This is a genomic window from Embleya sp. NPDC005575 (assembly GCF_040605455.1).
In the GTDB taxonomy this organism is placed as follows: Bacteria; Actinomycetota; Actinomycetes; order Streptomycetales; family Streptomycetaceae; genus Embleya.
Window position 1 is genome coordinate 1 of the sequence record NZ_JBEXCV010000018.1, and the last position, 57,303, is coordinate 57,303.

50 protein-coding genes and 2 pseudogenes are annotated in these 57,303 nt (G+C 70.7%); 16 read left to right on the top strand and 36 right to left on the bottom strand.

All coding sequences use genetic code 11. The features are described from left to right. Window positions 1–25: 25 nt before the first annotated feature. The gene (locus ABZS54_RS08830; protein WP_355532553.1) at window positions 26–358 is read left to right on the top strand and encodes a hypothetical protein; all 333 of its coding nucleotides are present in this window, start codon (window positions 26–28) and stop codon (window positions 356–358) included. A gap of 198 nt (window positions 359–556) precedes the next feature. Here ABZS54_RS08830 and ABZS54_RS08835 read toward each other — a convergent pair whose 3' ends face one another. The 9 genes from ABZS54_RS08835 to ABZS54_RS08875 form a co-directional block, all read right to left on the bottom strand. After that, window positions 557–1,981, bottom strand: coding sequence for an amidase (locus tag ABZS54_RS08835; protein WP_355532555.1), 1,425 nt, complete (start codon window positions 1,979–1,981; stop codon window positions 557–559). A 154-nt stretch (window positions 1,982–2,135) separates the two neighbouring features. Continuing rightward, window positions 2,136–4,865 (bottom strand): DEAD/DEAH box helicase, encoded by a 2,730-nt coding sequence (locus tag ABZS54_RS08840; protein ID WP_355532676.1) that lies wholly within the window; start codon window positions 4,863–4,865, stop codon window positions 2,136–2,138. 228 nt (window positions 4,866–5,093) lie between these two features. After that, window positions 5,094–5,981 carry a diacylglycerol kinase gene (locus ABZS54_RS08845; protein WP_355532557.1) on the bottom strand — a complete coding sequence of 296 codons (888 nt, stop codon included), beginning with the start codon at window positions 5,979–5,981 and terminating at the stop codon, window positions 5,094–5,096. A gap of 26 nt (window positions 5,982–6,007) precedes the next feature. Next, complete coding sequence (tatC, locus tag ABZS54_RS08850) at window positions 6,008–6,958, bottom strand: twin-arginine translocase subunit TatC (protein ID WP_355532559.1); 951 nt, start codon at window positions 6,956–6,958, stop codon at window positions 6,008–6,010. A 34-nt stretch (window positions 6,959–6,992) separates the two neighbouring features. Beyond that, window positions 6,993–7,274, bottom strand: a complete 282-nt coding sequence (tatA, locus tag ABZS54_RS08855) for a Sec-independent protein translocase subunit TatA (RefSeq protein ID WP_020552027.1) — start codon at window positions 7,272–7,274, stop codon at window positions 6,993–6,995. Window positions 7,275–7,403: 129 nt separating this feature from the next. Then, window positions 7,404–7,631, bottom strand: a complete 228-nt coding sequence (locus tag ABZS54_RS08860; RefSeq protein ID WP_355532562.1) for a hypothetical protein — start codon at window positions 7,629–7,631, stop codon at window positions 7,404–7,406. 44 nt (window positions 7,632–7,675) lie between these two features. After that, a complete protein-coding gene (locus ABZS54_RS08865; protein ID WP_020552029.1) occupies window positions 7,676–7,879 on the bottom strand; it encodes a hypothetical protein in 204 nt (67 codons plus the stop codon). A gap of 113 nt (window positions 7,880–7,992) precedes the next feature. Then, window positions 7,993–8,967: a WYL domain-containing protein gene (locus ABZS54_RS08870; RefSeq protein ID WP_020552030.1), complete on the bottom strand. Its 975-nt coding sequence runs from the start codon at window positions 8,965–8,967 to the stop codon at window positions 7,993–7,995. After that, window positions 8,964–9,947 (bottom strand): WYL domain-containing protein, encoded by a 984-nt coding sequence (locus tag ABZS54_RS08875; protein ID WP_355532564.1) that lies wholly within the window; start codon window positions 9,945–9,947, stop codon window positions 8,964–8,966. Before ABZS54_RS08875 ends, ABZS54_RS08870 begins: the two co-directional genes overlap by 4 nt. 126 nt (window positions 9,948–10,073) lie before the next feature. Here ABZS54_RS08875 and ABZS54_RS08880 point away from each other — a divergent pair, with 126 nt between their 5' ends. Next, on the top strand, window positions 10,074–11,159 hold the full coding sequence (locus ABZS54_RS08880; protein WP_355532566.1) for a DUF3866 family protein: 1,086 nt from the start codon (window positions 10,074–10,076) through the stop codon (window positions 11,157–11,159). Window positions 11,160–11,455: 296 nt separating this feature from the next. Here the strand turns inward: ABZS54_RS08880 and ABZS54_RS08885 are convergent, their stop codons facing one another. The 5 genes from ABZS54_RS08885 to ABZS54_RS08905 all read right to left on the bottom strand — a co-directional run bounded on the left by ABZS54_RS08885 (window position 11,456) and on the right by ABZS54_RS08905 (window position 16,538). Further along, a complete protein-coding gene (locus ABZS54_RS08885; RefSeq protein ID WP_355532568.1) occupies window positions 11,456–11,833 on the bottom strand; it encodes an FKBP-type peptidyl-prolyl cis-trans isomerase in 378 nt (125 codons plus the stop codon). Window positions 11,834–11,915: 82 nt separating this feature from the next. Next, window positions 11,916–12,824, bottom strand: a complete 909-nt coding sequence (locus ABZS54_RS08890; protein WP_355532570.1) for an FKBP-type peptidyl-prolyl cis-trans isomerase — start codon at window positions 12,822–12,824, stop codon at window positions 11,916–11,918. Window positions 12,825–12,907: 83 nt separating this feature from the next. Continuing rightward, window positions 12,908–13,744 (bottom strand): ATP-binding cassette domain-containing protein, encoded by an 837-nt coding sequence (locus ABZS54_RS08895; RefSeq protein WP_355532572.1) that lies wholly within the window; start codon window positions 13,742–13,744, stop codon window positions 12,908–12,910. Window positions 13,745–13,937: 193 nt separating this feature from the next. Beyond that, on the bottom strand, window positions 13,938–15,299 hold the full coding sequence (gene pafA, locus ABZS54_RS08900) for a Pup--protein ligase (protein WP_355532574.1): 1,362 nt from the start codon (window positions 15,297–15,299) through the stop codon (window positions 13,938–13,940). Window positions 15,300–15,308: 9 nt separating this feature from the next. After that, on the bottom strand, window positions 15,309–16,538 hold the full coding sequence (locus ABZS54_RS08905) for an MFS transporter (protein ID WP_355532576.1): 1,230 nt from the start codon (window positions 16,536–16,538) through the stop codon (window positions 15,309–15,311). 167 nt (window positions 16,539–16,705) lie between these two features. Between ABZS54_RS08905 and ABZS54_RS08910 the strand changes: the two genes are divergently transcribed. Next, window positions 16,706–17,728, top strand: a complete 1,023-nt coding sequence (locus ABZS54_RS08910) for a LacI family DNA-binding transcriptional regulator (RefSeq protein WP_355532578.1) — start codon at window positions 16,706–16,708, stop codon at window positions 17,726–17,728. Between the two features lie 157 nt (window positions 17,729–17,885). Here the strand turns inward: ABZS54_RS08910 and prcA are convergent, their stop codons facing one another. From prcA to arc, 6 genes are all read right to left on the bottom strand, one after another. Beyond that, window positions 17,886–18,671 carry a proteasome subunit alpha gene (prcA, locus tag ABZS54_RS08915; RefSeq protein ID WP_355532580.1) on the bottom strand — a complete coding sequence of 262 codons (786 nt, stop codon included), beginning with the start codon at window positions 18,669–18,671 and terminating at the stop codon, window positions 17,886–17,888. Window positions 18,672–18,735: 64 nt separating this feature from the next. Continuing rightward, window positions 18,736–19,581, bottom strand: coding sequence for a proteasome subunit beta (gene prcB / locus ABZS54_RS08920; RefSeq protein ID WP_355532582.1), 846 nt, complete (start codon window positions 19,579–19,581; stop codon window positions 18,736–18,738). After that, window positions 19,533–19,964 (bottom strand): endonuclease VII domain-containing protein, encoded by a 432-nt coding sequence (locus ABZS54_RS08925; RefSeq protein ID WP_355532584.1) that lies wholly within the window; start codon window positions 19,962–19,964, stop codon window positions 19,533–19,535. The genes prcB and ABZS54_RS08925 overlap by 49 nt, the downstream gene beginning before the upstream one ends. Window positions 19,965–20,143: 179 nt before the next feature. Further along, window positions 20,144–20,353, bottom strand: a complete 210-nt coding sequence (locus ABZS54_RS08930) for a ubiquitin-like protein Pup (RefSeq protein WP_020552042.1) — start codon at window positions 20,351–20,353, stop codon at window positions 20,144–20,146. 175 nt (window positions 20,354–20,528) lie between these two features. Further along, window positions 20,529–22,034, bottom strand: a complete 1,506-nt coding sequence (gene dop, locus ABZS54_RS08935) for a depupylase/deamidase Dop (protein WP_355532586.1) — start codon at window positions 22,032–22,034, stop codon at window positions 20,529–20,531. Between the two features lie 220 nt (window positions 22,035–22,254). After that, entirely contained in the window at window positions 22,255–24,021 is a 1,767-nt protein-coding gene (gene arc / locus ABZS54_RS08940; RefSeq protein ID WP_355532588.1) for a proteasome ATPase, read from the bottom strand. Between the two features lie 224 nt (window positions 24,022–24,245). On the opposite strand from arc, the gene ABZS54_RS08945 reads away from it, so the two are divergent. Further along, on the top strand, window positions 24,246–24,533 hold the full coding sequence (locus ABZS54_RS08945) for a ferredoxin (protein WP_355532590.1): 288 nt from the start codon (window positions 24,246–24,248) through the stop codon (window positions 24,531–24,533). A gap of 33 nt (window positions 24,534–24,566) precedes the next feature. Here ABZS54_RS08945 and ABZS54_RS08950 read toward each other — a convergent pair whose 3' ends face one another. Beyond that, the gene (locus ABZS54_RS08950) at window positions 24,567–25,271 is read right to left on the bottom strand and encodes a hypothetical protein (protein ID WP_355532592.1); all 705 of its coding nucleotides are present in this window, start codon (window positions 25,269–25,271) and stop codon (window positions 24,567–24,569) included. 137 nt (window positions 25,272–25,408) lie between these two features. Then, window positions 25,409–26,317 carry a tRNA (adenine-N1)-methyltransferase gene (locus tag ABZS54_RS08955; protein ID WP_355532594.1) on the bottom strand — a complete coding sequence of 303 codons (909 nt, stop codon included), beginning with the start codon at window positions 26,315–26,317 and terminating at the stop codon, window positions 25,409–25,411. A 176-nt stretch (window positions 26,318–26,493) separates the two neighbouring features. Between ABZS54_RS08955 and ABZS54_RS08960 the strand changes: the two genes are divergently transcribed. Then, window positions 26,494–27,588, top strand: a complete 1,095-nt coding sequence (locus tag ABZS54_RS08960; RefSeq protein WP_355532596.1) for a site-2 protease family protein — start codon at window positions 26,494–26,496, stop codon at window positions 27,586–27,588. A gap of 153 nt (window positions 27,589–27,741) precedes the next feature. Here ABZS54_RS08960 and ABZS54_RS08965 read toward each other — a convergent pair whose 3' ends face one another. Continuing rightward, window positions 27,742–27,987: a hypothetical protein gene (locus ABZS54_RS08965; protein WP_355532598.1), complete on the bottom strand. Its 246-nt coding sequence runs from the start codon at window positions 27,985–27,987 to the stop codon at window positions 27,742–27,744. Window positions 27,988–28,248: 261 nt separating this feature from the next. On the opposite strand from ABZS54_RS08965, the gene ABZS54_RS08970 reads away from it, so the two are divergent. Continuing rightward, on the top strand, window positions 28,249–29,163 hold the full coding sequence (locus tag ABZS54_RS08970; RefSeq protein ID WP_355532600.1) for a PD-(D/E)XK nuclease family protein: 915 nt from the start codon (window positions 28,249–28,251) through the stop codon (window positions 29,161–29,163). A gap of 55 nt (window positions 29,164–29,218) precedes the next feature. On the opposite strand, the gene ABZS54_RS08975 is transcribed toward ABZS54_RS08970, so the two are convergent. The 5 genes from ABZS54_RS08975 to metH all read right to left on the bottom strand — a co-directional run bounded on the left by ABZS54_RS08975 (window position 29,219) and on the right by metH (window position 37,045). Next, window positions 29,219–29,896, bottom strand: a complete 678-nt coding sequence (locus tag ABZS54_RS08975; protein WP_020552051.1) for a response regulator transcription factor — start codon at window positions 29,894–29,896, stop codon at window positions 29,219–29,221. Further along, a complete protein-coding gene (locus ABZS54_RS08980; RefSeq protein ID WP_355532602.1) occupies window positions 29,893–31,266 on the bottom strand; it encodes a sensor histidine kinase in 1,374 nt (457 codons plus the stop codon). The genes ABZS54_RS08975 and ABZS54_RS08980 overlap by 4 nt, the downstream gene beginning before the upstream one ends. Before the next feature lie 544 nt (window positions 31,267–31,810). Continuing rightward, complete coding sequence (locus tag ABZS54_RS08985) at window positions 31,811–32,515, bottom strand: HAD family phosphatase (RefSeq protein WP_355532604.1); 705 nt, start codon at window positions 32,513–32,515, stop codon at window positions 31,811–31,813. Between the two features lie 128 nt (window positions 32,516–32,643). Further along, entirely contained in the window at window positions 32,644–33,492 is an 849-nt protein-coding gene (locus tag ABZS54_RS08990) for a putative RNA methyltransferase (RefSeq protein ID WP_355532606.1), read from the bottom strand. 76 nt (window positions 33,493–33,568) lie between these two features. Further along, a complete protein-coding gene (metH, locus tag ABZS54_RS08995; RefSeq protein WP_355532608.1) occupies window positions 33,569–37,045 on the bottom strand; it encodes a methionine synthase in 3,477 nt (1,158 codons plus the stop codon). Window positions 37,046–37,403: 358 nt separating this feature from the next. Between metH and ABZS54_RS09000 the strand changes: the two genes are divergently transcribed. Next, a complete protein-coding gene (locus ABZS54_RS09000) occupies window positions 37,404–38,255 on the top strand; it encodes a PAC2 family protein (protein WP_355532610.1) in 852 nt (283 codons plus the stop codon). Window positions 38,256–38,270: 15 nt separating this feature from the next. On the opposite strand, the gene ABZS54_RS09005 is transcribed toward ABZS54_RS09000, so the two are convergent. The 5 genes and pseudogenes from ABZS54_RS09005 to ABZS54_RS09025 all read right to left on the bottom strand — a co-directional run bounded on the left by ABZS54_RS09005 (window position 38,271) and on the right by ABZS54_RS09025 (window position 40,490). Further along, window positions 38,271–38,786 (bottom strand): group III truncated hemoglobin, encoded by a 516-nt coding sequence (locus ABZS54_RS09005; protein ID WP_355532612.1) that lies wholly within the window; start codon window positions 38,784–38,786, stop codon window positions 38,271–38,273. A 259-nt stretch (window positions 38,787–39,045) separates the two neighbouring features. After that, window positions 39,046–39,249 (bottom strand): annotated as a pseudogene (locus ABZS54_RS09010) (glycosyl hydrolase family 18 protein); the annotation flags it as partial. Between the two features lie 6 nt (window positions 39,250–39,255). Continuing rightward, a pseudogene (locus tag ABZS54_RS09015) lies at window positions 39,256–39,351 on the bottom strand (hypothetical protein); the annotation flags it as partial. Between the two features lie 142 nt (window positions 39,352–39,493). Next, window positions 39,494–40,114 carry a hypothetical protein gene (locus ABZS54_RS09020; RefSeq protein ID WP_355532614.1) on the bottom strand — a complete coding sequence of 207 codons (621 nt, stop codon included), beginning with the start codon at window positions 40,112–40,114 and terminating at the stop codon, window positions 39,494–39,496. Window positions 40,115–40,160: 46 nt separating this feature from the next. After that, window positions 40,161–40,490 carry a hypothetical protein gene (locus ABZS54_RS09025; RefSeq protein WP_355532616.1) on the bottom strand — a complete coding sequence of 110 codons (330 nt, stop codon included), beginning with the start codon at window positions 40,488–40,490 and terminating at the stop codon, window positions 40,161–40,163. A 200-nt stretch (window positions 40,491–40,690) separates the two neighbouring features. On the opposite strand from ABZS54_RS09025, the gene ABZS54_RS09030 reads away from it, so the two are divergent. From ABZS54_RS09030 to ABZS54_RS09060, 7 genes are all read left to right on the top strand, one after another. After that, entirely contained in the window at window positions 40,691–41,671 is a 981-nt protein-coding gene (locus tag ABZS54_RS09030) for an NAD(P)/FAD-dependent oxidoreductase (protein ID WP_355532618.1), read from the top strand. Window positions 41,672–42,365: 694 nt separating this feature from the next. Beyond that, window positions 42,366–44,012, top strand: coding sequence for an ABC transporter substrate-binding protein (locus ABZS54_RS09035; protein ID WP_355532620.1), 1,647 nt, complete (start codon window positions 42,366–42,368; stop codon window positions 44,010–44,012). Further along, complete coding sequence (locus tag ABZS54_RS09040; RefSeq protein ID WP_355532678.1) at window positions 44,012–44,944, top strand: ABC transporter permease; 933 nt, start codon at window positions 44,012–44,014, stop codon at window positions 44,942–44,944. Before ABZS54_RS09035 ends, ABZS54_RS09040 begins: the two co-directional genes overlap by 1 nt. Window positions 44,945–44,946: 2 nt before the next feature. Further along, the gene (locus ABZS54_RS09045) at window positions 44,947–45,807 is read left to right on the top strand and encodes an ABC transporter permease (RefSeq protein WP_355532622.1); all 861 of its coding nucleotides are present in this window, start codon (window positions 44,947–44,949) and stop codon (window positions 45,805–45,807) included. Then, window positions 45,804–47,630 (top strand): ABC transporter ATP-binding protein, encoded by a 1,827-nt coding sequence (locus tag ABZS54_RS09050; RefSeq protein WP_355532624.1) that lies wholly within the window; start codon window positions 45,804–45,806, stop codon window positions 47,628–47,630. Before ABZS54_RS09045 ends, ABZS54_RS09050 begins: the two co-directional genes overlap by 4 nt. Next, window positions 47,627–48,682, top strand: coding sequence for an LLM class flavin-dependent oxidoreductase (locus ABZS54_RS09055; RefSeq protein ID WP_355532626.1), 1,056 nt, complete (start codon window positions 47,627–47,629; stop codon window positions 48,680–48,682). Before ABZS54_RS09050 ends, ABZS54_RS09055 begins: the two co-directional genes overlap by 4 nt. Window positions 48,683–49,207: 525 nt before the next feature. Beyond that, window positions 49,208–50,152 carry a glutathione S-transferase C-terminal domain-containing protein gene (locus ABZS54_RS09060; protein WP_355532628.1) on the top strand — a complete coding sequence of 315 codons (945 nt, stop codon included), beginning with the start codon at window positions 49,208–49,210 and terminating at the stop codon, window positions 50,150–50,152. Window positions 50,153–50,265: 113 nt separating this feature from the next. Here ABZS54_RS09060 and ABZS54_RS09065 read toward each other — a convergent pair whose 3' ends face one another. The 3 genes from ABZS54_RS09065 to ssuE all read right to left on the bottom strand — a co-directional run bounded on the left by ABZS54_RS09065 (window position 50,266) and on the right by ssuE (window position 53,450). Then, window positions 50,266–51,705 (bottom strand): NtaA/DmoA family FMN-dependent monooxygenase, encoded by a 1,440-nt coding sequence (locus tag ABZS54_RS09065; RefSeq protein ID WP_355532630.1) that lies wholly within the window; start codon window positions 51,703–51,705, stop codon window positions 50,266–50,268. 13 nt (window positions 51,706–51,718) lie between these two features. Continuing rightward, the gene (locus ABZS54_RS09070) at window positions 51,719–52,846 is read right to left on the bottom strand and encodes an LLM class flavin-dependent oxidoreductase (RefSeq protein ID WP_355532632.1); all 1,128 of its coding nucleotides are present in this window, start codon (window positions 52,844–52,846) and stop codon (window positions 51,719–51,721) included. A gap of 70 nt (window positions 52,847–52,916) precedes the next feature. Beyond that, window positions 52,917–53,450: an NADPH-dependent FMN reductase gene (gene ssuE, locus ABZS54_RS09075; protein ID WP_355532634.1), complete on the bottom strand. Its 534-nt coding sequence runs from the start codon at window positions 53,448–53,450 to the stop codon at window positions 52,917–52,919. A 980-nt stretch (window positions 53,451–54,430) separates the two neighbouring features. Between ssuE and ABZS54_RS09080 the strand changes: the two genes are divergently transcribed. Both ABZS54_RS09080 and ABZS54_RS09085 read left to right on the top strand, forming a co-directional pair. Then, complete coding sequence (locus tag ABZS54_RS09080) at window positions 54,431–56,329, top strand: FAD/NAD(P)-binding protein (protein WP_355532636.1); 1,899 nt, start codon at window positions 54,431–54,433, stop codon at window positions 56,327–56,329. 32 nt (window positions 56,330–56,361) lie between these two features. After that, entirely contained in the window at window positions 56,362–57,261 is a 900-nt protein-coding gene (locus ABZS54_RS09085; RefSeq protein WP_355532638.1) for a glutathione S-transferase C-terminal domain-containing protein, read from the top strand. The last annotated feature ends 42 nt before the right edge of the window (window positions 57,262–57,303 follow it).

The window sequence follows — 57,303 nt, forward strand, 5'->3', positions numbered from 1 at the left end:
TCGAACAAGGACGTGTGGGTGAGGAGTGTGCCGTCGGTGGTGTAGACGTCGGCGCAGACGGGCGTCGGCCCCGCCGCCGCGCCCGACACCCACCAAGTACCCGCCGACCAGGCCCGCCCCGACCAGGGTCAGGCCGTCCCGGTCCGGGCCGACCCTGGTCGCCGACAACAAGGAGTTCCGCGCCGACGACACCAAGATCGGCTTCAAATGCGACAACGGCGCCCGCAAGTGGTGCGAGAACCCGACCGTCACCGTGCCCAGCGCACTGGCCGCACCGATGATGCCGCCCGGCTCCACCGCCGAGTGCACCGACATCAAGGGCAGGAACGGCTCGCACTACACGCTGTGCCGGCGCTGACCTGCGAGCCTGACGGTCGAAGTCCCGTCCGCCGCCAGGGCGTGTCGTCCGGTGCCGTACCTCGACGCGCCGCCGAGGGAACTCGCCCGCGTAGCGGTTCGCTTCGGCTGCTTTTCCGGCGCGGCGAGCGCAGCGAGGAGCCCACAGGGCGAATGCGGTGCCAGGCGACCCGGACCCGCCGAGATCCGCCGGACCGGGCTACCCCACCGCGCCCGCGGTGCCCGCCCACGGGGCCGCCGCCTCCAGTTGGCCCGCGAGCCGGAACAGCGTGCTCTCGTCGCCGTAGCGGCCGGCGAACTGCACCCCCAGCGGCAGCCCGTCCGAGGTGCGCCCCAGCGGCACCGACATGGCCGGCTGCCCGGTCACGTTGAACAGGCTGGTGAACGCGGCCATCCCGCGCATCCCGCGCAGCGCGGCCATCGGATCGCGGTTGGGGTCCAACTCGCCCAGCAGCGGCGGCACCACCGCCATCGTCGGGGTCAGCAGCACGTCGAAGCGCCCGGTCAGCCGGGTCACCGCCCGCCCGATCGCGTGCATCTTGTCGATCGCGGCCAGGTAGCGCGCCAGCGACAACCCGCGGCCCTTGTCCACGATCAGCCGGGTGGCCCCGTCCAGATCGTCCGCCTGAAGTTCGCGCCCCAACTCGGCCAGGCGCAGGTCCACCATGCGCGCCATGTGCGCGGCACTGATCGGCGCGATCACCTCGCCCGGCCGGGCCAGCGTGTCCGGCCAGGTCACCGGCTCCACGTCGTGCCCCAGTGCGACACACAACGCGGCGGCCTCCTCGGCGACCCGCACACACTCGCGGTCCACCACCACGTCCGCGTCCACCGGCGCCAGGATCAGCCCGATTCGCAGCCGCCCCGGATCCGCGCCCACCTCGCCGGCGTACGGGCCCACCGGCGGCGGCGCGTGATACGGGTCGCCCGGCTCAGGGGTGCCGGTGACGTCGAGCAGCGTCGCGCTGTCGCGCACCGTGCGGGTGACCGCGTGCGCGACCGCGAGACCGGCCCACGACTCGCCGTGCTCGGGCCCGGAAGTGACCCGGCCGCGGCTCGGCTTGAGCCCGAACACCCCGCAGCACGCGGCCGGGATCCGGATCGAGCCACCGCCGTCGGTGGCGTGCGCGACCGGCACCATGCCCACCGCGACCGCCGCCGCCGACCCGCCGCTGGAGCCGCCCGTGCTGCGGGCGCGATGCCAGGGATTGTGCGCGGGACCGAACAGGCCGGACTCGGTGCTCGTACCGAGCCCGAACTCGGGGGTGTTGGTCTTGCCCACGATCAGCACACCGGCCGCACGCAACCGGGTCACCAGCGTGCTGTCGCGCGCCGCGACCGCTCCGGCGAACAACCGCGACCCGTTGCTCGTGACCATCCCGGCCACGTCGCATTCGAGGTCCTTGATCAGATACGGCACGCCCGCGAGCACCCCGGGCAACAACCCGGCGACCGCGGCCCGGGCCTGCTCCTCGCACAACGCGACCACCGCCCCCAGGGCCGGCTCGCGCTCCTTGATCGCCTCGAAGGTGACGTCGAGCACCTGGTCCGCCGTCACCTCGCCGCGGGCGATCAGGCCCGCGAGCCCGGTGGCGTCATAGGACTGATACTCGTCGATCCGCACGGCACGACCTCCAGCGCTGGTGAACACGTCCGCCCCGCACCGTACGCGACGGTTGCCCGGCGCCGTGCGCCCCGTGGGCGGATCGGCAAAATCCGGCGCGCGCACCGCGATCGGCACCGCGCCGGCCAACGGCAGGTGCCCCCGCGTCGCCCGCTCAGCCCACCGACGAATACGCGACCACGCCTCGGCGCAGCCCCTCGACCGCCTTGCGCGCGGTGCCGCCGACCTTGCTGTCGTCGGGGGCCGCGGCCGCGATCTGGCCGAGTACGTCGACGAGTTGCTTGATCCAGCGGACGAAGTCACCGGCCGGCAGGTCGGCTTCGCCGAGCACCGCGTCCAGGCTCAGCCCCGAGGCCCACGAGTACGCCGTCCAGGCGAAGCCCAGGTCCGGCTCGCGCAGGAAGTCGAGGTGGTGCTGCCCCTCCAGCGCGTCCAGGTGGCCCCACAGCCGCACCATGTCGGCCAGCGCGGCGTGCGCCGCACCACCGGGCAGCTTGGGCGCCATCGCGTCGTCCGGCTGCCGCGACTCGTACACCAGCGCGGAGGCGCACGCGGCCAGCTCGGCCGGGGTCAGCTCCTCCCACAGGCCCTCGCGCAGGCACTCGGCGGTGAGCAGGTCCAACTCGGCGTAGATCCGCGCGAGGCGGCGTCCGTCCTCGGTGACCGTGTCACCCTCGAGGTAGTCCAGGTCGGTGAGCATCGCGCAGACCCGGTCGAAGGTGCGCGCGATGGTGTGGGTACGGCCCTTCATCCGGCTCTCGATCACCTGGGTGTCGCGCAACAGCCGGTAGTAGCGCTCGGCCCAGCGCGCATGCTCCTCGCGGTCGTCGCAGCCGTGGCACGGGTGCTGCCGGATGGTCTGCCGCAGCCGGGTGATCTCCGGGTCGTCGGCCGCCGGCGAGCGCTGCTTGCGGGCTCGCGGCTGGTCCACGTGGCCGGCCTTGCTGCGCAGCGAGGACGCCAGGTCGCGGCGGGACTGCGGATTGCGCGCGTTGAACGAGCGCGGGATGCGCAGCCGGTCGATCACGGCGACCGGCACGGGGAAGTCGATCCCGGCCAGTCGGCGGGCCTGCCGGTCCGAGGTGAGCACGAACGGGCGCGGCCCCTCCGGTCCCTGATCGGTGCCCGGGTCCAGGACCACCGCAAGGCCCGCGTACTTGCCGGTGGGCACCACGATGATGTCGCCGGCCCTGAGCTTCTCCAGCGACGCGGCGGCCTGGGCCCGGCGCTGCGAGGCGCCCTCGCGGGCCAGCTCGGTCTCGCGGTCCTTGAGCGCGCGGCGCAGGTGCCCGTACTCGGCGAAGTCGCCCAGGTGGCACGTCATCGCCTCGTGGTAGCCGGCCAGCCCCTCCTCGTTGCGCTGCACCTGGCGGGTCAGCCCGACCACCGAACGGTCCGCCTGGAACTGCGCGAACGAGGTCTCCAGGAGCTCGCGCGAGCGGTGTCGACCGACCTGGCCGACCAGGTTGACCGCCATGTTGTAGGACGGCTTGAAGGACGAGCGCAGCGGATAGGTGCGGGTGCCCGCGAGCCCGGCCAGGTGGCCGGCGTCGAAGCCCTGGTGCCACAGCACCACCGCGTGACCCTCCACGTCGATGCCGCGGCGCCCGGCGCGCCCGGTGAGCTGGGTGTACTCGCCGGCGGTCAGGTCGGCGTGCGTCTCGCCGTTCCACTTGACCAGCTTCTCCAGTACCACCGAGCGGGCGGGCATGTTGATACCCAGCGCCAGCGTCTCGGTCGCGAACACCGCCTTGACCAGGCCCTTGACGAACAGTTCCTCGACGACCTCCTTGAAGGTCGGCAACATGCCCGCGTGGTGCGCGGCGATCCCGCGCTGGAGCGCCTCCAGCCACGAGTGGTAGCCCAGCACGTGCCGGTCCTCTTCCGGAATCCCGGTGGTACGCGCCTCCACGATCGCGCGCACCTCGGCCCGCTCCGCCTCGCCGTTGAGCCGCAGGCCCGCGTGCAGGCATTGCTGGACGGCCGCCTCGCAGCCCTTGCGGCTGAAGATGAAGGTGATCGCGGGCAGCAGGCCCTCGGCGTCGAGCCGGTCGATCACCTCGGCGCGGCTGGGTGTCCAGATCCGGCTGCGCACCGGCCGGGTCTCCTGGCCGCGGTTGCGCCGGTAACGGTCCTGCGGTCGGCCCGTCCGCTCGCTCTCCATCCGGCCCAGCCGGATCAGCTCGGGGTTGACCTCGGTGTGGTTCTCGTCGGTGAACAGGTCGTAGGTGCGGTTGCCCGCGATCACGTGCTGCCACAGCGGCACCGGGCGGTGCTCGGAGACCACGACCGCGGTGTCGCCGCGCACGGTGCCCAGCCAGTCGCCGAACTCCTCGGCGTTGCTGACGGTCGCCGAGAGCGAGACCAGCGTGACCGATTCGGAAAGGTGGATGATCACCTCCTCCCACACCGCGCCGCGGAAGCGGTCGGAGAGGTAGTGCACCTCGTCCATCACGACGTAGCCCAGGCCGTTCAACGCGTTCGAGGACGCGTAGAGCATGTTCCGCAGCACCTCGGTGGTCATCACGATCACCGGGGCGTCGCTGTTGACCGAGTTGTCCCCGGTGAGCAGGCCCACGTTCGCCGCACCGTAGAGCTTCTGGAAGTCGGCGAACTTCTGGTTCGACAGCGCCTTGATGGGTGTCGTGTAGAAGCACTTGCGACCCTGTTCGAGCGCGAGGTGCACGGCGAACTCGCCGACCACCGTCTTGCCCGAACCGGTCGGCGCCGCGACCAGGACCCCCTTGCCGCTTTCCAGCGCGCGGCACGCCTCGACCTGGAAGGGATCGAGGCCGAAGGGGTACTGCTCGCGGAACGCGTGCAGACTCGTCCGTTCGTCGGCGGCCCGGCGGCGCGAGGCCGCGTAGCGCTCGGCGGGGGACATCTGGGTGTCGCGGTCCGTGCCGCGTGAAGGATCGAGAGGCATCTCGTCAAGCAGACTACCGGCCGGGACCGACGGCTGTGATCACCTTTTTTCGATCATGACACGCAGTTCGATCACGACACGCAGCGCGATCCAGGCGGCGCGGCTCGATCCAGGCGTGCGGCTCGGTCCAGGCCCCCGGGCTCGATCCAGGGCCGTCACGGGAGGCCGCCTGATCGCCGGCGTCGCTCAGTCGCGCGGCGCGGGAGTCAGGACCCGGACCGCGTCGGGTACGCAGTCCGCGGTCAGCGGCAGCGCGCCCAGTCGCTCGCCGTCCGCCCACCCGCTGAGCCCGCGCGCACTCAGCGACACGGTCGCGGCGCGGTACACGGTGACCAGCGGGTGGCTCACATGCCTCCCGCTGTAGACCTTGGGGAACACCCGCAACAACTCCGCCCGCCCGCAGCCGGCCACCACGGTGACGTCGAACAGGCCGTCGGTGGGGTCGGCGTCCGGACACATCCGCATGCCGCCGCCGTAGGAGCGGCCGTTGCCCACCGCGATCAGGGTGGCCTCGACGTCGAACGGTTTGCCGTCCAGTTCCAGCTCGTAGGCGATCGGCTTCAGTGCGCCCAGCTCGCCCAGCAACGCGGCGTTGTAGCGGGTCCGCCCGCGCGCCCAAGTCATCCGGTTGGCACGCTCGTTGACCCGCGAATCGAAGCCGGTACACAAAATGGTGCCGAACCAGCGCTCACCCGCCCGGCCCAGGTCCACCGGCCGCGCATGCAGGTCGGCCACCACGCGCGCGGCGGCGGCCACGTCGCCCAGCGGCAGGTCCAAGGCCCGCGCGAAGTCGTTGCCGGAACCGATCGGCACCACGCCCAGCGGCGTACCGGTGCCCGCCACCGCCTGCAGTGCGGCCGCCACCGTGCCGTCACCGCCGACCGCGACCACGGCATCCACCCCGCGGCGCACCACCGCGCGCAGTCGGTCGATCCCCTCCGCGGCGCCGGGGGCGGACACCTGATGCGGTGTCAGCCCCCGCTCGCGAAGCAGATCGGCGGCGACGGACGCCGCTTTCAGGCCCCGACCACGACCCGCGGTGGGGTTGACGAATACTGCTATCTCCCGAGACACAAGGCGCGAGATTAGCCCACCGGGCCTCAGGTGATGTCGTCCACCCTGGCGGCGGGGCCCGGGTCCGGGTCGTCCGTGACGGTACTCGGGCGCTCGACCGGGCGCACCGAGGTGTCCAGGACCGACGCCTCGTCGTCGTCGAGGTCGGCACCGAACACTTCCGCGTGCCGTTTGCCGCGCCGGCGGTCGTTGAGCCACGCCACGATCAGCGCGATCCCGTACAGGATCGTGATCGGGATGGACAGCAGGATCATCGTCAGCGGATCGGTGGTGGGGGTGGCCACCGCGCCGAAGACGAAGATGCCCATCACCACCCAGCGCCACCAGCTCGCGAGTTGCTTCGCGGTGACGATTCCGCCGAAGTTCAGCATGATCAGCACGAGCGGCAGCTCGCACGCGATGCCGAACACCACGACCATGCGGATGACGAAGTTGAGGTAGTCGTCCAGCTGGATCTGGTTGCTGGCGTCCGAGAGCGTGAAGTCCAGGAGCACCTGCAGGGCGTGCGGCAGGATCCAGTACGAGAAGTAGGCACCGCCCAGGAACAGCGGCACACCCACGCCGACGAAGGCCAGCGAGTACTTCTTCTCGTGCTTGTGCAGCCCCGGCGCCAGGAAGGCCCACATCTGGTAGAGCCAGATCGGTGAGGCCGCGATGATGCCGGTGGCCAGCGAGATCTTCAGGGCCATCGAGAACGGCGAGAGCACGCCCTGTTGCACCAGGACACCCTGGCCGCACTTGGTGACGCCGGTGCCCTTGACGTTCTTGAGGTCGCAGACGGGATCGACCAGGAAGGCGCCGATGTCCTCGTAGAAGAACGCGGCGACGATGGTCACGACGATGATGGCCAGGAGCGCCTTGACGAGACGATTGCGCAGCTCGCGCAAGTGCTCCATCAGGGGCATGCGCCCCTCGGCGTCCTTGATCTTCTTCTCTTTCGGGCCGGACTCTTGTCCGCGCCCTGCCTTGTCAAGCACCTTGAGGGCCGACTCCTAAACGGCGCGCGCGGATTCAGCGACGGTTGTGGTCGGGCTCGCCGACCGGCCGCGCCTCGCTCACGTCGCCCGGAGCCGCCTGGATGGTGCGCGGCGGCGCCTCGGTGGTCTTGGCGGTCTTGTCGGACGCGGGGGCCTCGGCCGTCCCGTCCTCCTTCATCGCCTTGGTCTCGCTCTTGAGGATGCGCAGCGAACGGCCCAGCGCACGCGCCGTGTCCGGCAGACGCTTGGCGCCGAACAGCAGCACGACGACAACCAGGATCAGGATGATCTCGGGCCAACCGAGCTTGCCAAACATAGTCAGTACCTCATTGCCGGGGCCGGGGGGTTATGGGTTCGATCGTACGCCGGTGCGTGTGACACACGTGCAACGCAATGGTGGCGAACAACTGCACCGGACGTAACCCCCAGGTGTCACGTATACGGATCACTGTCGGTGAGGGGCCGCGGAGCGGGCGCGCGGTACGGAATCGCGCCGCAGGGACGGGCCACCGGCCGCATCCAGGTCGGCTGCGGCCGCGGACAGCCGGGTCGAGGCGTCCGCGACGGTTGCTCCGAGGTGACGCACGTCACCGAACAATCGCCAGGCGAACCAGCCGATGACGCCGAGTCCGGCGAGGACGAGCACGAGGAAGACGAGGACCCACGGCAACATGCGGCGACCCTAACAGCCGCGCATCCGTCGCCGCGCGCCCCAGTTCAGCGGGCGACCTGCATCGAGGACACCCCGCCGTCGGTGAGCAGTTCGACGATCCGCTCGCCGGCCGGCCGGCGCACCGAGTCGGCGCAGGTGGGACAACGAAACAGATAGAAGGACTTGTTCGGTCGGACCACCAGCCGTAGCTGATCCGCCGTCAGCTCGACGCGTCCGCAAACCGGGCAGCGCGCCGTGAACGTCGACACCGTGGGCCTCCTCGCAATCTCGGGAAGGTTGTCGTCGGTGGTACCGGAGGTGCCGCTGGGCCGCGGTCGGGGGCATGTGCCGCTTTTGGACAGTCGCCTCCGAGCGCGGCGAATCAGCCGGCCTGGTCCGCGTAGGCCGCGAGTGCGGCCGAGGCGGTCCGTCGTACATCGTCCACGAGCTCGGGCGGCGAGATCACCCTGCCGTGCCCGCCCAGACGCAGCGCGAGCCGCCGGATCCCGGCGGGGTCGGGCGTGCGCAGGGTCAACCGCAGGCCGCCGTCGGCCAGCTCCTCGACCTTGTCGTAGCGGTAGTACTCCGTGACCCAGCGCCCGCCGGGTCCCAGTTCGAGCACCACCTCGATGCCGTCGGCCGCGGTCGGCGCGAAGCCGTCCGCGAGGTCCAGCGGCTCGACCGGCTGCGGCTCGGACGCCTCGTCGAGCAGTACCGCCTCGGCGACCCGGTCCAGCCGGAACAACCGGCGGCCCTCGGCCTGTCGGCACCACGCCACCAGATAGGTGTGCCCGTCGACCAGGACCAGCCGGATCGGGTCCACCTCGCGTTCGGTGATCTCGTCCCGACGCGGCACGTAGTAACGCAGCCGCAACCGGCGCTTCTCGCTCACCGCGCGGTCCATCGTGGCGAAGGCGGACTCCTGGGCGGCGTCGTCGCCCTCGAACTCGACCGTGACCCCCTCCGCGGCCCGTGCGGCCTCGCCGGCGGCGTCCTCCAGCTTGGCGGTCACCCGACCCAGCGCGACCTTGTCCCGCTCGCGCAGCCCGGACAGGCCCGCCAGCGCGCGCAGCGCCACCAGCAGGGCCAGCGCCTCGTGCGGGGCAAGGCGCACCGGGCGCACCGGGGCGTCGGCGTTGTCCAGGAACACCCGGCCCTCGAAGTCGACGTGCGGCTCCAGCAGGTCGTCGGCCATGAAGCTGGTGCCGCACATGTGCAGCGTGCCCAGGTCCGCCTCGACCTGCGCGACCGGCAGGCCGAACGCGCGCGCGACGTCGTCCAGATGCGTGCCTGGCCGCTCGCGCAGGTAGGCCACCAGCGACAACAGCCGCCGAGTGTCGTCGATCGCGTTGCTCATCCGACCTTCACCTGTCCCGTCGCCTCTCCGGCGGCCTCGCGCAGTTGCGCGACCACGGCGGCGCGCAGATGGGGCGGCTCCAGCACGACCACGTCGGGGCCGAACTCGGCGAGCCAGTGGTGCAGTCCGTGCCCGTGGCTCAGCTCCAACTCGTCCCAGCCGTCGCCGGCCGGCACCGCCGCGCTCGCCCGGGCGCGCAGCGGGAACCCGGCGCCGGTGCGCACCCGGATCCGGGCGATGCCCTCGCCGCCCTCGCCGGCGAAGCGCGCGACCTGGCCGCGTACGTCCACCTTCTCCGGCACCTCGGCCCGGAACGCTTCCTTGAGCGGCTTCGGCTTGGGCTTGTCGGCGATCCGGTCGAGTCGGAACACCCGCTGCTCCTGCCGGTCCCGGGAGAAGCCCACCAGATACCACCGGCCGCGCCAGCAGCTCATCCCCCACGGCTCGACCACCCGAGGCGTGGCCTCGGCGGCGCCGGAGCGGCGATAGGCGAACTGGATCGGACGGCGGGTGCGCAACGCGTCCAACAGCGGCCCGAAGGCGGGTTCGCGAGCGGTCACCCGGGGCTCGACGCTGGTCAGCGGCGCCGAATCGATCTCGACGCCGGCGGCCTTGAGTTTGTACAGCGCGCCGGTCGCGGCTCCGGCCAGCGCGGACTGCTGCCAGGCGCCGGCAGCCAGCGCGAGCGCGGCCGCCTCCTCCGGGTCCAGTTCCACCGGCGGCAGCGCGTTCTTCTCGGGGCGGATCCGGTAGCCGTCGGCCGACTCGATCAGCGGGTCGTTGGCCCCGGTCTCGACGATGAAACCGAGCTCGCGTACGTCGTCCTTGTCCCGCTCGAACATGCGGTCGAAGGCTTCGTCGGACGTGCACAGGCGATACGACTCGATCGACTGCCGCAGCTCTTCCTTCGTGACGTAGCGACGGGCGGCGAGCAGACACATCACCAGGCTCACCAACCGCTCCTGCTTCGGAATCGCCATCAGATCCCAGCCCCTCCCACAAAGCGCAGCCCCGACCGTACCGCGTTCGGCGCATCGGTTGGTCCCGGCCGTCGATCTCGTCCTCCGGTTCGCCCGACGGCCCCGGCGGCGTTAGGCTGCCGGACCGTGATCACCTGGCGACGCGGCGAAGTGACGGCGATCCGACGGGCCTGGCGCGGGGCGGTCGAGCTGACCGTGGCCGTACCGAAGCCCGCCCCCGCACGGGAGTTGCGCGCGATCGCCTACCCGCACCTGACCGGCACCCCGGTGGTCGGCGACACCGTATTGCTCAACACCACCGCGCAGGACATGGGCCTGGGCACCGGCGGCTACGCGCTGGTCGTGGCGCTGCCGGATCGACTGCCCGCGGACCCGCCGCCGGGACCGGGGCATGTGGTCAAGGCCCGGTACACCCCGATGCAGGCGGTCGTGCTCGGCGTGGACGAGCAGGACTCGCCGCACCACGCGACGCTGCGCGACGCGGACTCGCTGGACGGCATGCCGGTGGTGGTCGCCGACCTGCACTCCGCGCTGCCCGCGATCTGCGCCGGCATCCGCGCCGCGCGGGCGAACGCGCGCGTGGTGTACGTGATGACCGACGGCGGCACGCTGCCGCTGTGGTTCTCGATGACGGTGCACACGCTGCGCGAAAACGGGTGGCTGACGGGCTCGGTGACGGTGGGGCAGGCGCTCGGCGGCGACCTGGAGGCGGTCACCCTGCACACCGGCCTGCTCGCGGCCCGGCACGTCCAGGGCGCGGATCTGGCGATCGTCGCGCAGGGGCCGGGCAATCTGGGCACGGGCACGCCGTGGGGCTTCTCCGGCGTCGCGGCGGGCGAGGCGATCAACGCGATCGCCGCACTCGGCGGCCGGCCGGTGGCCTCGCTGCGGATCTCCGACGCGGACGGGCGCGAACGCCATCAAGGCGTCTCGCACCACTGCCTGACCGCGTACGGCCGGGTCGCGCTGGCCCGGGCCGACGTGATCGTGCCCACGCTGCCGCAGCCGCTGGCGCGGCGGGTCGCGGCGGACGTCGAGCCGCTGCGGGTCGGGCACGACGTGCACACGGTGTCCGTCGACGGCCTCGACGCCGCGCTGCGCACGAGTCCCGCCCGGCTGTCCACGATGGGCCGCGGCCTCGACGCGGACCACGCCTACTTCCTCGCCGCCGCCGCCGCAGGCCGCTTCGCGGCAGACCTGCTCCCAAACTGACCCAACCCGTCCACAACGCCGACGGGAAGCCAAACAATCCACCCCGCCCGGCCGAAGCCTGAGGACAAACGAACCAGACCAACCACCCCAGCCCATCCAGCCGACCACCCAGCCCGTCCGGGCGACCACCCAGCCCGTCCGGCGTTTGAGGACAAACGAACCAGGCCAACCGCCCCAGCCCGTCCAGCCGACCACCCAGCCCATCCGACCGACCACCCAGCCCGTCCGGCGTTTGAGGACCAGCAAAACGGCCCCGATCCGCGCGGGAGGCGCGAACCGGGGCCGAGTGAAAGCGACTAGCCGACCTTCATCAGGTCGACCACGAAGATCAGCGTCTCACCGGGCGCGATCGCGCCGGGCGCGCCGCGGTCGCCGTAGGCCTGGTGCGGCGGGATGACCAGCTTGCGCCGACCGCCGACCTTCATGCCCTGCACACCCTTGTCCCAGCCCTCGATGACCTGGCCCACACCGAGCCGGAAGTCGAGCGGGGAGTTTCGGTTCCAGGACGCGTCGAACTCCTCGCCGGACGAGAAGGCGACACCGACGTAGTGCACGCTGACGTTCTGACCCGCCTGGGCCACCGGGCCGTCGCCCTCCCAGATCTCGGTGATCTCCAGGTCGGCGGGCACGCCGCCATCGGGGAAGTCGATCTCGGGCTTCGTAAGCTCGCTCACAGCTTTATCCGTATCCGTTCGAGTGCTGAATGCGGGTCCAACGTACCGGGCCGGTCGCCCGATCCGGTCATTCGACGGGCCGTCAGGCGGCCGTGCCGCCAAGCGCGTCGACGATGTCGACGACGAACACGAGCGGCGAGTTGGCCGGAATGGTCGGCGGCTTGCCCTCGGCGCCGTACCCCTTGTCGGCGGGCAGCACCAGCAGCACGCGGCTGCCGACCTTCTGGCCCACCAGACCCTCGTCCCAGCCGGTCACGACCTGGCCGACACCGATCTTGAACGCGGTCGCGCCGCCGTGGTCCCACGACGAGTCGAACTTGGTGCCCTTGTCGAACAAGGCGCCGGTGTACTGGGCGACCAGCGTCTGGCCCTTCTGGACCACCGGACCGGTGCCCTCGATCAGCGGCTGCACGATCAGCTTGGTCGGCGCGGCGGTGCCCGGCGGGATGGTGATCTCCGCGGCCTTGCCGGACTCGACCTTGGCGACGGGCAGGCCGGCCGGCGGCGTCACCGCGGCACCCTTGGCCTCCGCCTTGGCGTCGATCGTCTTGGTCGACTTCAGGTCCAGCATCAGCACGACGGCCTGCTTTTCCTGGGTGACCTTGGTCGGCACCACCACGAGCATCCGGGTACCGGTCTTCTTGCCGATTATCCCCTGCCCGATCTCCTTCAGGAGTTCCTGGCTGCCGGCCTGGAAGACCTCGGGCGTCTTGCTGTCGTAGGAGTTGCCCGCATCCGTGCCGTCCCAATTCTTGCCGACGGTGTCCGCGACGACGTAGTCATCCTTCTTGATCACGTCACCGGTGCCCTCGATGAGGATCGTGGACGTCGTCTTGTCACCCGACTTCCCCTTGGGGATCTTGATGTCCGGCTTCTGCCCGAAGGCTCCGGTCACGACCGGTTTAACGGTTTTTCCTCCGTCGTCATCGCCGCACGCGACCGCGGTGAAGGCCAGTGCGGGGACCAGAAGGAGCGCAGCGAGACGGCGCACGATGTTCCTCTGCTGAGATGGACAAGGACCGGGACACTCTATGGGGTCCGGTTGTGAGGACGACGTGAAGACGACAACCGCGTTCAGGCGACCTCGCGACCGGGCCGCTTGAGCCGCGCGGCCCACCGCCCGTCCTCGCTGCGCACCGACAGCGGGATGCCGAAGCACTCGCTCAGGTTGGCGTCCGTCATCACCTCGCGGGCCGGCCCGGCGGCCACGGTCGCGCCGCGGCGCAGCAGCAGCGCGTGGGTCACCGCGCTGGGCAGTTCCTCCAGGTGGTGGGTGACGATCACCAGGGTCAGCCGCGGAAACTCGCGGGTCAGCGAGTCGATCGCCTCCAGGAGTTCCTCGCGGCTGGGCAGGTCCAGCGCATTGGCCGGCTCGTCCAGGAGCAGCAGTCGCGGATCGGGCATCAGCGCGCGGGCGATCCGGGCCCGGCCGCGCTCCCCCTGCGAGCACACCGCGATCTTGCGCTTCGCCGGCCGCTCCAGGCCCAGCAGCGCGATCAGCTCGGCGGCCCGGCCCCGCTCGGCCGGCCCGTACTTGCCGTACAGCGGCTGCACCGTGCCGCTCGCCCCGGTGAGCACGTAGTCGGTCACCGTCAGGTATTCGGGGATGCGCAGCGCCGCGTTGACCGCGCCCACCTGGGCGCGCACCTCGCGCACGTCCACCCGGCCCAGCCGCTTGCCCAGCACGGTCACCGAGCCGTTGCCGGGAAAGCGCAGTGCGCCCGCGAGTGCCAGGATCGTGCTCTTGCCCGCGCCGTTGTGTCCCAGCAGCGCCCAGCGCTCGCCCTCGCGGACCGTCCAGTCCACGCCGACGAGCATGTCCGTGCGCCCGCCGGGCCCGTGCGCCCACACATCCACCGCGTCGAGTTCGAAGACCGGTGGAGCGATGTCCCATGTAGGTGTATCGACCATCGAGCCAGCATGCCACTCGCCCGCCCGCTCCCGGCGTCGGGAGGGGGCGGGCGACGGCTTCGTCTCACATGCCGGCCGGCACGGGTCGAGAACGCCGGTCGACGATCACCGTCGGTGATCACATGCGGATTGTGGCCTGCGGGTGCCGGTGTGCCGGCGAGTCCCCTGCCGGGCGACTCTCATGCCGGGCGACTCACATGCTGGCGATCAACTTCTCCACCCGGTCGTCCACCGATCGGAAGGGGTCCTTGCACAGCACGGTGCGCTGTGCCTGGTCATTGAGCTTGAGATGCACCCAGTCGACGGTGAAGTCGCGCCGCTGCTCCTGGGCCTTCTTGATGAACTCGCCGCGCAGTCGCGCCCGAGTGGTCTGCGGCGGCAGCGATTTCGCCTCGAAGATCTTCAGATCGTTGCCGATCCGGTCGATCTGCCCGCGTCTCTCCATCAGGTAGTAGAGACCGCGGCGCCGGTGGATGTCGTGGTAGGCGAGGTCGATCTGGGCGACCCTCGGCGAGGACATGGGCAGGTTGTGCTTGGCCCGGTACCGCTCGATCAGCTGGTACTTGATCACCCAGTCGATCTCACGCCCGACCAGGTCCAGATTGCCGGAGTCGATCGCGTCGAGCGTGCGCTCCCACAGATCGAGCACCTTCTCCACGGTGCCGGTGCGGATGCCCCGGCGATCCGCGAACTCCTGGGCCTTGGTCAGGTATTCCCGCTGGATGTCCAGCGCGCTGGCCTCGCGGCCGTTGGCGAGCCGGACCTTGCGCGAGCCGGTCATGTCGTGGCTGACCTCGCGGATCGCCCGGATCGGGTTCTCCAGAGTCAGGTCCCGCATGACGATCCCGGCCTCGATCATCCGCAGCACCAGATCGGTGGAACCGACCTTGAGCAGCGTGGTGGGCTCGGCCATGTTGGAGTCGCCGACGATCACATGCAGCCGCCGATAGCGCTCGGCGTCGGCATGCGGTTCGTCGCGCGTGTTGATTATCGGACGGGAACGGGTCGTGGCCGAACTGACGCCTTCCCAAATGTGCTCGGCACGCTGGCTGACGCAGTACACCGCACCACGCGGCGTCTGCAGCACCTTGCCCGCGCCGCACAACATCTGACGGGTCACCAGGAACGGGATGAGCACATCGGCGAGCCGGGAGAATTCCCCGTGCCGCGCCACCAGATAGTTCTCGTGGCAACCGTAGGAGTTGCCGGCGGAATCGGTGTTGTTCTTGAAGAGATACACGTCACCCGCGATGCCCTCTTCGTGCAGCCGCCGTTCGGCGTCGACGAGGAGGCCTTCGAGAATGCGCTCACCGGCCTTGTCGTGCACGACAAGTTCCGGCACCGAGTCGCACTCGGGCGTCGCGTATTCGGGGTGGCTGCCCACGTCCAGATACAGCCGGGCCCCATTGCGTAGGAAGACATTGCTGCTTCGGCCCCACGAAACGACTCGGCGGAAGAGGTAGCGCGCCACCTCGTCCGGGGAGAGCCTGCGCTGCCCCCGGAACGTACAGGTGACGCCGTACTCGTTCTCCAGCCCGAAGATGCGGCGGTCCATGCGGCAACATTACGCCGACGACGTGCCGTTCCGGGACAACTCCGCGTCGGTGGTTTCCACCAAATGGATCACGTTTGAAATCAGCCGGCCCCGACCGGCCAGCAATACCAGCAATCCGAGCCCCGCGCCGACGCCCGCGACCGCGAACGCACCCCGCGCGCCGGCCACTTCACCGGCCCAGCCGGCCAGCCCCATGCCCAGTGCCGAACCCGCCCCGATCGCCGCCACCAGCCACGCGAACGCCTCGGTCACCGTGCCGCGCGGCGCCAACTCGTCGATCAGCGTGAACACACAGGCGATCGCCGGCGCCAGGAACACCCCGGAGAGCACCGCGAGCGGCACCATCACCCACGGCCCGGGCACCGCCGTCAGCGGCAGGTAACACACCGTCAGCCACAGCATGAACCACAACAACCGCCTGGCCGGCGGGGTCCGCCAGGCCCGCACCCCGTGCACCAGACCGCCCAGCAGCGCGCCGAAGGACATCGCCGCCAGGAACACCCCGGACAACGCACCGGAACCCTCGTGGTCCGCGTAGGCCACCGCCGCGACGCTGAGCACGCCCAGCGCGATGCCCGCCAACGTGAACGCGACCAGGACCACCCGCAGGCCGGCCGAGCGCAGCGCACCCGCCCAGTGCGGGGTGTGCTGCTCACCGCGCCAGATCCGGGAGGGTCGCGCGGTGGCCACGATCACGGTGCCCACCACCCCGATCAGCCCGGTCAGGAGCACGGCCAGCTGCGCCGAGGCCAACTGCACCACGACCACCACGATCAGCGGCCCCACGGTGAACAGGATCTCCTGCGCGGCGGCGTCCAGAGCGTAGGCCGCCTGCACCCGCTCGGGAGTGAGCACCGAGGGCCACAACGCGCGCAGTCCCGCCTCCAGGGGCGGCGTGGTGAAGCCCGCGATCAGCACCGAGGCGACCGCGAGCGGCAGCGGATACGCGCCCACCAGCGCGAAGACCGCGTAGGCCAGCGCCGAGACCACCGCCGAGCCGAGCAATACGCCGGTCTGCCCACGCCGATCCATCCACCGACCCAGCACCGGCTGCCCGGCCGCACCGGCCAGGCCGTAGACCGCGGACAGCGCGCCCGCGAGCCCGTAGCCACCGCCGTCGGCACGCACCAGCAACAGCACGGCCAACGCGCCCATCCCGTTGGGCAGTCGGCCGAACAGCGTGCCGCCGAGCAGCCGCGCCGCGTACGGCACCCGAAGCAGGTCCAGATAGGTCCGCATCCGCGGTACCGCCCTCCCGTGCCGCGGCAGGCACGCTCCGATCAATTCGACAAGCCATCCCACGTCATACGTATGACTCTCAGCCACCACTGTGCCGTCGGGCCGACACGATGGCAAGTCGGTTCTACGCTGGGCCCGCACCGTCCCCGACACCGTCCGAGGTCCCCTTGCCGTCGCCCCAGCCCCCCGCCGGTCGCCCGACCAGCAAGGACGTCGCCAAACACGCCGGCGTGTCGCAGTCCACCGTGTCCCTGGTACTCGCCGAGAAATGGCGCGGCCGGGTCTCCCCCGCCACCGTCGAGGCGGTCCGCGACGCGGCCTCGGCGCTCGGCTACCGGCCCAACAGCTCGGCCCGCTCGCTGCGCCTGGGCCGCACGCACACGGTGATGCTCGTGGTGCCCGTGCTCACCTCGCCCTTCTTCGGCGCCGTGCACACCGGGGCGGCGCAGGTCGCGGCCGAACGCGACTTCGGCGTGGTGGTCTACCCCACCCGCGACGGCGTCGACCTGACCCCGAACCCGTTCTCCTCAGCCGCCATCGACGGCGTGCTGGCCTCCTCGATGGCCGCCGAACCGCTGGACGTGCTGCGCTCGGCCGGACCCGGCACCGAGGACCTGCCGCTGGTGATGCTGGACAGCGAACCCGGGCGTGGCGTGCCGACCGTGAACGACGACGTCGCCGACGGCATGCGCACCCTCGCCGAATACCTGGTCGGCCTCGGCCACCGCCGGGTCGCCCGGCTGCGCTCCGCCGTGCAGACCTGGACCTTCCGGGCCCGGGACACCGCCTTCCGGACCGCGCTCGGGCCCGCCGAGGTGGTCGCCGAGGCCATCGCGCCGCTGACCCTGGAGGGCGGGCGCGAGGCCGCCCTGACGCTGCTCGCCTCGCCGGCCCGGCCCACCGTGCTGGTGTGCGACGACGACCTCCAGGCGGCCGGCGCCTACAAGGCGGCCCGCGCGCTCGGTCGCCGGGTGCCCGAGGACGTGTCCGTCACCGGCTTCGGCGACCTGCGCTACGCACGCGTGGTCGAGCCGGAGCTGACCACCGTGCGACTGCCCGCCGTCGAACTGGGCGCGCGCGGCATGACCGCGCTGCTCGACCTGCTGGACACCGGCGACGCGGGCCCGGACGTGGTGCTGCCCGGCGAGCTGCTGGTCCGCGGCTCGACCGCACCCCCGGCGTCCGGCTGAACCCGCCCTGGGGTTTGTCCGGCGGATCCCGGTGGATCAGGCCGCGTCGTCCGGCGCCGTGCCTCGGCGTGCCGCAGAGGCAGCCGCCACAGTGGGCCCCAGACGCGTCAGGGCCCGCGCACCGACGCGGTACGCGGGCCCTGTGACGTGCGCGGGACTACTCTTCGCCGGGCTCCGGCGTGGCCTCGGGCGCGGTCTGACCCGCCCGCTCCTCGGCAGCCTCGACCGCCTCGGCGGCCGGCTCCGCCTCGCCGAGCAGGCGGGTCAGCTGACCGCCCACCAAGCGCTTGAACTTGCGCTGCTGCGGCCGGGTCCGGTCCAGCGTGGCGACCTCCAACTGGGAGGCCGTGATCGAGCGCTTCTCGCCGACGCCGTCGCGCGAGAGCGCGTCGACCGCGACCTTGAGCGCGGCCTCCAGGGTGAGCCCCTCGCGGTGGTGGCGCTTGAGCTGGTCGGTGATCTGCTCGACGTTGCCGCCCATGGCGACGTAGTTGTGCTCGTCGGCCACCGAGCCGTCGTAGGTGAGCCGATAGATCTGATCGTCCTCGGGCGCGCTGCCGACCTCGGCGACGATGAGCTCCACCTCGTACGGCTTCTCACCGCCGCTGGAGAAGATCGTGCCCAGCGTCTGGGCGTACACGTTCGCCAACCCGCGGGCGGTGACGTCGTTGCGCGCGTACGAGTAGCCGCGGATGTCGGCGTAGCGCACGCCGCCGATCCGCAGGTTCTCGAACTCGTTGTACTTGCCGACCGCGGCGAACGCGATGCGGTCGTAGATCTCACTGATCTTGTGCAGGGCGCGAGAGTAGTTCTCCGCCACGAACAGGATGCCGTCCGCGTAGGTCAGCACGACCACACTGCGGCCGCGGGCGATGCCCTTGCGGGCATAGTCGGCCCGGTCCGCCATGGCCTGCTGCGGCGACACATAGAAGGGCGTCGTCACCGTGGAGTCCTTTTCGTCGGAGCCGGTCTCGAAGGGTCGGCTGGTCGGGTCCTCGACATCGGGGTCACGTCAGCGGCGCGGTCGGGCCGTTGGGGTCGTCCATCCGGGCGTCGACCACGGTGCGGACGATCTCGCCGACTTCCTCCGAGGTGAGCCGGCGGATACCGTCCTCGGTCACCAGTGTCACCACCGGGAAGATCCGCCGGGTCAGGTCCGGCCCGCCGGTGGCGGAGTCGTCGTCGGCCGCGTCGTAGAGCGCCTGGATGCACACCGTCACGATGTCGTCGGCGTCCAGGCCGGGGCGGTACAGCTTCTTCAGCGCGCCTCGGGCGAACAATGAGCCCGAGCCCACCGAGTGGAAGCCGTGCTCCTCGGATCGGCCACCGGTGATGTCGTAGCTGAAGATCCGCCCGACCCCGCCGTCCACGTCGAAGCCGGCGAACAGCGGCACCACAGCGAGACCCTGCATGGCCATCCCGAGGTTGCCGCGGATCATCTGCGACAGCCGGTTGGCCTTGCCCTCCAGGGACAGCGTGGTGCCCTCGATCTTCTCGTAGTGCTCCAGCTCGACCTGGAACAGCCGAACCATCTCGACCGCGAGGCCGGCGGTGCCGGCGATGCCCACGACCGAGTACTCGTCGGCCGGGAACACCTTCTCGATGTCCCGCTGTGCGATCAGGTTCCCCATCGTGGCCCGCCGGTCGCCGGCCATCACCACGCCACCGTCGAAAGTCGCGGTCACGATCGTCGTGCCGTGCGGCGCCTCGATCGTCACGGGCTGCACCGGAGGCGTCCTACGCGCGGGCAACAGCTCGGGCCGGTAGGCGTCGAGAAATTCGGCGAACGAGGACGACCCGGGGGTCAGGAAGGCAGCCGGTAGACGCCCGGTGCCACGAGTGTTGGCTTCCACACGATCCCTTCCACATAGGTTGCGGCCCGGCGCAACGCGTCGGGTCGATCCTTGAACATGCCCAGTGCGGCATTGCAGTTGAAGCAGAGTACGGCTCGGACCCTACCGGTTTCGTGATCATGATCGACGTGTTCGAGCTTGGTTGGCCGACAGATCGGACATACGCCCATTTGGCCTGCGATCATGCGCTGCGGGTCGGCCTCGGTGAGACCGTATTCGCGCACGAGGCGGCCGGCCCGGCCATCGACTTTACGACAGGATTTACAGCGCGCCGCGGGGCCGTCCCATTGTCGGGAACTTTTATGCCATTCGGAATGCGGTTTGATCTGTTCACACTTCGGGCAACGCTTGTGGCCGTCGGGGACATCGATCCTGGGACGCACCTTGAGACCCGCACGTTCCCTGCGGGCACGATACGAAATCGCCGCGCACTTTCGATTGCACACCCGACAATAGAATGAAAGCCCGTCAGGACTCGTCGCGTTGGATCCGAAGTCCTGAGCGGGCTTCCATTCCTTACAGTCGGGGCAATCTTGCCCGATCTCAAATCGGACATTTACTCCTATTCACCCCCCTTTTGGACAAATCCCCTCACGAATTCCTCGGCGTTCTCCTCAAGCACCTCGTCGATTTCGTCCAATACCGAGTCGACGTCATCCGTCAGCTTCTCGTGTCGTTCCTGCACGTCGGACTGTGCCTCGGCAGTGGTCTCCTCGACCTCTTCCGAGCGCTTAGTCGCGCGCTGTTGTCCGCCGCTGTCCTTAGTGGCCATGTCACTCACCCCACCTTGTGATCATTTCCTTGAACCGGTGCCTATCCATTCCCCGGAGCATCCACACCCCCGATCCCGAAGGATCGGGGGTGTAAGTGCCAACGAGTGTCGGATGCCAGGTGTTCCGGAAGGGGATTTATCCGTTCATTCGCTTTGTTCCCGCGAACGAACGAGGTCATCCACCCGTGAGGGCGCGGACCAGATCCTCGGCTGTGCGGCAGCGATCGAGCAGGTCCTTCACGTGGGCCTTCGTCCCGCGCAGCGGTTCCAGGGTTGGTACCCGCTGGAGCGAGTCGTGACCCGCGACATCGAAGATCACCGAGTCCCACGACGCGGCGGCGACCTCGTCGGCGTACTGCTCCAGACATCGACCGCGGAAGTAGGCCCGCGTGTCCTCCGGCGGCAGGTGCACGGCGCGCTGCACCTCGGCCTCGCCGGCGATCCGCTCGAAACGGTCCTCCAGCTTGTTGTACAGGCCCTTGTCCGGCCGTACGTCCGCGTACTGGAGGTCGACCAGGTGCAGCCTCGGCGCGTCCCAGTCCAGCGCGTCACGCTGCCGGTAGCCCTCCAGGAGCTGGAGCTTGGCCACCCAGTCCAGCTCGCGCGCGAGCGACATCGGATCGGCCTCCAGCCGGGTCAGCACCGACTCCCAGCGGTCGAGCACGTCCGTGGTGTCCTCGTCGACGTCCTTGCCGAACCGATTCTCGACGTACTTGCGGGCCAACTCCAGGTATTCCAGCTGGAGCTGGATCGCGGTCAGTTTGCGGCCGTTGCGCAGCGTGATCAGCTGCTTGAGGGTGGGGTCGTGGGAGACCTCGTGCAGCGTGCGCACGGGCTGGTCCACGGTCAGGTCGTTGCCGAGAAAACGATCCTCGATCATCGACAGGACCAGCGCGGTGGTGCCGAGCTTGAGGTAGGTGGACACCTCGGACAGGTTTGCGTCACCGATGATCACGTGCAGGCGCCGATACTTCTCGGCGTCCGCGTGCGGCTCGTCGCGGGTGTTGATGATCGGCCGCTTGAGCGTGGTCTCCAGGCCGACCTCGACCTCGAAGTAGTCCGCCCGCTGGCTGATCTGGAAGCCGTGCGCGGAGCCGTCCTGGCCGATGCCCACCCGGCCCGCTCCGCAGATCACCTGCCGGGAGACGAAGAACGGGGTCAGATGCCGGACGATGTCGGCGAACGGCGTGGCGCGCTGCATGAGGTAGTTCTCGTGCGTGCCGTAGGAGGCGCCCTTGTTGTCGGTGTTGTTCTTGTACAGCAGGATTTGCTGCCCGCCGGGCAGCTCGCCGGCCCGCCGCGCGGCCTCGGCCATGATCCGCTCGCCGGCCTTGTCCCAGATCACCGCGTCACGCGGGTTGGTGGTCTCGGGCGCGCTGTACTCCGGGTGGGCGTGGTCGACGTAGAGCCGCGCACCGTTGGTCAGGATCACGTTGGCGAGACCGACGTCCTCGTCGGTCAGCTGGCTGGAGTCGGCCAGCTCTCGCGCAAGGTCGAACCCGCGCGCGTCGCGCAGCGGATTTTCCTCCTCGAAGTCCCAGCGGGCCCGGCGAGCCCGCTGCATCGCTGCGGCGTACGCGTTCACGATCTGGGAAGACGTCAACATCGCGTTGGCGTTCGGATGACCGGGTACGGAGATCCCGTACTCGGTTTCAATGCCCATCACACGCCGGACGGTCATGCGACCCCCTCGTCCCTCACCCGGCCGGTACCCGATCCACACTCTCCGTGATCCGGGTACACCCTGGTCATGCTGCCGAGCCTATTGCCGTTGGATTGCCTTGGGGATACGGCCGGAACTATTGCCCTGTGCGGAAATGTCGTCCCGGCACGGCGCCGCGGCCCGTGTTCGACCTGAACACGGGCCGCGGTGTCGGTGGTCAATCGGTACTCGATCGGGATCAGAGGTACTGACCGGTGTTGGCCACGGTGTCGATGGAGCGCCCGGCCTCGTCGCCCTGCTTGCCCGAGACCAGAGTGCGGATGTAGACGATCCGCTCGCCCTTCTTGCCGGAGATCCGCGCCCAGTCGTCGGGGTTGGTGGTGTTGGGCAGGTCCTCGTTCTCCTTGAACTCGTCGACGCACGCGGCGAGCAGGTGGGCCACCCGGATGCCCTTCTGGCGGTGTTCCAGGAAGTCCTTGATCGCCATCTTCTTCGCGCGACCGACGATGTTCTCGATCATCGCGCCGGAGTTGAAGTCCTTGAAGTACAGGGTCTCCTTGTCACCGTTGGCGTAGGTGACCTCCAGGAAACGGTTCTCGTCGTTCTCCGAGTACATCCGCTCCACGGCGACCTGGATCATGCCGGTGACGGTGGCGGCCCGGTTGCCGCCGTGTTCCACCAGGTCGTCGTCGTGCAGGGGCAGCGAGACCTTGAGGTACTTGGCGAAGATGTCCTTGGCCGCCTCGGCGTCCGGACGCTCGATCTTGATCTTCACATCGAGTCGCCCCGGTCGCAGGATGGCCGGGTCGATCATGTCCTCGCGGTTGGAGGCGCCGATCACGATGACGTTCTCCAGGCCCTCCACGCCGTCGATCTCGGACAGCAGCTGCGGGACGATGGTGTTCTCCACGTCCGAGCTGACGCCCGATCCTCGGGTGCGGAAGAGCGAGTCCATCTCGTCGAAGAAGACGATGACGGGCGTGCCCTCGCTGGCCTTCTCCCGAGCCCGCTGGAAGACCAGACGGATGTGCCGCTCGGTCTCGCCGACGTACTTGTTGAGCAGTTCGGGGCCCTTGATGTTGAGGAAGTAGCTCTTGCCCTGTTCGTTGCCCTGGGCCTCGGCAACCTTCTTCGCGAGCGAGTTGGCGACCGCCTTGGCGATCAACGTCTTGCCGCAGCCGGGGGGGCCGTAGAGCAGGATGCCCTTGGGCGGGCGGAGCTCGTGCTCCTTGAACAGGTCGGGGTGCAGGTAGGGCAGCTCGACCGCGTCCCGGATCATCTCGATCTGGTTCCGCAGACCGCCGATCTTGGTGTAGTCGATGTCCGGGACCTCTTCGAGGACCAGTTCCTCGACCTCGCTCTTGGGAACCCGCTCGTAGACGTATCCCGATCGGGAATCGAGCAGCAGCGAGTCCCCCGCACGCAGCGGGGAGTCCAGGAGCGGTTCGGCGAGGCGCACCACGCGCTCCTCGTCGGTGTGCCCGATGACCAGCGCTCGTTCGCCGTCCTCCAGCAGCTCCTTGAGCATCACCACGTCGCCGACTCGCTCGAACTCCATCGCGTCGACCACGTTCATGGCCTCGTTGAGCATGACCTCTTGGCCACGCCGGAGTTCGTCGAGTTCGATGTTGGGGCTGACGTTCACCCGGAGCTTGCGCCCGCCGGTGAAGATGTCCGCCGTGCCGTCCTCGTTGGCCTGTAGGAACACGCCGAACCCCGAGGGGGGTTGGGCGAGTCGGTCCACTTCCTCCTTGAGGGCCACGATCTGGTCGCGGGCCTCCCTCAAGGTCGCGACCAATCGCTCGTTCTGTGTGGTCATGCCGGCCAAGGACGCCTGAAGATCGACGACCCGCTCCTCGAGCAAACGGCTCTGGCGCGGTGAGTCGGCGAGCTTGCGACGCAGGACGGCGACTTCCTGCTCTAGAAAAGAAACCTGGCTTACGAGGTCGTCCGTACCCCGAGCCGGCCTCCCACCACGGTTCATGTCGTCGTCGTGGACTGCCACGGCCCTCACCTCCTCCTGGGAGCTGCGACGTCTCCGACCCTACCTACGGCAGGAGGGGTTGAAACCCCTTGATCAGCAAGACTGTCCGGGCGTGTCCGATCTTCACCCGTGCGATTGCCCCCACGCTTGTGAGGATCAGATACCCACCTCATGACCTCGGGAAGCAGGCGCGAGTAGGGTCTGTCGGGCGCATGTCGATACGAATCGGTGAAGAGTGAGGCCCCATGTCCGCAGAAAACGAACCCCTCGAGGTCTGGATCGATCAGGATCTCTGCACCGGGGACGGCATCTGCGTCCAATACGCACGAGAGGTCTTCGAGCTGGACATCGACGGGCTGGCGTACGTCAAGGGTGCCGACGACGAGCTGCGCACCGAGGCGGGCGCGGTGGTCCCGGTCCCCGGACCACTGGTCGCGGAAGTGATCGACGCCACACGCAAGTGTCCGGGCGAATGCATCCACATGCGCCGGGTTTCCGACGGTGTCGAGGTGTACGGGCCGGACGTAACCTGAATTCCGCTTCGTACGCCGGTGTCTGGCGACGCGTCAGATCCGCTCGGCACCGAGCGCGGTGAGTCGCCAACGGAGTGTTCCGACCACATCGGGGCAGCAACGGGGCCCGTCCGGAACGGACCAGCCCAGAGTACCGGCGGTGATCGTGTCGCCGCTGCGGGTGATGTCGCTCACCACGAGGCCTTCGCCGGTGTCGAGCAGGGTGGCCACCAGTCGGGGCGGGCCGGTGTCCGCGGCTGCATAGGCCAGCAGCGCGGCGGGCGGGGTTCCGGAGCCGGCCGCGCACGCGACCCGAACCACGGTGGGACCGGTGGGGTCGGTCAGCACGGTCTTGATCTGCGTTCCCACGCCCGGGCAGTCGAGCGGGAACACGACGTTCGCGAGCTCCGCCTCGGTCGGGCCGCCGGTGGTTCGGCTGCGGCTGCCGGCGAGCGGCACGGTCTGCACGACCTCGGGGGCGTGGACGAGCGGTTGACCCTGATTCGACGTGTTCGCGGCGTTCTCGCCGGGTTGGATGGTGCGCGGCGCGGCCGGCGGGTCCTGCTGGTTGGGGCGGTGCCTGGCCGGTGCGGTGACACCCGGCACGCCGCCGTCGAGCGAGGCCGCGGCCCATATCACCAGGCCGGTGCCGACGATGAAGACGAACACTATGGCCGCGGTGGCGAAGGCTATGCCGGTGCGGACGTCGGGGACCTCGATGTGCCTGGGCACGCTGTCGGGTGGTGCGTCGGTGGTCACGAGCCCGCGGGTACTGTCGCCGCGCGCGGGCCGGGTTTCGAAGTGATCGTCCGCCACGGTGGACGACCCTATGCGGCGGGCCGGGTCCTGGTATAGAGTCCCGGCCCGCCTTGTCTCAACCATTGCCTGACGATGGGTCAGGATTCGAGTGGGGCACCGGCTTCCGCGCCGGGGCCGGCGTAGTCGTCGCCGTAGGAGCCCTTGGACGGGCGGCGCCGGCGCAGCGGCGGCTCGACTCCGTCGGCGAGACGCCGGGCGGTGACGAGGAAGCCGGTGTGCCCGATCATCCGGTGGTCGGGGCGGACCGCGAGACCCTCGACGTGCCAGGAGCGGACCATCGACTCGAACGGCTGCGGCTCGGTGAAGCAGTTCATCACGCGCATGGTCTCCACGGTGCGCGAGAGCTGCGTGGTGGTGGCCACGTAGCAGCACACCAGGCCGCCGGGGGCGAGGGCCTTGTAGACCGCGTCCAGGCATTCCCAGGGCGCGAGCATGTCGAGGATCACCCGATCCACCCCGGTCTCCACGAGGTTGTCCTGGAGGTCGCCGACGGTGAGCTTCCACGCGGGGTGAGGGGCGCCGAAGTAGCGTTCGACGTTCTTGCGGGCGATGTCCGCGAAGTCCTGTCGACGTTCGTAGGAGGCGAGCTGCCCGGTGTCGCCGATGGCGCGGAGCAGGAAGGTGCTCAGCGCGCCGGAGCCGACGCCGGCCTCGACGACGCGGGCGCCGGCGAAGATGTCGGCCATCGCGAGGATCTGGCCGGCGTCCTTCGGGTAGATCACCGCGGCACCGCGGGGCATGGACAGGACGAAGTCGGGGAGCAGAGGTCGCAGCGCGAGGTAGTCGGTGTTCCCGGTGGACCGTACGACGGTCCCTTCGGGAGCACCGATCAGCGCGTCGTGTTGAAACGAGCCCTTGTGGGTGTGGAACGCCTTGCCCGCTTCGAGCGTGAAGGTGTGGTGGCGGCCCTTGGGATCGGTCAGCTGAACCTGGTCCCCGACCTGGAAGGGTCCGCGCCTGCGCGCGGCACCGGTCGGTTCGGACATGGGGGTCAGCCTAGTCGGTCGTGGGCGACGCTCGGACGTGTGGGTGCGGGCCCCGTGGGGGTCAAACCCGGACTCGGTTGCATAGCATCTTGCACGTGACTGATTCGAGCAGGCCGCAGGGACGCAGGATGCGGCGGGATGACGCTCCGCGCCGGGAACCGAGGCGTGGCCTGCTCATGGGGCGCCCCTTCGGGGTGCCGGTCTACGTCGCTCCGACGTGGTTCGTGATCGCCGCGGTGATCACGGTGTTGTTCGCGCCGACCTTCGAGAGCCTGTTCCCGGATCTGGGTCCGTGGCGGTTCGTGTTGTCGTTCGGCTTCGCGGTGCTGCTGTACGTGTCGGTCCTGGTGCACGAGTTGGCGCACGCGGTGACGGCGCTGCGGTTGGGCCTGCGGGTGCAGCGGATCACCATTCAGTTCCTGGGCGGGGTGTCCGAGATCGACAAGCCGGAGACGGCCCGGCACGAGTTCCTGGTGTCCGCGGCGGGCCCGGCGTTGTCCCTTGCGCTCGGTGGCGGGTTCTGGCTGATCGGCCTGGCCTTGGACGTGGACACGTTGGCGGGGCGGATGATCGCCTTGCTGGCGGTGTCCAATCTGCTGGTGGCGGCGTTCAATCTGCTGCCAGGGCTGCCGTTGGACGGTGGCCGGATGTTGCGGGCGGTGGTGTGGCGGGTCAGCGGGCGGCCGCTGGCGGGCACCATCGCCGCGTCCTGGGCCGGGCGGGTGCTGGCCGTGGTGGTGCTGGTCGCGGCAGCGGTGTGGTCACTGGGGGCGGACGCGGGGGCGCGGACGTACACGCTGATCTTCGGTGCCCTGGTGGCCGGATTCATGTGGGCGGGCGCGGTGCAGTCGCTGCGCGCGGAGCGGCTTCGGGAGCGGTTGCCGGAGTTGCGGGTGCGGTTGTTGACCCGGCGGGCGATTCCGGTGGCGGCGGATGTGCCGTTGTCGGAGGGGTTGCGGCGGGCGCACGAGGAGGGCGCGCGCGGGTTGGTGGTGGTGGACGGGGGTGGCGAACCGGTGGGACTGGTGCGCGAGGCCGCGGTGTTGGCGACGCCGGAGCATCGCCGGCCGTGGGTGGCGGTGGGGACCCTGGCGCGGGACCTGGTGCCGGGGATGAAGGTCGACGCGGATCTGGCCGGGGAGGATCTGTTGGTGGCGATGCGGGCGGCGCCGGCGAGTGAGTACCTGGTGGTGGAGCGGGACGGCGGGGTGTACGGGGTGCTTGCTCGGACGGATGTCGAGCATGCGTTTTTGGCCATGATGCGGGGTTGATGGCGGGGTTCTTCGGCCTCGATCGCCGGCCGGGCCACTTGGCCTCACCCGCCGGCCGGGCTGGATGGTTTGCTTGGCAGGGCGTCGCTGTTGCGGTGAGTGGTGCCGGGCCTTCTTTGGCCTCGAACGCCGGGCGGGCCGGGGCCGCGTGGGTCAGGGGGTTGGAGTGATGGTGATGGTGTAGCGGCCGTCTTTGGCAGTGGTGATTCCGGCCGTGTTGTTGCGGGTGTCGGTGTGGGTGCGGCCGGGGCCGGTGATCTGGATGGTCGGGGGCTTGGCGTAGACGTCCTTGGGGAGGGCGATCTCGGTGGGGCCGTCGACACCTCGGTGGGTGGTGAAGGTCAGCGTGTAGGTGCGGGTGTCCGGGTCGTAGCGGTAGCTCTCCGGGTTGCCGGCCACCGCGCGCGGTCCGGCGTGCGGCCGGGCCGGTCGCCGTGCGCGTACGCGGGCGCCGGCAGGCTCGCCGGAAGCAGGCCGGCGGCGACCGCGGCGGCGTACGTGCGGGGGCGGGTAAGGACGCGCATGGGGCCTCCGTCGAGGTACGAAAGGGGTGCCTGGGACTGGCGGTGCCGGGACTCTACTGAGCGGTAGCGCCGATTGACAGGGGCTGCGGCCCCTCGCGCGCACAGGGTGTCTCCCCGCGCGCTTAGGGTGGTCGGCATGAGCGTCAGCCCCTCCGAGACCACCTCCGCCGAGGAGTCCCTCCTGGCCGAGCCCGCCGTCGAGACCGCGAGCGTCGTGGTGCCCGCCCCGGCCGGCGAGCGGGCGCCGCGGCCGCCGGTGTCGCTGTCGCCGTCCCGGGCGGCGGACTTCATGCAGTGTCCGCTGCTGTATCGGCTGCGGGTGATCGACAAGCTGCCGGAGAAGCCGAGCGCGGCGGCGACCCGCGGCACGGTGGTACACACCGTCCTGGAGCGCCTGTTCGACCTGCCCAGCGGCGAGCGCACCCCGGAGCGGGCGTTGGCGATGGTGCGGCCGGCGTGGGACGAGTTGTTGGCCGAGCGCCCGGAGCTGGCCGAGTTGTTCGGCGAGGATGTCGCAGGCTTGGGCACGTGGTTGCGGGACGCGGACAAGCTGGTCGAGCGCTACTTCACGCTGGAGGATCCCAACCGCCTGGAGCCGGCCCGCCGCGAGCTCTATGTGGAGACGACGCTGGACGACGGCCTGGTCCTGCGCGGGATCGTGGACCGCCTCGACGTGGCGCCTGCGGGCGATCTGCGGGTGGTGGACTACAAAACGGGCAAGGCGCCGTCGCCGATGTTCCAGGACAAGCCGCTGTTCCAGATGAAGTTCTACGCGCTGGTGTTGTGGCGCCAACACGGGCGGGTGCCGCGTCGGTTGCAGCTGGTCTACCTCGGCAGCGGCGACGTGATCACCTACGACCCGGACGAGGGCGAGTTGCTGGCGGTCGAGCGCAAGCTGCGGGCGCTGTGGCAGGCGATCGACCTGGCCACCCGGACGGGCGAGTGGCTGCCCAGGAAGTCCAAGCTGTGCGGGTGGTGCGATCACCGGGAGGTGTGCCCCGAGTTCGGTGGCACACCCCCGGTGTATCCGCTGCCGGTGGTGCCGGCGTAGGTCGTCTCACGGGGACGGGGTCGGCCGCGACTCGGACCGGCGGCCCCGGCCCCGGTCAGATCGCGCCGGGACGCACCAGGCCGCTCTCGTACGCGTAGACGGCGGCCTGGACCCGGTCGCGCAGGCCCAGCTTGGTCAACACGTGGCCGACGTGGGTCTTGACCGTGGTCTCGCTGACGTAGAGCTCAGCGGCGATCTCGGCGTTGGACATGCCGCGCGCGACCAGCCGCAGCACCTCCACCTCGCGTTCGGTGAGCATCGCGAGCGTGTCGGGGGTGGGGTCCTCGGCGGAGGGCAGGCGCGCGGCGTACATGTCCAGAAGCCGTCGGGTGATGCTCGGCGCGAGCAGCGCCTCGCCCTCGGCGATCACCCGGATCGCGGTGACCAGGTCGTCGGCGGGCACGTCCTTGAGCAGGAAGCCGCTCGCCCCCGCGCGCAGCGCCTCCACCACGTACTCGTCCAGATCGAACGTGGTGAGCACGAGCACGCGTGCGGTGTTCTCCCCGTCCCGGCCGGAGCCGGCGATCCGTCGGGTGGCCTCGACGCCGTCCATGCGGGGCATGCGGATGTCCATCAGCACGACGTCGGGCTGCAGGGCGCGGACCTGTTCGACGGCCTGTTCGCCGTCGGCGGCCTCGCCGACGACGGCGATGTCGGGCTCGGCCTCCAGGATCATCCGGAAGCCGGTGCGCAGCAGTGGCTGATCGTCGACCAGGATGACGCGGATCGTCATGGGCGGGTCTGCTCCAGTCGGTCGGGGGCGGCACCGTCCGGCGGGGCGGCGGTGTCGGCGGTGTTCGTGGCGGAGAGGGGAATGCGCGCGAGGACCTCGAAGCCGTCCTGGGCCCGGGGTCCCGCGTACAGACGTCCACCGTAGAGGGAGACCCTCTCACGCATGCCGAGCAGGCCGTGTCCGGTGCGGTCGCCGGTGGGCACCGTACTGCCGCCTCGACCGTCGTCGGCGACGCGCACCAACAGTTCGCTGCGGCTGTAGCGCAGCAGCACCCTGGCCTCGGCGGGGCCGGCGTGCTTGAGCGTGTTCGTGAGGGCTTCCTGGACGATCCGATAGGCCGCCAGGTCGATGCCCGGCGGGAGCGCGCAGGGGGCGCCTTCCAGGGAGAGCTCGACCGGAAGCCCGGCCTCGCGGACCTGGGTGACCAGCGTGTCGAGCTGGTCCAGGCCCGGCTGGGGCGCGTTATGGCCCTCGTTGGGGCCGCCCACCGCGTCGGTGCTGTCGCGCAGGATGCCGACCAGGCGGCGCATCTCCACCAGGGCGCCCCGGCCGGTCTGTTCGACCGCGGCCATCGCCTCCTTGGCCCGGTCCGGGTTGCGCGCGACCATCCGCTGCGCGGCGGAGGCCTGCACGGTCATCACCGAGACGTGGTGCGCGACCACGTCGTGCAGCTCGCGGGCGATGCGGCCGCGTTCCTCGGCGATCGCGGCGCGGGTGTCCGCCTCGCGGGTGCGCTCGAGGCGGTCGGCGCGGGCCTCCAGTTCGGCGGTGTAGGCGCGCCGGAAGCCGACGCTGCGGGCGAAGGCCCACACCGCGAACATCGCGGCCATGTTGGCGACCACGTCGAGGAAGACGATGTCGCTGTCGCGCATCACCAGCCACACGATGGTGGCGCTCTCGGTGAAGGCGAGCGCCGCTGCGGCGGGCACGCGGGAGCGGCCGACCGCGACCGCGTACAGCGCGACGATCTGGCCGAGTCCGGCCCCGGCGGATTCGTACTGCGCGCCGGCCAGGATCAGCCCGGCGACGCTGACCCAGATCAGCACGCGCAGCGAGTGTGCTCCACGCCACAGCAGCGGGACGGCGGTGAGCAGCGCGAGCAGGATGCCCCACACGTCCGGGTCGCGGACGTCGCGCATGCCCAGTTCGTGGAAGTACAGGCCGCCCACGGACAGGACGGACAGGAGCACCACCAGGGCCACGTCGAGCAAGGTGGGGCGCGGCCACGGTTGACGTGTGCCGCGGCCGAGTTCGTGGACGATGTCGGCGAGACAGGCACGTGCTCGATCGAGCCCGGGCAGGCATTCGCTCGGTCCGGGTCGGGCTGGGGTCCCGGCGGGGGTGTCCGGGTCGGGGGTCACGGCGCGCACGCTCTTACGGTAGGGCCCGTGGCTGGGGGTTTTGACCCCCTGGGGGCCCGGTCTCGTCCCCTGGGAGGAGCGGTGGGCCGATCTCCTCCTCCGGGCGGAGCCGCGGTCCGTACTCAACGGTCTGGCGGGATGGGCACGGGGATGCGGAGAACGCGAGGGACTTCCCTGAAGCCCTGCTCTCCCCGATCGCCAACACTGGACAACACACGGGGGACCCGGGAACGGGAACCTCGGGGCTGTACTACGGGGGTAGTACGGGGGTCCGAGCTCTTCGGGGTTCGGGCGGAGCACAGCCGACCTCTCGGCGGTCACGGGGACGGGGGAAACCGCCGCCGGGAGGTCGAGCAGGACCGACGGGGAAGCAGTACGGGTCGGAGCACGGGGGCTCCGGCACGGGGGTAACGCAGTACACGCACTACACGGGGAAACGCAGTACACGGGGAACGCGGTACGGGGGAAACACGGGGATGTGGGAGCGGGCGGGCCTTCGGGCCCGTCCGCTCCCACCCGTTTGTACCGGCCCGTGTCGGCCGGCGTCTCGGGCTCAGCGTGCCACGCGGGCCCGGACCAGTTCGCCCAGGAAGGCCAGGTCGACCTCTTCGAGGGATTCCACGACGGTGCGCGTCGGCGAGGCCGGGATCGGCGTCATGCTGGGCACCGCCAGTACGGCGCAGCCGGCCGCCTCGCCGGAGGCGATGCCGGTGGGCGAGTCCTCGACGACCACGCAGGCCCACGGCTGCGCCCCGAGCCGGCGGGCCGCGGTCAGGTACGGGTCGGGGTGCGGCTTGGTGCGGGCGATCTCGTCGCCGGCCAGGGTGAAGCGGAAGTGGTGGGCGCCGATCGAGGGCAACACCGCTTCCACGATCACCCGTTGCGAGGCGGTGACCAGCGCGCAGGGCACGCCGGCCTCGTCGACCTCGGCGAGCAGCCGCTTGGCGCCGGGACGCAGGTCCACGCCGTCGCGCAGCGCGGCGACCATGCCGGCGTTGATCCGGCGTTCCAGTTCGGCGGGCGCGACGTCGAGGCCGGAGACCGAGAGCAGGTAGGCGACGGCGGGCTCCATCGGGCTGCCGAGGAGGTGCTGGGCGTGCTGCGCGGTGAGGGTGAAGCCGAGGTCGGCCATCACGGCGGTCTCGGTGGCGAACCAGTTGCGTTCGGTGTCGACCAAGGTGCCGTCCATGTCGAACAGGACCGCCGCGAGGCCGTGGCCCGGGCGTGATCCGGTCGTGGTCGTGAGCGCTGCCGTCATCGTGTGGCCGCCTGTCCCCCGGTACGGGAAGTCGTGCTGTGGATGGGGTGGGTGTATCTCCTCACGCGGGTTCTCCAGGAGTCGGATCCACCGGTTGGCTCCGGCGGGTCCTCGATTGTGCGGCGCCGTCAGGCATTGGGCAACCGCCGAACGGGGTCGTATACGGAAACGGTGACCGAAGCGGTCACGGCGAGTGGGTCGGCCAGCACCGCGATCGCGGATCGCAGCCGTTCGGGGTCGGTGTGCCAGGCGCTGGGGCCCATCGCCACCACGCCGGCGATCGCGGTGTGGTCGAGCGCCATGGTGAAGGTGACGCTCTCTCGCGCGCGCACGGTGAACCACGGCGCGAGCTTGGCGTCGATGCGCAGCTGTTTGTCCGGGTCGACCTGGAGCAGGTCGAGCGCGGGCACCAGCTCGGCCAGGTGCCCCGCGTTGGGTGCGGCGACCACCAGGGTGCCCTCGGCGGCCAGGATCCGGTGCAGCTCGGCCGGGTTGCGCGGGGCGAACACGTTGAGCACCCGGGCCGCGGCGCCGGTGCGCACCGGTAGCGGGCGCCACGCGTCACACACTGCGGCGCCCATTCGCGGGTGGGCACGGGCGGCCCGGCGCAGTGCGTATTTGGAGATGTCCAGGGCCAGTCCGTACCGGTTCGGCAGCGCGTCGAGCACACGCGCGAGGTGGTGTCCGGTGCCCGCGCCGACATCGACGAGGGTTCCGGGCACCGAGCCCGCGCACGCGGCGGTGAGCGCGTCGCCGATCGGGTCGTAGTGGCCGGCGCCGAGGAAGTCGACGCGGGCGGCGACCATGGCGGCGGTATCGGCGGTGCCCACCGAGCCCGCCCCGGTGAGCAGGTTGACGTAGCCCTGGCGGGCGATGTCGAAGGTGTGTCCGGCGGCGCAGCGCAGGCCGCCGGCGTCCCCCGCCAGATCCGCGCCGCAGTGCGGACAGGCCAGGGTTTCCACGACGTCGCCGAGCATGTGCCTCGTTCGTGCCGCCGGTGCCGGCCGGGGCCGGTGGGCCCCGGCCGTCGCCGGTATGGATGGGTGGGGTGGGTCAGCGGGCGTTGAAGTAGTTCGCCTCGGGGTGGTGCAACACGATCGCGTCGGTGGATTGTTCCGGGTGCAGCTGGAACTCCTCGGACAGCTCGACCCCGATCCGCTCCGGCTTGAGCAGCTCGGTGATCTTGGCCCGGTCCTCCAGGTCGGGGCAGGCGCCGTAGCCGAGCGAGAAGCGCGCGCCGCGGTAGTGCAGCTTGAGCATGCCGTCCAGGTCGTTGGGGTCCTCGCCGGCGAAGCCGAGCTCGGCGCGCACCCGGGCGTGCCAGTACTCGGCCAGGGCCTCGGCGAGCTGGACCGACAGGCCGTGCAGTTCGAGGTAGTCCCGGTAGGAGTTGTCGGCGAACAGCTTGGCGGTGGCGTCGGACAGGCGCGGGCCCATGGTGGCGATCTGGAAGCCGACCACGTCGATCTCACCCGATTCCTCCGGGCGGAAGAAGTCGGCCAGGCACAGGTGCCGGTCGCGGCGCTGGCGCGGGAAGGTGAATCGGGTGCGTTCGTGGCCCGCTTCGTCGAGCACGATCAGGTCGTCGCCCTTGGACACGCACGGGAAGTAGCCGTAGACCACGCCGGCGTCGAGCAGGTTGTCGGTGACGATCCGGTCCAGCCAGTAGCGCAGCCGCGGGCGGCCCTCGGTCTCGACCAGTTCCTCGTAGGAGGGCCCGTCGCCGCCCCGGGTGGGCTTGAGGCCCCACTGGCCCATGAAGGTGGCGCGCTCGTCCAGCCAGGACGCGTAGTCGTTCAGCTGGATGCCCTTGACCACGCGGTCGCCCCAGAACGGCGGGGTGGGCACGAGGTTGTCGATCGCCACGTCCGAGCGGGCGGGCATCTCCTCGGGTTCGGTCTCGATCACCTTGGCGGCGGCCACCTTGCGTCGGCGCAGCGCGGGCAGTTCCACGCCGGGCACGCCGCGCTTGACGCCCATCAGGGCGTCCATCAGGCGCAGGCCCTCGAAGGCGTCGCGGGCGTAGCGGACCTCGCCGGCGTAGATGTCGTACAGGTCCTCTTCGACGTAGGCGCGGGTCAGGGCGGCGCCGCCGAGGATGACCGGGTAGCCGGCGGCCAGGCCGCGGGTGTTCAGCTCCTGGAGGTTTTCCTTCATGATCACGGTGGACTTGACCAGCAGGCCGGACATCCCGATCACGTCGGCGCGGTGTTCCTCGGCGGCGTCAAGGATGGCCGAGACCGGCTGCTTGATGCCGATGTTGACCACGTTGTAGCCGTTGTTGGACAGGATGATGTCGACCAGGTTCTTGCCGATGTCGTGCACGTCGCCCTTGACGGTGGCCAGCACGATGGTGCCCTTGCCGTCCTCGCCCTCGACCTTTTCGATGTGCGGTTCCAGGTGCGCGACGGCGGACTTCATCACCTCGGCGGACTGGAGCACGAAGGGCAGCTGCATCTGGCCGGAGCCGAACAGCTCGCCGACGACCTTCATGCCGGCCAGGAGGGTGTCGTTGATGATCACCAGGGCGCTGCGCTCGCGCAGTGCCTCGTCCAGGTCCTCTTCGAGGCCGGCTCGCTCGCCGTCGATGATCCGGCGCTCCAGCCGCTCGTTCAGCGGCAGCGCGGCCAGTTCCTGGGCGCGGGTGGCCCGCACCGACTTGGCGTCGACGCCCTCGAACAGCTCCAGGAAGCGCTGGAGCGGGTCGTAGCCCTCGCGGCGGCGGTCGTAGACCATGTCGAGGGCGACCTCGCGCTGCTCCTCGGGGATGCGCGCCATCGGCAGGATCTTGCTGGCGTGCACGATCGCCGAGTCCAGGCCGGCTTCGATGCATTCGTTGAGGAAGACCGAGTTGAGCACGATGCGCGCGGCCGGGTTGAGGCCGAAGGAGACGTTGGACAGGCCCAGGGTGGTCTGTACGTCGGGGTGGCGGCGCTTGATCTCGCGGATCGCCTCGATCGTCTCGATGCCGTCGCGCCGGGTCTCTTCCTGGCCGGTGCCGATCGGGAAGGTGAGCGCGTCGATGATGATGTCGGAGACCTTGATCCCCCACTCGCCGGTCAGGGCGGTGATCAGCCGCTCGGCGACCCGGACCTTCCATTCGGCGGTACGGGCCTGGCCCTCCTCGTCGATGGTCAGCGCGACCACGGCGGCGCCGTGTTCCTTGACCAGCGGCATGATCCGGCAAAAGCGCGAGGTGGGGCCGTCGCCGTCCTCGTAGTTGACCGAGTTGACCACGGCGCGCCCGCCGAGCAGTTCCAGGCCCGCTTCGAGCACCTCGGGTTCGGTGGAGTCGAGCATGATCGGCAGCGTGGACGCGGTGGCCAGTCGACCGGCCAGGGCCTTCATGTCGGCGACGCCGTCCCGGCCGACGTAGTCGATGTTCAGGTCGAGCATGTGGGCGCCGTCGCGGGTCTGGTCGCGGGCGATGTCGAGGCAGTCGTCGTAGCGGCCTTCGAGCATGGCTTCGCGGAACGCCTTGGAGCCGTTGGCGTTGGTGCGCTCGCCGACGGACAGGTAGGACAGGTCCTGGCGGAAGGGCACCGACTGGTACAGCGACGCGGCGGCGGGTTCGTGCCGGGGGTTGCGCGGCGTCAGCTCGCGGCCGTGCACGCGCTCGACCACGGCCTTCAGGTGCGCGGGGGTGGTGCCGCAGCAGCCGCCGACCAGGGCCAGGCCGTATTCGCGGGTGAAGGTGTCGTGCGCGTCGGCCAGTTCCTCGGGGGTGAGCGGGTAGTGCGCGCCGTCCTTGGTCAGGATCGGCAGGCCGGCGTTGGGCATCGCGGTGACCCCGATGCCGGCGTGCTTGGCCAGGTGGCGCAGGTGCTCGCTCATCTCGACCGGGCCGGTGGCGCAGTTGAGCCCGATGAAGTCGATGCCCAGCGGTTCCAGGGCGGTCAGCGCGGCACCGATCTCGGAGCCCATCAACATCGCGCCGGTGGTCTCGACGGTGACCTGGGCGAAGATCGGCAGGTCGACGCCGGCCTTCTTCAGCGCGCGCTGCGAGCCGATGATCGAGGCCTTGGTCTGCAGCAGGTCCTGGCTGGTCTCGATGAGCAGGGCGTGCGCGCCGCCGTCGATCAGGCCGGCCGCGTTGATTTCGAACGCGTCGCGCAACGTGGCGAAGGGCACGTGGCCCAGGCTGGGCAGCTTGGTGCCGGGGCCGATCGAGCCGAGCACCCAGCGCGGGCGGTCGGGGGTGGAGTAGCCGTCCGCCACTTCACGGGCGATCCGGGCGCCGGCCTCGGCGAGCTCGTAGATGCGGTCCTGGATGTCGTACTCGCCCAGGTTGCCGAGGTTGGTGCCGAAGGTGTTGGTCTCGACGCAGTCCACGCCGACATCGAAGTATTCCTTGTGCACGTTGCGCACGATGTCGGGACGCGTGACGTTGAGGACTTCGTTGCAGCCTTCGTGGCCTTGGAAGTCGTCCAGGCTCGGGTCCTGAGCCTGGAGCATGGTTCCCATCGCTCCATCGGCGACGACGACGCGGGTGGCGAGTGCTTCGCGAAGCTGCTGCGGGGTGGCTGTCATGAGAATGCGTCTCCGATGGGTGCGACGGCTGTCGGCTTGCCCGGGTCCGTCGAGACGACTCGGGCCAGAGCGCCAGCTTAATGCGATCTGCGTGCGCAGCCCGGTGGCGCGCGGGTGACGTCGCCCACTGGTCACCGAATGCTCACTCCCGCTCACCGGCGCGTTCGGGCTGTGTTTGCGGTTCGGTCGCGGTTCGGTTGCCCGGCGGCGCCCGGATTTCACTGTGGGCGAAGTCGACGCGGGCGGGTCTGGCCGCAGGTGCCTCAACCCGTAATGTGGGGGCCGTACAGCTCTCGCGGCCCCGGGGACGGGTGCCCGCGGCGCACGGATCCCGGCCCCGGCCGGAAGGAGGCACTGGGTGATCGAGCTCGACGACCTGCCCGAGCTGATCGACCCGGTCATGGTGGCCGCATTCGAGGGGTGGAACGACGCGGGCGATGCCGCTTCCGCCGCGATCGAGCACCTCGACCGGGTCTGGAAGGGCGAGGTGTTCGCGGCCCTGGATGCCGAGGACTACTACGACTTCCAGGTGAATCGGCCGACGATATGGCTGGATGGGGACACCCGGCGGATCACTTGGCCCACCACCCGGTTGTCGGTGGTCCGGCTGGCCGAGCCCCGCCGTGACCTGGTGCTGGTACACGGCATCGAGCCGAATCTGCGCTGGCGCTCGTTCTGCAATGAACTCTTGGGCTTCGCGCACGAGTTGGGTGTGGAGACGGTGGTGGTGCTGGGTGCGATGCTGGGCGACGCGCCGCACTCGCGGCCGGTCCCGGTCAACGGCACCACATCCGACCCGGTGGTGGCCGCGAACGTGGGTCTGGAGCAGTCCCGGTACGAGGGGCCCACGGGCATCGTGGGCGTGCTCCAGGAAGCCTGCGCGCACGCGGGGATGCCGGCGTTGACGTTCTGGGCGTCGGTGCCGCACTACGTGGCGCAGCCGCCCTCGCCCAAGGCCACGCTGGCGCTGTTGCGCAAGCTGGAGGACTTCCTGGACCTGACCGTGCCGATGGGCGAGCTGGCCGAGGACGCGCGGGCGTGGCAGGTGGGGGTGGATCAGCTCGCGGCCGAGGACACCGAGGTCGCCGAGTACGTGCGCTCGCTGGAGGCCGCGCGCGACACCGAGGACCTGCCCGAGGCGTCCGGCGATGCGATCGCGGCCGAGTTCGAGCGCTATCTCAAGCGCAAGGGTGATCAGTCCGAGGGCTGATCACCCGCGGGGTGCTCAGGCCGAGTGGCGGCGCAGTTCCAGCGTCGCCAGCGGGATGAAGCCGCCCGGGCCGGGCTCGGCGGATGCGTCGGGGCCGGCGAGGCGGCGCAGCATGGCCAGGGCGATGCGTTCGCCCTGGGCCTTGGCCCGTTCCGCGCGCGGTCCGGCGAAGCCGCCGTCGACGCAGGCCCGCCAGAGCTGGACCCAGCGGCCGAAGTGTCGGGCGGTCAGCGGTTCGGCGCGGTGCAGCACGTGATGCACCGCGAACGCGTCGCCGCGGTAGTCGGCGGTGCGCAGCAGGGCGCGTTCCCAAAAGTCGGTGATCCGGGGCAGGTGTGCGTCCAGGTCGGTGCCGGCGATCCGGGTGAAGTAGGCGCCGATCACCGGGTCGGCGAAGGCTGCGCCGTAGAAGCGGCGGAGCAGGGCTTCCAGGTCGGCGCGGGTGTCGATGTCGGCGCGGCCGACGGCGGGCGGGGCGGTGTCCCCGGGCGGCGCGTCCCGGGCGGGGGTCGTCCGCGGTGTGAGGTCCATCGGTCGTCGCCGGTCGCCGTGCATACCTACCACCTTAGGGTGCGGGCGGCGCGTGGACCCGGGCCGAACGCCCGGGCGGGTGGAGTCCGTGGACCCCACCCGGCCGGTCTGTGCCGGAGCCGCCGTCCGCGCCGGTGGACGACGGGTCCGCTCGTGGTGTCGTGACCGGGCACCCCGGTGGGCCCGGCCACGACCTTGCGGTCACGAAGCGGTGAAGGCGGCCGCGTTCGTGGCCGCGTCTTCGGGGGCGGCCCTGGCTCAGGCCGTTGTGGATCGCGGCCGCGAGTTCGCCGTTGGTGGTGTCACCGCTGAACTCCCAGAAGAACGCGCCGCGCAGGTTCTGCGCCTTGGCCCAGCTCATCTTGGAGTTGACGGTGGCCGGGGTGTCGTAGCTCCATCAGTTGCTCCCGCACTTGGCGTACGCGGTGCCGGCGATGGTGCCGGTGCCGGTGCCGGGGCAGCTGCTCTTGCCGGTGTTCTTGATGGTCCAGCTGCCGCCGAAGCCGGAGCCCCAGTCGGAGGTCTTGACGAACGTGGCGGTGAGAGTAGGAAAGGTCTGGACCATAGGTCAATGGTCTGTACCAAAATGGTCTGGACCAACCGCCCTGCCTCGCGCCGGAAATGCCGCACGCGGGCCCGAAGGGCTCGCGTGATCCGGGGCTTTGCCGAACTTGCCGAAATTTGCCGCGCGTTGGCCGGATGTGGCTTCAGCGTCGAGCGGGCGCGTACGGCGCGCCGGGTGCGGGTGCGGTGCCGTCCACGGCCGCGCGCCAGCGGTCGTGCAGCCACATCTGGGTGCGCCGGCGGGCGGCCCGTTCGTCCCATTGCACGTCGCGCTCGTAGGTCAGCACGGACAGATCCCCGGCGAGCACCGCCCATGTGTAGAGCCCGTTGATGTGACGCGCGTTGACCCGCATTCCGCTCACCGAGGCGGCCCGACCGGCCGCGGTGCCGATGGTCTCGTCGTGTTGCGCGACCCACTGCACGGTCAGTCCCTCGGCGTGCAGCGGATCCACGTGGTGCCAGAACGCCTCGGCGGCGGCGTGCGCCTCCTCGGTGCCGGGCAACGGGCCCGGGCGCGGGCCCTCCAGCCGGGTCCAGCCCAGCAGCGTGCCGTCGGCGCGGTCCACCACCACGCTGGCGTGCGGCCCGCCCGGGCGCGGGTGGGTGGCGGGTTGGTGGCGCACGACCACGACGGGGCGTTCGTCGTGCCAGGCGTAGTCGAGCGCCGTGAGTATCCAGGTGCGGGGTATCGACAGTCGGCACTTCGCCAGCAGAGCGGCGACGGCGGTGGTGACGTCGGTGTCCCTGCCGGGGAACAGGGTCATGGTGCGTCCTCGCGGTCGTGCGGGATTCGAACGGGGTCGGAGCGGATCAGGACGGTGCGGCGGCCGCGGCGAACGCGGTGGGCTCGCGCACCGGGTCGGGCCCGAGGGGCCCGGAGGCGACTTCGGCGCCGCCCGGATCCGCGAACGCCGCCAGTTTGCCGCACACCTGTTCGGTGCCGCCGTCGAGGGTGAGCCCACCGGTCGACGGACGGGCACTGCGGGCGGCGTGGCGTCGCGTCGGCGGTCGGGCGCCCCGGGCGTCGGCGGGTCGCGCCGGTACGCCGGGAGCCCGCGTTCGGGCGTGGTCTAAACCCCTGGCGTCCGCGATCAGTGCCGGGGCGTCGGCCGAGGGAGGCGGCGCACAGGAGTTCTCCATGAACCGGACCCTAACGATCGGCGGGCCGGATGAGAACAAGTTCCACTGCTTCCATACGCTACCGTACGGACATTTGCCCGTGGTTGGGCGAGCTCGTGCCCGGTCGGTGCTTCCGTTCGTGTGACGCGGGGCACGAACTCGAGGAAGCGTGGGTGCCGTTGGGCTAGGGTCCGGGCAACCCCGCTCGGGAAGGAGCGCGCGTGTCCCCCACCGTCGACACCGATCTGCTCGTCATCGGTGCGGGCCCGACCGGCCTGTACGCCGCCTACTACGCGGGCTTCCGGGGCCTGCGCACCGCACTCCTGGATTCGCTGCCCGAACCCGGCGGGCAGATCTCCGCGATGTACCCGGAGAAGATGATCTACGACGTCGCGGGATTCCCGGCGATCAAGGGCCAGGACCTGGTGGACGCGCTGGTCGAGCAGGCCGCGCCGTTCGAGCCGAGCTATCTGCTCGGCCATCGCGCCGAGCAGTTGGCGCAGGACGACGACGGCGTCACGATCACCTGCGCGAGCGGCCTGGTGGTGCGGGCCAAGGTGGTCCTGATCAGCGGCGGGATCGGTACCTTCAGCCCGCGTCCGCTGCCCGCCGCCGACGCGTTCACCGGCGACGGGGTGCGCTACTTCGTGCCGCGCCTGTCGGATCTGGCCGGGCTGGACGTGCTGATCGTGGGCGGCGGCGATTCGGCGTTCGACTGGGCCACCAGCCTGGAGCCGGTCGCCAAGTCGATCACGCTGGTGCATCGCCGGGACAAGTTCCGCGCCCACGAGCACACCGTGCGCCGGGTGCTGGCCTCGACCACCGAGGTGATCACCTCCGCCGAGGTCACCGCGCTGCACGGCGACGGACAGGTACGAGCCGCGGACGTGGTCGCCAAGGCCGACGGCGCGGTGCGCACCCTCCCGGTGCAGGCGGTGGTGGCCGCCTTGGGCTTCATCGCCGACCTGGGCCCGATGACGCACTGGGGCCTGGAGCAGCGCAAGCGGCACATCGTGGTGAACCAGGCGATGCGCACCAACCTGACGCGGGTCTTCGCGGCCGGCGACATCGTCGACTACGACGGCAAGGTCAAGTTGATCGCCACCGGGTTCGGCGAGGCGGCCACGGCGGTCAACAACGCGATGACCGTGGTCGATCCGTCGGCGCACGTCTTTCCGGGGCATTCTTCGGACGTGCCGTAGGGGGCTCGGCCGAGGCCGCTTCGCCTTCGGGCAGGTGCGGCGGTTCGGATGTGGCCCGTGTCGGGCGCCGTGGTGCGGGGCTCCAGTTTCGTGGGCCGGGTGTCGGCTGTCGGCTGTCGGCTCGGTGATATTGCCGGGTGGCGTGGCATTGTCGGGCAGCGCTCCGGGGGCGATTTCTGGCCGACCCCGGCCGAAAAGCGGAATAGGCACTTGTTGCCTCGGCGGATGACTCGATAGGCTCACGCAGTCGCAGATATCGATCCATTGTTGTCGAAGGACGTCATGACGCTCGTGGTGCCGGTCACCGCCTCCACGCCCGGAGTCTCCTCCCGGCGGGTCGAGGCCGTCGCGCCCTGCGGCGCGGCCGTGCGCCGTCCGCGAACTCCCCTGTGTACCCGCCGGCATGTCGATTTCGGCCGCGTGCACAGCTCGGCCTGTCGCACCCGCTGATCCCCGCGGACCGGGCTGCTCCGCCGCCGGACGCTCGCCGGCGATCCCCGTGATCGCCGGCCGGCCGTCCGCCCGCCGTTCCACGACCTCCCCCTCGATTCGCCGCGTCCCGCGCCGGCGTGATTTCTGACGCGCCTTTTCTGCGCGCGCCGTTCCCGACGCCGCGCATTCGCGCGAATCGACGGTTATCCCTGCCCGAAATCGCGCGCACCGCCGCGTGAATTCGCCATGCCCGGAGATTCCCATGCGCTTTTCGGTATTCCCCGCCTCCGCCCATCCTCGAAGACTGCGCCGCACCGCCGGTACCGGCGCCGCCATGGCGGCCCTCGTGCTGCTGGCCGGCGCCTGCAACGGCGCCGGCGACAAGGCCGCGAACTCCGCCGAGGTCGGCCCGCCGCAGTCCGGCGGCACGCTCACCTTCGCGCTGGCCGCCGACCCCACGTGCCTGGACCCGCAGCAGTTCGGCGCGAACGCGAGCCTGAACGTGGGCCGCCAGATCGTCGACTCGCTGACCGACCAGGACGGGAAGACCGGCGAGATCAAGCCGTGGCTGGCCACCTCGTGGGAGGTGGACCCGCAGGCCACCCACTTCACCTTCCACCTGCGTCCGGGCGTCACCTTCGCGGACGGCACGCCGCTGGACGGCGCCGCGGTCAAGGCCAACCTCGACGGGGTGGTCGCGCTGGGCGCCAAGGCCACCATCGCGGGCAGCTACCTCACCGGGTACCGGGGCACCACCGTGCTGGACCCGGCCGCCGTGCGGGTGGAATTCGCCGCGCCCAGCGCCCAGTTCCTCCAGGCCACCTCGACCATGTCGCTGGGGCTGCTCTCCCCCGCCACCTTGGCCAAGACCGCCGAGCAGCGCTGCCAGGGCGATCTGGTCGGCTCCGGACCGTTCACGCTGCGCTCCTACAAGCCGAACCAGAGCGTGGAGTTGGCCAAGCGGGCCGGCTACGCGTGGGGCTCGTCGCTGTTCGCCCATCCGGGCGAGGCGTACCTGGACAAGCTGGTGTTCAAGATCGTGCCCGAGTCCGGCGTACGCGCCGGCAGCCTGGAGTCCGCGCAGGTGGACGCGATCAGCGACGTGCAGCCGCAGGACGAGGGGCGGTTCGCCTCCGGCTACACCGTGCTGACCCGGCCCAACCCGGGCGTCGTTTTCAACCTCCAGGCCAACGTGTCCCGGCCGATCCTGGCCGAGGACGCGGTCCGGCGGGCGATCCAGAAGGCGGTGAACCGGCCCGAGTTGGCGCAGACCGTGCTCACCTCCAAGTACAAGGCCGCCACCTCGCCGCTGGCCTCGGTCACTCCCGGCTGGGTGGACCTGTCCGCGCAGCTGGGCTACGACCCGGAGGGCGCCAAGCGGCTGTTGGAGGAGGCGGGCTGGAAGGTCGGTTCGGACGGCGTGCGGGTCAAGGACGGGCGCCGGCTCAGCGTGGACGTGATCTTCGCGCCGCTGTTCAACGCCAGCCAGTCCGTCCTGGAACTGGTCCAGCAGGAACTGCGCAAGGTCGGCGTGGACCTGCGGCTGCGCAAGCTCGCCGCCGGTGAGCAGAACCAGGTGCAGAACTCGGGCGACTACGACTTCGCGTACTACAACATCACCCGCTCGGACCCGGACATCCTGCGCTCCCTGTTCAGTACCAGGACGGTCAACCGGCTCAGGATCGCCTCGGGCGACCTGGACACCGTGCTGGACGACCAATCGCAGAGCCTGGACCCGGCGCAGCGCAACGCGAAGGTCGCCGAGGCTCAGCGGATCGTCGCCGACCGGGCGTATGTGATCCCGCTGTTCGAGCTGTCCCAGGTGCACGGGCTGGGTCCCAAGGTGCACGGGCTGAGCTTCGAGGCGTCCTCGCGCCTGCAGTTCCACGATACGTGGCTGAGCAACTGATGCGCGGCTATCTGGTGCGCCGGCTGTTGCAGGCGGTGGTGGTGCTGTGGGCGGCGTTCACCGTGTCGTTCGTCGTGTTGTTCCTGCTGCCGGGCGATTCGTTGTCGATCAAGCTCGGCGGCCTGGAGGGCACCGCCACGCGGGAGCAGATCGACGCGGTGCGCGGCGCGAACGGACTCGACGACCCGGTCTACGTGCAGTACGCCCATGCGCTGGGAGACACGCTCACCGGCGATCTGGGCACGTCGGCGCAGACGGGGGCTCCGGTGGCGCGCACGATCGTGGACGCGCTGCCGCAGACGCTGGAGTTGACCGGTGTGGCGATCGTGTTGGCGGTGCTCGGCGGCGGTGGGGTGGCGTTGGCCGCGACGTTCACCCGGCTGCGGGCGCTGCGTCAGGTGTTGATGTCGCTGCCGGCGATCGGGATCTCGATGCCGGGCTTTTGGGTGGGGTTGCTGCTGGTGCAGGTGGTGTCCTTCCAGTGGGGCCTGTTGCCGGCGATGGGCAACCAGGGTTTGGAGAGTCTGGTGTTGCCTGCGTTCACGTTGGCGCTGCCGGCGGGCGCGATGATCGCGCAGGTGTTGGCGAAGAGCATGACCACCGCGCTGGCCGAGCCGTACGTGGAGACCGCGCGGGCCAAGGGCGCGGGCCGGGTGCGGATCCATCTGCGGCATGCGCTGCGCAACGCGTCGCTGCCGGCGCTCACGCTGGCGGCGGTGGTGTCGGGGAACGTGCTGGTGGAGTCGGTGGTGGTGGAGACGGTGTTCTCCCGGGCCGGGATCGGCCGGCTGACGGCTGCCGCGGTGGACACCCAGGACGTGGCGATGGTGCAGGGCGTGGTGCTTTTCGCGGCGCTGGTGTTCGTGGTGGTCGCGCTGGCGGTGGACCTGCTGTATCCGGTGCTGGATCCGCGCGTGGGAAGGACGGTGTGACGATGGCGGCCGGTTTCGCGACGGATGTGTTGCCCGCCGCTCGTGGGCATGCGCGGTTCGTGCTGCGCCGTCCCGGGTTGTTGCTGTCGCTGGTGGTGTTCGCGCTCGTGGTGCTCGCGGCGCTGTTCCCGCGGCTGTTCACCGACGGCGATCCGCTGGTGGGCACGCCGCGGGACAAGTTGCGGGGGCCGAGCGCGGAGCACCTGTTCGGAACGGATCAGCTCGGGCGTGATCTGTTCACCCGGGTGGTACACGCCAGTTCGCTGTCGTTGCGGGCGACGTTCGTGGCGGTGGCGGTGGCCCTCGTGGTGGGCGGGGTGCTCGGGTTGTTGTCCGGGTTCTTCGGCGGGTGGCTGGACGACGTGGTGATGCGGGTGGTCGACGTGTTGCAGGCGATTCCGCGGCTGTTGTTGTCGCTTGCGCTGGTCGGCGCGCTGGGCTTCGGCACCACGAAGGTGGCCGTCGCGGTGGGGGTGGCCAGCGTCGCCGGCTTCGCGCGGGTGATGCGGGCGGAGGTGCTGCGGGTGCGCTCGTCGGTGTACGTGGAGGCGGCGCGGGCGAGCGGGGTGCGGTCGGGCGGGATTCTGGCCCGGCATGTGTTGCCGAATGCGTCCGGGCCGGTGTTGGTGATGGCCGCGTTGGAGTTCGGCATCGCGATCCTGTCCGTGTCGGCGCTGAGCTTCCTGGGCTTCGGCGCTCCGCCGCCGACACCGGAGTGGGGTGTGCTGGTCGCCGACGGGCGCAACTTCGTGGCGACCGCGTGGTGGTTGACCACATTTCCCGGCCTGGTGATCGCGGCGACGGTGCTGTCCGCGAACCGCATCTCGCGGGCCTTGGACGGAGAGCGGAGGCAGGATCGATGAGCGAGACGTCGAAGGGACTCGCCGGGGGCTCCCCCCGGGTCGAGGCCGGGGTCGAGGCCGGGTCGGTGGGCGCGGATCGGGCGGTGGGCGTAGGGCGCGTGGCCGCGGATCGGGCGGTGGACGCGGGCCGGGGGGTCGGTACGGATCGGGCGGTGGGCGCGCTGTCGGTGGTGGAGGCCCCGGATGCCCCGCTGTTGGACATTCGGGGCCTGCGCGTGTCCTACCGGACCTCGAACGGCCCGGTGGACGCGGTGACCACCGCGGACCTGACCGTGGGGGCGGGCGAAGTGGTGGCCGTGGTCGGCGAGTCGGGCTCGGGCAAGAGCACCACCGCGCACGCGATCGTCGGCCTGTTGCCGGCCGGTGGCCGGGTCGGCGCGGGTCGGGCGTTGTTCGAGGGCCGTGATCTGCTGACGTTGCGCGAGCGCGAACTGCGCGAGGTACGCGGGCGGTCGATCGGGTTCATCCCGCAGGACCCGATGGTCTCGCTCAACCCGGTGCGGCGGATCGGCGATCAGGTCGCCGAGGCACTGATCGTGCACGGGCTGGCGAGCGGCAAGGCGGCGCAGGAGCGCGCGGTGGCCGCGCTCGGCGAGGCAGGCCTGCCCGAACCCGCCACGAGGGCACGGCAGTTTCCGCACGAGTTGTCCGGCGGCATGCGCCAGCGGGTGCTGATCGCGATCGCGCTGGCCTGCCAGCCCCGGCTGGTCATCGCCGACGAACCCACCAGCGCGCTCGATGTCACCGTGCAGCGGCAGATCCTGGACCACATCGACGAGCTCACCCACGCGCACGGCACCGCGATGCTGCTGATCACCCACGACCTGGGCGTGGCCGCCGACCGCGCCCAGCGGGTGGTGGTGATGTCCCAGGGCACGGTGGTCGAGCAGGGGCCGGCGGCGCGGATCCTGACCGATCCCGAACACCCGTACACCCGAGCGCTGATCGCCGCCGCACCGAGCCTGACCACCCGTCGGGCGCGTGCGCGTCCGGTGCGCGAACCCGTCCCGCGAGCCGAGCCGTTGCTGACCGTGACGGGGCTGGTGAAGGAGTTCGCGCTGCCGAAGACCAAGGAGGGCGCCCGCATGCTGCGCGCGGTGGACGACGTCTCGTTCACGGTGCGCCGAGGCGAGACGTTCGCGCTGGTCGGCGAGTCGGGTTCGGGGAAGTCGACCACGGTGCGGATGATCCTGGGCCTGGAAGCGCCCAGCGCGGGCCGGATCCTGATCGAGGGACGGGACACGACCCGACCCGGGCGCGGCGAGTTGCGCGCGCTGCGCCGACGCATGCAGTTGGTTTACCAGAACCCGTACGCCTCGCTGGATCCGCGCTTCACGGTGTCCGAGATCGTCGAGGAGCCGCTGCGCGCCTACCGGGTCGGCAGTCGGGCGCAGCAGCGGGCCCGGGCGTCGGCGTTGATCGATCAGGTGGCGCTGCCCGAGGGTGTGCTGCGCCGCAAGCCGGCCGAGTTGTCCGGTGGGCAGCGGCAACGGGTGGCGATTGCCCGGGCGTTGGCGCTGAAGCCGGATCTGGTGGTGTGTGACGAGCCGGTGTCCGCGTTGGACGTCTCGGTCCAGGCGCAGATCCTGGAGTTGCTGGGTGGGCTCCAGGACGAGTTGGGGATCAGTTACCTGTTCATTTCGCACGACCTCGCGGTGGTGCGTCAGATCGCCGACCGGGTGGGCGTGTTGCAGGCCGGTCGGCTGGTCGAGAAGGGCGGTTGCGAGCAGGTGCTCTCGGCGCCCACGCACCCGTACACGCGCGAGCTGATCGCGGCCATCCCCGGGCGCCGGCGCCCGCAACCGTTGGGAGCGGTGTCATGAGGTTCGCGGTGTTCACCCTGGGTGCCAACGCCCCGCATGCGATCACCGGGCAGCGCGCGCCGGCGCACGAGCAGTTGGCGGACTTGGTCGAGACGGCGGCGCTGGCCGAGGAGTTGGGCTTCGACGCGTTCGGGGTGGGCGAGCGGCACGGCGAGCCGTTCCTGTCCTCGGCGCCGCCGGTGATCCTGGCGGCGGTCGCGCAGCGCACCTCGCGCATTCGGCTGTTGACCACGCTGACCGTGATCAGTGTGCTGGATCCGGTGCGGGTCGCCGAGGACTACGCGACGCTGGACCAGTTGTCGCGGGGCCGGCTGGACCTGATGGTCGGCAAGGGCAACGACCCGCGGCACTTCCCGCTGTTCGGGCTCGCCGAGGACGACCAGTGGGAGTTGCAGGAGGAGAAGTTCGAGCTACTGCGCCGGTTGTGGAGCGAGGAGAAGGTCTCCTGGTCCGGGCGCTTTCGCAGCCGGTTGCACGAAGTAACCACCTATCCCCGGCCGTTCCCGCGCCCGGACGGGCGGGCTCCGGTGATCTGGCACGGCAGCGCGACCAGCCGGGCGTCCACCGAGTTGGCCGCGAAGTGGGGCGATCCGTTGTTCACCGCGAACGGCTTCCATCCGATGGCCAAGTACGCCGACCTGATCGACCACTATCGCGAGCGCTGGGCGGCGTACGGGCGCGATCCGAACGACGCGGTGGTCGGTTCGGGCGCGGGTGGCTGCTACGTGGCGCCCACGTCGCAGGAGGCGCTGGCGCGGTATCGGCCGTACTACGACGCGTTCGCCGGGTCGGCGGCGGCGCAGCACAATCGATCGCCGTTCACGTCGTTGGAGGACAACATCGCGAACGGCCCGGCCCTGGTGGGCAGTCCGGCGCAGATCGTGGACAAGATCGGGCGCTACCACGCGGCCTATGGGCATCAGGTACAGGCGATCGGGACGGAGGGGCTGGACCGTGCGGAACGGCGGGCGGTCCTGGAACTGTTCGCGGGCGAGGTGGCGCCCGCGCTGCGCGCCGCGCTCCCCTCGCGGGTCTGGGAGCAGGCGGCCTGAACCCGCGGCCGGTCGTGGGCCCAAGGGTCGGTCGAGGCAATCTCGGCCAGGTCTGGGCGTGCGGCCGGCCGGCGAGCGGGCCGCAGTTGGGGCCGGTCCGGCGCATCCCGGCGGGGACGCGATCCGCCGAACCGGGCCCTGTCGCCGAGTGGGCCGCAGGTCGGCGGAGTCGAGGCCGGGGGCGTCGGGGCCGGGCGGGGGCGGGGCGGTCGGGTCGGGGGCGTCCGGCGGGGTGTGGAGATCGGCGCGATCCTCTTGCGGAGACGTATCCGGAGCGCGAATAATCCGAGCCATGGACGGCTGCGTGTGTCACGCGGGCCCCCGCCCGGGACTGCCGAGGGCGCGGGTCCTGATTGCCGTCCACCTCCTGGTTCGCCGACACATCGACTTCCTGCGCGTGTGCAGCGCGAGTTGTCGCTCGGTCTGAGCTCCACGCCACCGGTCCGCCCGCATCCGGGTCGGACCACGCCGTGCCGTGCCACCTCGACCGTTGCCACACTCATGACCTGCGCGAGGGAGACCCGTATGTCCACGACACCCCCGAAGGCCGCCGGACCGATCGACTTCCGCACCCACGGGCGCTACCGCGTCCGCCACTCCGGAGCGCCACTGCCGGGCCTGGAGACCATCCGCCCGCCGATGCAGCGCTTTCGCGGCCGGATCGGCGCCGGGTTTCGGGCCGAGGTCAACCGCTACCACCTCTACCTGTGCCTGGCCTGCCCGCGTTCGCTGCGGGTGGCCATCACGCGCGATCTCGCGGGCCTGGCCGAGGTCGTGGGCACCACGCTGGTGGATCCGGTCCGGGACGGGCGCGGCTGGGCGTTTCGGGACGGGGACGGTCACGGCCTGGACCCCAACGGCGGGTTCGCGTTCCTGCGCGAGGCGTACGAGGCGACCGAGTACCACTACGACGGCCCGGTGACCGTGCCGGTGTTGTGGGACCGGTGGAGCGGACGCATCGTCAGCAACCACGCGCCGCACATCCTGCGCGACCTGGCCACCGGTTTCGGCGGCGGCGACGCGCTCTACCCCGCAGAGCGGCGTGAGGAACTGTGCGCGTTGGAAACCCTGTTCGAGGAGGACATCACCGACGCCGCACAGCGTGCCGGGCGGGCCTCGGCGGGCCCACGGCGGGCCGAGGCGATGAGCACCGTGTCGGCGACCCTGGCGATGGCCGAACGGCGGCTCGCGGCACGGCCGTTCCTGCTGGGTGACACGCTCACCGCGGCGGACGTGCAGTTGTGGACCACGCTCGTGCATCTGGACGCGGTGCACAAGCGGCACCTGGACGCCCAGGACGTACATCGGCTCGCGGCGCACCCGCATCTGTGGGCGTATGCACGGCGGTTGAACCTGATCCCGGCGTTCCGCGACAACCTGCGATTGGAGCACATCGCCCGAAACCACCGGAGCCACTGTCGTGGTCCGGCGGCTTCGGGTGTCTCGATCGCGCTCAACGACTGGAGCTGATCCGGCCGGCGCGGCGGTGTGGGGCCGGGGAGCGAAGGCGCGCTGCGACCTTCGGCGCTCACACCGCCGGTCGGTACGGGCTCGGGCCTTCGGCGCTCACAGCGCTTCGGCGCTCACACCGCCACGTCGGTGCGGTGCGCGCCGGCCGGGCGCGGCGCCGGCAGGCGCAGGTGTTCGCGCAGCGTGCTGCCCTCGTATTCGCTGCGGAAGACGCCGCGTTCCTGGAGGATCGGCACCACTTGGTCGACGAACTCGTCCAGGCCGGCCGGGGTCAGGTGCGGGACCAGGATGAAGCCGTCGCTCGCGCCGTCGCGTACGTGCACCTCCATCCGGTCCGCGACGTGTTCGGCGGTGCCGATGAACGTCTGTCGGGCGGCCACCTCGATCACTACCTCGCGCAGGCTCAATCCTCCCTTGGTCGCTGCAAGTTCGCGCCAGCTGCGAGCCAGCTCCAGCGGGTCGCCGCCGGTGCGGACCCGACCTCGGGCGATCGAGGTGCCATCGGTGACCGGGTCGAAGTCCGGGAGCGGGCCGTCCGGGTCCAGTTCGGACAAGTCTCGGCCCCACACCTGTTCGACGAACTGGATCGCGTTTTGCGGACTGACCTGTTGCCGACGGATCCAGGCGGCCTTGTCCTGGGCCTCCTCGGCGGTCGCGCCGATCACCGCGGTGACCGCGGGCAGGATCTTCAGCTCGTCAGGACTTCGCCCGTGCCGGGCCGCGCGACCCTTCATGTCCGCGTAGAAGGCCCGGCCCGCCTCGTATTCGCCGTGCCGGGAAAAGATCACGTCCGCCTGTGCGGCGCCGAATTCACGGCCGTCCTCGGAGTCGCCGGCTTGGATCAGCACCGGCCGGCCCTGCGGGCCACGCGGCACGGTGAAGCGGCCCTCGATGGCGAAATGCAGTCCGTGGTAGTCGAATCGACCGGCGTCGGAAGCCGCGAACACGCCGCCCTCGGTGTCGGCGACGTGCGCGTCCGGGGCCCAGCTGTCCCACAGCGTGCGGGCCGCCCCGACGAACTCGATGGCCCGCTCGTAGCGTTCCTCGCGCGGCAGGAAGCCGCCGCGGCGGAAATTCTCCCCTGTCCAGGCGTCCGGCGAGGTGACCACGTTCCAGGCCGCGCGGCCGCTGCTGAGATGGTCGAGGGAGGCGATCTTGCGGGCGAGTTCGTACGGCTCGTTGTAGGTGGCGGTGGCGGTGGCGGCCAGGCCGATTCGGTCGGTGATCGCGGCGAGTGCCGCCAGCACGGTGAGTGCGTCCGGGCGGCCGGCGACGTCCAACTCAAGGATGGTGCCATGGTGTTCGCGCAGTCGCTGCCCCTCGGCCAGGAAGAAGAAGTCGAACCTGCCGCGCTCGGCGGTGCGCGCGAGGTGCTCGAACGAGTCGAAGTCGATCTGACTGCCCGAGCGCGGATCGCTCCACACGGTGGTGCTGTTGACGCCGGGGAAGTGCGCGGCGAGGTGGATGCGGGTGCGGGGGCGGTGCCCCGAACCGCGGGATTGGGGGCTTCGGGACGAGGGGCTGGTGGGGTGGGGGCTGGTGGGGTGGGGCATCGGCGACCTCTCCTCAGGTCCGGGCGTAGCGGTTGGCGGGCAGCGGCAGGCCGAGGTGTCCGCGCAGAGTGCCGGCGGTGTACGCCTCCCGGACCAGGCCGCGTTCGCGCAGGAGTGGCACCAGGTCCTCGACGATTCGGTCCAGGTCGTACGGCAACACGCCCGGGAGGAGCGTGAAGCCGTCGACCGCGCCGCCGACATACCACCCGGCGAGGCGGTCCGCGAGGGCCTGGGGGGTACCGGTGAAGGAGAGCCCGCCCGGGACCGGGACGTCCGAGCGTGCGTCGAGGAGGCTGCGTTCGCGGCGGGCATCCGAGTCGGTCGCGGCCAGGTACACGGTGATCTCGGCGAGCACCCGAAGTTCGCCGGGGTCGCGCTCGTTGCCCTCGGCGATGGCGTGCGCGCGCTCGCGCAGTCGATGGGCCTCGTCGGGCCCGGACGCGTCGACGAAGAGCACATCGGCGAAGCGCGCGGCGATCTCCAGCGTGTCGGGGCCGTCCACGGTGATCCCGGTCACCGGCCGGCCCTGCGGCGGGCGCGGCGTGATGGAGGGGCCGCGGACGTCGAAGTAGGTGCCCTCGAAGTCGACGTAGTGCAGTTTGTTCCGGTCCAGGAACCGGCTTGTGGCCACGTCGCGGATGATCGCGTCGTCCTCCCAGCTGTCCCACAGCCGACCGACCACGTCCACGAATTCGGCTTGCTCGTCGCTGAGTTCACCGGCCGGGGCGACCGGTTTACGGCCGAAGTGGCGGGCCTCGGCGACGGTTCGGGAGGGCTGGGGCCACCAGCCGGCGCGGCCTCGGCTGACGTGGTCGAGGGTGGCGATCGAGGTGGATACGTGGAACGGCTCGGTGTGGGTGGTGGTCGCGGCCGGGATCAGGCCGATCGAGCCGGTCACGGGGGCCAGCCGTGCGGCCACCGAAACCGCGTCGAGGCGGCCCGGTATCCGGGCGGAGGGAGGCCCGAGCGAGTCGTCGAGTCGGACGAAGTCGAGCAGGCCGCGTTCGGCGGTGCGGGCCAGCTCGACCCAATAGCGCGGATCGAACAGTTCGGCGGGGCGGGCATACGGCGAGCGCCACGCGGCGGGGTGCCGGCCCGCGCCGTCGAGCGCGACACCGAGGTGGAGGTGGCCGGTGGTCATGCGAACTCCCATGTCGTACGGGCGGGTCGGCCCCGACCGGTCGGCGGGCGGGTGCGCCGACCGGTGCGGGTCAGGCGACGGCGGCGGGGCGGCGCAGCCGCGCGGAGAACGCGTCGGCGAGTTCCTCCAACGGCGCGACGCCCTCGGCTTCGATCCCGCCCTCGGCGGAGACGAACCGCTCGTGTACGAACCAGCCCTGTGCGACGTGGTCGGCGCCGAGCGAGGTCAGCACCGGGCGCAGCGCGTAGTCGAGCGCCAGGACGTGCGCGGGGGTGCCGCCGGTGAGCACCGGCAGGATCTCCTTGCCACGTAGCGCGAACTGCGGGAGCACGTCCAGGAACGTCTTGAGCACGCCGCTGTAGGCGGCCTTGTAGACCGGGCTGGCGATCACGAGCGCGTCGGCGTCGGCGACCCGGGCCAGGGCGGCGCGCAGGTCCGGGTCGGCGAAGTCGGCGTGCAGCAGTGCCTGGGCGGGCAGGTCGCGCACGGCGAGGATGGACACGTCGTGTCCGTCGGCGGTCAACCGGGCGGCGACGTGGCGGGCGACGACGCCGGTGCGCGAGGTCGCGGAGGGGCTGCCCCATACGGTCAGGACGGTTGCCATGGGTTACCTCGGTTCAGGGTGGTTCGGGTGATGGTTCCGGGGTGGCGCAGGGGTTGAATCCGAGTGCCGGTGGCGCCGGTGATTGGTGGTGCGGTCCGCGTGATGCGCCGGGTTGCCGTGTGATCGGCCGCGAAGGCGGTCGGTCTCGACGGGAGGTGCACCCCGTCGACCTCTTCGGTCGTGTCGGCCCCGTCGCCGTTCCCGCCGCCGTCCGCCACTTCGATCTCGGTGGACAGCGGGATCGGAAGCGAACGGTCGGAGGCGACCGGGTCGGTCGGGGGATCTCGCTCGGCGGGAGATCGCTCCCACCGGCTGCGGGGTGGGGCGCTGCGGGCAGTCGGCGAACGGTCGGTCCGGTGCCGTGGCGTACCTGGGTACGTGTGGGGCGCCGGCCGGCGTTCGGTCCCGATCGAGGGGACGCCGACGGCGCGGCCTGGGCCGCGCGCTTTGGTCAGCTACAACAGGCGGCGCTGGTGACACGCCCGAGGTCGATGTGGAGGCGGGCGGACAGCAGCCAACCGGCGGTGGACATGACCGCCCCGTCGCTGCGTCGCGCGTGATGCGCCACCGGGATCCCCTCGCTGGGCCGTGGCGGAACGCCACGGCAAGTTGTTCCGGAACTTAACCCGCCGGGCGGTGCTCGGTCAATTGCTCGAAGGCGACCGCGACGGTTCGACATTGACAACTCGTCAGACGGCTCCGTAGCGTCGACGTCGTGAGCCTCGACCTCTTCCTCGTGTCGTGCCGCCCCATCGACCTGTGTCGTGTGGCCGGCGGGCTGTGTCGTACCCGCGGCTGATCTCGCCGCCGCGCCCCTCGGTCCTGTGCGCCGGGGAATCCCGAGCATCCGCCCGGATCGCGCATCCGGCCTTGTGGCGTAAGGCCCTTCCTACCCGCTGAACCAGCATCTCGGCGTGCCCGTATCCGGGCGCCGGGTGACGGTTCGCGTTCTTCTGCCGTACCCCCACGAGGGGAGAGCCATGCCCGACCATCCGTCCGGCCGTCTCCGCCCAGTCGCCGTCTGCATCGTCGGCGCGGGTCCCGGTGGCGCGTCCGTTCTCGAACGCCTCCTGGCCAACGTCCCCGAGTTGCTCGGTGACCGTCCGCTGCACGTGCATGTCGTCGACCCCTACCCACCGGGTGCGGGTCGGGTGTGGCGGCGGGCCCAGTCGCCGCTGCTGTGGGCGAATTCGTTGGCCGCCGACATCACGCTGTTCACCGACGAGGTGTCCACGATCGAGGGGCCGATCCGGCCGGGACCCTCGCTGGCCGAGTGGGCCGCGGCCCGCACCGACGAGCTGCGCGAGGATCGGGACGCCGCCGAACCGGAGCCGTTTGCGGCGGAGTTGGCCGCGTGCGGGCCGACCTCGTTCCCGTCCCGGCCATTGCTCAGCACGTATCTGGCCTGGTTCTTCCGCACCACCGTCGAGGGGGCGCCGGCCAACGTGCGGGTGATCGTGCATCAGACGGCGGTCGTGGACATCACCGACGGGCCGCGCCGACAGCGGGTCCAGTTGGCCGGGCGACGGCCATCGCTCCAGGTGGACGCGGTAATCCTGGCCCAGGGGCACTTGGACGCCGAACCGACAGCGGAGGAACGCGAGCAGATCAGGTTCGCCCGCCGGCACGGACTCGCGTACATCCCGACCGGGTACACCGCCGATCTGGACCTGGACGCGCTGCGCCCGGGCGAGCCGGTACTGGTGCGCGGCATCGGGTTGGCCTTCGTCGACCTGATGGTGCGGTTGAGCCACGGTCGCGGTGGCATGTTCGAGCGGGACGCGGCGGGTGTGCTGCGCTATCGGGCCTCCGGGCGCGAGCCGCTGCTGCTTGCGGCCTCGCGCCGCGGCGTGCCGTACCGGTCCAAGACCGGTTACCCATGGACGGGTGAACGGCCGCCTCTGCCAAGGCACTTCACTGTCGAGGCGGCCCGGGCAACGGCAGATGTCTGGCCGTTGATCGGCAAGGAGTTGGCGGGTGCGCACTATCACCGGCTGTTCACCGCGCACGGCGAGCGCACCACGATGGAATGGGCGGAGTTCGACGCGGAGTTCGCGGCGGCGGCCGATCCGAGCGAGTTGATCGCGCGCGCGGTGCCGGATCCGGCCGACCGGTTCGACCGGGCGCTGTTGGACCGGCCGGTGCAGGGGCGGCCGTTCGCCGACCAGGACGCGCTCCAGGAATGGATGCACGCGCACATCGAGGCCGACCTGACCCGCCGGCACGATCCCGCGTACAGCCAGGATCTAGCCGTTATACACGCGCTGTTGAGCGTGTACGGGGTGGTGCTCCGGCTTCAGGACGCGGGTGATCCGGTGCCGGATCCGGCCCGGTTGCTCGGCTTCTTCAGCTATCTGGCCAGTGGCCCGCCGGGGCCGCGTCTGGAGGAGTTGCTCGCCTTGGCCCGGGCCGGGGTGATCCGCTTCCTCGGCGAGGATGTCGAGATAGCCGGCGACGACGACTCGGGCGACTGGCGGGCGAGCAGTCCGAGTCTGCCGGGCGTGCGGGTGCACGCCCGCGCGCTGGTGGAGGCCCGGTTGCCCGATCCGTCGCTGAAGCGCACCCGGGACGCGCTGTTGCGCCGACTGGCCGCGCGGGGCGAGGCGTCCACGGATTCCGCGGGCCGGCTGAACACGCGTGCGGGCGATCGTCGGGTGGTGAACGTGCACGGCGACGCGCATCCGGGTCGGTTCGCGGTCGGCCACGGCGTGGCGGGCGGCGCCGGGAGCGCGGGGTTCTCCCGGCCCCGCTTCGACGCGCCGGCGTTTCGGGTCAACGACGCGTTGGTTCGGGGCGTGTTGGATCATCTGCGGGAGATCGGACCCGCCACTGATCGCACTCTCGATCGGCTGGAACTTGTAACAGGAGCCACCCAGTGACCAGGAGCCACCGAGTGACCAGGAGCCACCCAGTGACCACTCAGCTCGGCTACGCGAGCCCCGTCGACATCGACACGTACGGTCCGTACGCGGTCACCGACCCGCAGTACCCGTTCGCCGGTCTGATCGGCGACCCCGAATTCCCCGAGGAGGCCGGGCGATACCACCTGTATCTGTCGCACGGCTGCCCATGGGCGCACATCGCTGCGATCGTGCGACATGCGCGCGGGCTCACCGAGATCGTCGGTGCGTCCTATGTGGACGAGGAACGCGACGCCCGGGGTTGGGCGTTCCGGGAGCGGTTCGGCCCGGACCCGGTGAACGGGTTCACCCTGCTGCGGGAGGCCTACGAGGCGACGGCGCCGGGCTACGCGGGGCACATCTCGGTGCCGACGCTGTGGGACCGGTCCGGCGATCGCATCGTGTCGAACGCGTTCGACGCCATTCCGAACAACCTGGCCACGAGCTTTGCCGAACTGGTCGGCGAGCACGCGCTGGACCTGTACCCGGAGGACCTGCGCGAGGCAATCGACATCACCGACACCGACTTCGCGACCGCCGCGCGCAAGGGCGGCCTGTGGACGTCGGAGGAGGGCGAGACGATCAACACGCTGGAGCGCTCGGATGCGCATCTGGCGGACAGGCGCTACCTGTTCGGGGATCGGCTGACCATCTCGGACATCCGGTTCTGGGTGAAGCTGCTGCGCTTCCCGGAGACCTACCGGGCCGCGGTCACCCAGGACGGTCGCACCCTGGTGGACTACCCCAACCTGTGGGCCTACGCGCGAGACCTGTACACCCGGCCGGAGTTCCGCGAGACCACCGATCTCGCGGTACAGGCGGAGAACCGGCTGCGTCGGTTCCCCGAGTCGCCGGCCTCCCCCACCGCCGAGCAGTGGGCGGTGCCGCAGGACCGGTCAGCGCTGAGCTGACCCTCGGCTCGCCGATCCGACGCGGGGTCGGGTCGGTGTCGG

Bases quoted from the DNA above. Each gene is read 5' to 3' on its own strand.
- ssuE (WP_355532634.1), bottom strand. From the start codon at position 53,450: ATGGCAACCGTCCTGACCGTATGGGGCAGCCCCTCCGCGACCTCGCGC.
- ABZS54_RS08975 (WP_020552051.1), bottom strand. From the start codon at position 29,896: ATGACGATCCGCGTCATCCTGGTCGACGATCAGCCACTGCTGCGCACC.
- ABZS54_RS09045 (WP_355532622.1), top strand. From the start codon at position 44,947: ATGGCGGCCGGTTTCGCGACGGATGTGTTGCCCGCCGCTCGTGGGCAT.
- ABZS54_RS08895 (WP_355532572.1), bottom strand. From the start codon at position 13,744: ATGGTCGATACACCTACATGGGACATCGCTCCACCGGTCTTCGAACTC.
- ABZS54_RS08870 (WP_020552030.1), bottom strand. From the start codon at position 8,967: ATGAGCAACGCGATCGACGACACTCGGCGGCTGTTGTCGCTGGTGGCC.
- pafA (WP_355532574.1), bottom strand. From the start codon at position 15,299: ATGGACCGCCGCATCTTCGGGCTGGAGAACGAGTACGGCGTCACCTGT.
- ABZS54_RS08970 (WP_355532600.1), top strand. From the start codon at position 28,249: ATGAGCGTCAGCCCCTCCGAGACCACCTCCGCCGAGGAGTCCCTCCTG.
- ABZS54_RS08840 (WP_355532676.1), bottom strand. From the start codon at position 4,865: ATGTCCCCCGCCGAGCGCTACGCGGCCTCGCGCCGCCGGGCCGCCGAC.
- ABZS54_RS09070 (WP_355532632.1), bottom strand. From the start codon at position 52,846: ATGACCACCGGCCACCTCCACCTCGGTGTCGCGCTCGACGGCGCGGGC.
- ABZS54_RS08960 (WP_355532596.1), top strand. From the start codon at position 26,494: ATGGGGCGCCCCTTCGGGGTGCCGGTCTACGTCGCTCCGACGTGGTTC.
- ABZS54_RS08905 (WP_355532576.1), bottom strand. From the start codon at position 16,538: ATGCGGACCTATCTGGACCTGCTTCGGGTGCCGTACGCGGCGCGGCTG.
- ABZS54_RS09050 (WP_355532624.1), top strand. From the start codon at position 45,804: ATGAGCGAGACGTCGAAGGGACTCGCCGGGGGCTCCCCCCGGGTCGAG.
- ABZS54_RS08990 (WP_355532606.1), bottom strand. From the start codon at position 33,492: ATGCTCGGCGACGTCGTGGAAACCCTGGCCTGTCCGCACTGCGGCGCG.
- ABZS54_RS09005 (WP_355532612.1), bottom strand. From the start codon at position 38,786: ATGGACCTCACACCGCGGACGACCCCCGCCCGGGACGCGCCGCCCGGG.
- ABZS54_RS08930 (WP_020552042.1), bottom strand. From the start codon at position 20,353: ATGGCCACTAAGGACAGCGGCGGACAACAGCGCGCGACTAAGCGCTCG.
- ABZS54_RS09040 (WP_355532678.1), top strand. From the start codon at position 44,012: ATGCGCGGCTATCTGGTGCGCCGGCTGTTGCAGGCGGTGGTGGTGCTG.
- ABZS54_RS08875 (WP_355532564.1), bottom strand. From the start codon at position 9,947: ATGGCGATTCCGAAGCAGGAGCGGTTGGTGAGCCTGGTGATGTGTCTG.
- ABZS54_RS09035 (WP_355532620.1), top strand. From the start codon at position 42,366: ATGCGCTTTTCGGTATTCCCCGCCTCCGCCCATCCTCGAAGACTGCGC.
- ABZS54_RS09055 (WP_355532626.1), top strand. From the start codon at position 47,627: ATGAGGTTCGCGGTGTTCACCCTGGGTGCCAACGCCCCGCATGCGATC.
- dop (WP_355532586.1), bottom strand. From the start codon at position 22,034: ATGACCGTCCGGCGTGTGATGGGCATTGAAACCGAGTACGGGATCTCC.
- ABZS54_RS09060 (WP_355532628.1), top strand. From the start codon at position 49,208: ATGTCCACGACACCCCCGAAGGCCGCCGGACCGATCGACTTCCGCACC.
- ABZS54_RS09020 (WP_355532614.1), bottom strand. From the start codon at position 40,114: ATGACCCTGTTCCCCGGCAGGGACACCGACGTCACCACCGCCGTCGCC.
- ABZS54_RS09025 (WP_355532616.1), bottom strand. From the start codon at position 40,490: ATGGAGAACTCCTGTGCGCCGCCTCCCTCGGCCGACGCCCCGGCACTG.
- ABZS54_RS08955 (WP_355532594.1), bottom strand. From the start codon at position 26,317: ATGTCCGAACCGACCGGTGCCGCGCGCAGGCGCGGACCCTTCCAGGTC.
- ABZS54_RS08860 (WP_355532562.1), bottom strand. From the start codon at position 7,631: ATGTTGCCGTGGGTCCTCGTCTTCCTCGTGCTCGTCCTCGCCGGACTC.
- ABZS54_RS08985 (WP_355532604.1), bottom strand. From the start codon at position 32,515: ATGACGGCAGCGCTCACGACCACGACCGGATCACGCCCGGGCCACGGC.
- ABZS54_RS08945 (WP_355532590.1), top strand. From the start codon at position 24,246: ATGTCCGCAGAAAACGAACCCCTCGAGGTCTGGATCGATCAGGATCTC.
- metH (WP_355532608.1), bottom strand. From the start codon at position 37,045: ATGACAGCCACCCCGCAGCAGCTTCGCGAAGCACTCGCCACCCGCGTC.
- tatA (WP_020552027.1), bottom strand. From the start codon at position 7,274: ATGTTTGGCAAGCTCGGTTGGCCCGAGATCATCCTGATCCTGGTTGTC.
- ABZS54_RS09080 (WP_355532636.1), top strand. From the start codon at position 54,431: ATGCCCGACCATCCGTCCGGCCGTCTCCGCCCAGTCGCCGTCTGCATC.
- ABZS54_RS09065 (WP_355532630.1), bottom strand. From the start codon at position 51,705: ATGCCCCACCCCACCAGCCCCCACCCCACCAGCCCCTCGTCCCGAAGC.